Consider the following 57,671-nt stretch of genomic DNA (forward strand, 5'->3'; position numbering starts at 1 on the left):
ATTTGCAGCAAATACTAAAGGATTTTGTGCCGATGATTCGATAATACCTCTGCGGAAAGAAAGGTTTTCGTCAACACGAACAGCTGTTTCAAGCTTTAAATCGTTGTCTAATAGCAATTGGCCGAACGACAATTCTTTTGAGCTTTTCAAAACCTGAGGTGCGCTGCCATCAAAAACAACTGTACCTGCCGATTTTACTGTGCTAAGATTGTCAAAGTTTTTTTGGAAGTGTATCTTACCGTTATTTGTAAGTTTCCCTTCGTTTACTACATCAGTATTGAAGCTAACTACTGCTCCTTCGCTTACATAAAAGTCAGTGTTGTTAACCACCTGTGCGTGTAGTTGAGTAGCAACAAGGCATACTCCCAGAGAGTAAATAATTTTTTTCATATAATCCTGCTTTATTTTTCTGTTTTCCGATTATAAAATTAATGAGTGTTATCTAGAAGAAAAAGCTTTTTCTCTAAATTTTATTTAATGGTAATCAAATTTATATGGGCAGGTTGACTTTTTTGTGTACGATTTAGTGAATCGATTCTTCGTGTATATTCTATTACTTTATTGTAAAACAAATATCATTCCATAAGGTTTGTATGCCAGAAAAATATTTATTATAAAATCAGTATAATTTCACCTTATTTACTAATAAAACCCATACTAAACCTAAAGAAGCTATTAAACCAAAGGCAAATGGCAAACTAATGCTTTCAGAAACAAAGCCAATCAGCACCGGTCCGGCAAGAAATCCGGCCATGCTGAAAGTATTCATTGTGGCTAAGCCTGCACCTTTGGCCATGCCCGGCACTCTGGCCGAGCTACCATATAATATAGGTGCGCCACAAGACACACCTGCACCAACCATAGCAAAGCCAAGAATTGCTGTAGCAGTATAAGGTAATGCAATAGCTACTATAATACCACAAATAGCTATGATACCTCCAACCCTTAGCACCGTATTACCACCATATCTAGGAATCAACGCATCTCCGGCAAAACGCCCTACCGACATACATAGCGAATAACCTGCTAAACCCCAGCCAATGAAATAATCTTGTGTTTGTACTACATCTCGCATATAGACGGCTGTCCAGTCGGCCATAGTTCCTTCAGTAATATTCGTGCAAAGGCTGATTAATATCATTAATAATAAAGCGCCTTTCGGGAATACAAATCTGGCTCCCTCGCTTTGTTCTATCTTTTCTTCATGAATACCAATTATAGTGGGACGAATAAACAAGGCCAGAGCAATAAAGCTGATAGCCAGCATCCACATATAATAAGCGGGAGCGATTTTCATCCCCAGCATAAAACTAGCCAGAATAGACCCCAACATCAACCCCGCACTGAACATTCCGTGGCAGGTAGACATAATATTGATATTGTATTGATGCTCCAGACTCGTCACACAGGTATTCATTGATACATTCGTCACCGAAATACTCAGACCAACTAAAAACAAACTGAATGCAACTAATGGAAGGTAATTCATACTCACGGGCATAGTGTATAGTATTGACATACCAATCAACCCGGCAAGTGTCATGGTGCGCATACCAAAACGATTAATCAGGATCGTGGTAAACGGATTCATCCCGGCAGCACCCAAAGGAAAGCAAAGTAATAATAGCCCTAACTGAGCATCGTCTAAGGCATATTTTTGTTTGACAAAGGGGATTAACGTAGCCCAGCTACCAAACAAAATACCCATAGCTGTAAAAACCGTAGCTACTGCCAGACTCTGGCGGTGGAAGAAAAAAGTGGATAAGTGCTTAAACATAAATAACGGTATAGAACGAAACACATACAATACTTGTATGCAGAAGAATGATACGCTTTTCTTTGGTAAAATATTTTTTGGCAGCTTAAGCTGTAATCTCAATTCTGTTTTTTTCAGGGTCTAATATGACACTCTCATAATAGCCGTCTCCTGTCCATCTGGGCTCTCCTACTATTTCAAAAGCATCATTTCTGAGAATCTCGGTTAGTTCATCTACTTTTTCTTTACTACCTACCGAAACCGCAAAATGTGTAATACCTATAAACTGCTCATGTCCGGTATTATTGGCATCAGTAATATTGGGCATTTGCATCAGCTCCAGCCTTGCACCATCCTCAAAAGAAATAAAGTAAGACTCAAAGTTCTTCTTATCGTTTCTATACTTCTCATTCGATTTTCCGTCGAAATATTTCATATAAAAACTTCGCATCAACTCCAAATCTCTTACCCAGATAGCCAGATGTTCTATTTTCATAACTCAACCAGCGTTTTAATTTTCTGGTAACTCATTTCTTTATAATCCCAGATATAATCGTTGCAAACAGGAAGTTCTTCTTTTTTATAGGTACTTAATACGCCTATTACCTTTGCCCCTGCGGCTTTTCCGGCTGACACGCCTGCGTGTGAATCTTCAAATACCACACAGTTTTGAGGTGGAATTCCCAGATTAGCTGCTGATTTCAGGTATACCTCCGGACTGGGCTTATGATGAATTACATCAGCACTGGATAGTAATGATTCCATCTGAGCAGCTAACGGCAGTTTACTCAAAATCAGTTCAAGATTTTCTACAGGCGCCGAGGTGGCGATACCTGTTTTTACACCGTTGGCTTTCAAATCAGCTATAAACTCCAGCAAGCCATCAATCGGTACTACCTCAGGTTCATACAATTGTCTGAAAAGTGCTTCTTTTTCAAACTCCATTGCAATAAACTCATCGCCTATTACGTCTCTTTTAAGGAAGTATTTCAGAATATAACTATTGCTTTTGCCATACATGTGGGCAATGAACTCGTCTTCAGTGGCATCAATCTCAAATTTTTTCAAGAATGCTTTCCAGGCAAGTGAGTGGTGCGGATTCGTGTCGCAGATGACACCGTCCATATCAAAAATTACTGCAAATGGTGTTTCCAATACTCAATTAATCAATTTTTTGCAAAATTAGGGCATTTAGTCTGTGTTTACTACTCATTTATTTACTAATAATGATACATGATTGTCAATATGTCCGTCAAAAATCTTAATTTTGCATAAACCCTGCTAAAACTGTTTAAGATGTTCTTTCATGCGTTAGAAGTTTTCAGAAGAAAACGTGTTCTGTCTTTTTTTGTCTTTCTTTTTTCTATTCAGTCTTTTGCACAGATTTCTCTTTCTTTTCCTACCAATCGAATCGTTTTTCAGCGAAATAACGATAATCTTGGCTTTATTACGATTATGGGTAATTATTCCCAACCTATTGATAAAGTTGAAGCAAGACTGATTCCTGTAGCTGATGGATGGGGTACGCCTATTGACTGGACAACGATACAGGACAATCCTAAAGCAGGTTATTTTTCTGGCAGGTTGACAGGCTTTGGCGGCTGGTATAAAATGGAGGTAAGAGGCATTAAAAATAATAATGTATTACAAACCATTACAGTCGACAGAGTAGGTATCGGAGAAGTATTTGTGGCTTTAGGACAATCGAATGCTTCAGGTCTTCCGCTTTCAGAACTACCCGGCAACAATGTTCTGAGAGCAAATGATGACCGGGTGAACGCCATTGATTTCAGTAACCGCGATGTTGTTTTTGACCCCTTGCCCGAAAACCTCAATTTTGTTCATTTAGAGGCACAGGTGAACATAGCTCCTGCTGGTAATACAGCCTGGTGCTATGGCGAATTAGGGGATAGATTAGCCAGAAAACTGAATGTGCCTATTATGTTTTTTAATGCCGGAGAATTAAGTGCCTCGGTTATTAACTGGCGCGAAAGTGCAGAAGGCAAGCCCACCACCAATATATTTGGCCAGGTAATGCCCAAACTCTTGCCCTACACCAATCTGCGCAATACCTTACATTATTATGGGGCATTGCTAGGGGTACGCTCTTTGCTATGGCTGCAAGGTGAAACCGATAACCATCCCAACCATCTATCGGCAGAAACTTACTCTACTGAGTTGATGAGGCTCATTGATATTGCACGTGCCCAATTCAGCGGTGATTTAAGCTGGGTAGTGGCCCGAACTTCACTTACCTATCAGTATCCATCTAATCCTGAGATTATCAGAGGGCAAAATATTGTAATTGAGCGTCCGGGGTATAATGTATTTCCGGGGCCGTATACCGACGATTTGCAACTTAACAGACCAGACTTTGTGCATTTCAATAATGCCGGGCCAGGCAATATGGGACTAAGTGCCCTGGCCGAAGCCTGGGATAAATCTTTAGACGATAACTTTTTCAGAAACTCAAAGCCAGTTATGGCGAGAGCTGCCGTAAATATAAACCTTAATTGCGACCCAAATAATCTGGCTACCTTGACTCTGCCTGATAATCTGGTAAACTATAACTGGTCGAACGGAGGAAACACGAATCAGATTATCGTAGATAAAGGGGTGTATTCTGTGAAAGTGCAAGATGGGCAAGGCAACCAGTTGCTGACACCCACTGTTAATACAAACTTTATGTATCCGGTTACCAGACCACAGATTTCGTATGAGGGAGATCTGGAGTTTTGTGCCAATATCAGGTCAAGTATCAATCTGAAAGCGATGGATGAAGAGTTGAAAAATTTCCAGTGGAGTACCGGAGTGAATGCAACAGACCTGACAGTAACCAATAACGGGCAATTTTCGGTAAGAGGATTCAACGAATTTGGTTGCGCTTCCAGTAGTTCTGATATTGTGGAAGTGAAGATAAACCCTGCGCCTGTTAAGCCACAGATTGCCGTTTCGCCCAATGCCTCAGTGTGTGTAGGCACAAGCATTAAATTGAGCGTGAATAATGACGAAACCCTGCTTTGGAGTAATCAGACGACTGCCAAAGATTTTTCGATAGATACCGTAGGCGTATATAATTTTAATGTAAGAGCGACCAATGCTTTTGGTTGCACAGAGCTATCTGATAATGTAGATGTGAGAATTAACCCTCTACCAGCCAAGCCAACTATTACATTTACGCCTGATACATTGGTTTGCAAGGGCACGAGCATTAAATTACGCACTGATACCAACGAAAGTGTTCTGTGGAGCAATAATGCTACCACCAAAGAGATTTCGGTAGATTCAGTAGGTGATTTTACTTTCAGAGTAAAAGCCATTACTTCCTTCGGTTGTATACAGGAATCAGATGCCCAGAATGCGCACGTAAGAGAAATGCCCAAAACACCTGACTTAGATAAATTGGGTATTTACACATTACAAGCGCAGAATGTAACTCTTGGCGAATCAGACCAGTTTCAATGGATTCGGGAGAATAGCAAATTTACTACCTCCAGAGTAGCCTCATTAAAAGTACAGGAACCCGGGGCTTATCAGGTTTCAGTAGTCAGAACTTATCAGTTAGGAGGTCGTACCTTGACTTGTGAGTCAGTAGCTTCGAAGTCTTTATTCTTACGATTAGCCTCAGAAGATATTACCTTGTATCCGAACCCTGCCACTGATCTGGTATATTTGGAAACCAAAGAAAATCTCAAAAATGTAACCCTTGAATTTTACACCTATACAGGCAAATTAGCCTACAGATTTTATCTTACAGATACTACCGAACGCAAAGACCTTAATTTAAGAAATGTGGAGAATGGCAGTTATATTGTAAAAATAAAAGGTGCCGATTTTGAGAAAACCGAGCGCATAATTATTACTCAGTAAAAAAGAACTATCTCTATCGATATTTGGTTACAATAGATGAGGTTTTCCCTCGTCTAAGTAATTTAGTGAATGAGCAATTGGTCAGCCGCTGCGCGACAATTTAGTGATTGGCAAAATTTAGTTTCTCACTAAACATCCATTCTCAGTATCTAAATTACTACTCAGGTTTTTTATACGATTTATCTCAAACGCCAAATACAAATACCTGAACTTTCGTCAGAAAGAACGGGCTTTTTCTGCATGGAAAATTCTTCTCGTAGTTTTATAAAATATCCTGATGTTGATAATCTTGACCCCAAGCAATTTATCATCATCAAAGGAGCCAAAGTCAATAATTTAAAAAATATAGATGTTGCTATTCCACGAAACAAACTCGTGGTAGTGACGGGTCTGTCAGGAAGTGGAAAATCATCCTTAGCCTTCGATACCCTTTTTGCCGAAGGGCAACGGATGTATGTGGAGAGTCTAAGCTCATATGCCCGCCAGTTTCTGGGGCGTATGGAAAAACCCGATGTAGAATATATCAAGGGGGTATCTCCTGCCATAGCCATTGAACAAAAAGTAGCTACCAAAAACCCACGCTCAACGGTTGGTACTACTACCGAAATTTACGATTATCTCAAGCTTTTATTTGCCCGCATCGGTATTACTTACTCACCGATGACCGGACGAGAAGTAAAAAAAGATACGGTTACTGATGTGGTGAATTTTATTCTCTCACACGCAGAAGGCACAAGAGTAATGGTGTTGACACCACTAAAGATTAAGGACGACCGCAAGATCAAGAAAGAATTAGATTTACTCTTACAGAAAGGTTATACCCGCGTGCTGATTGATGGAGAAATCAAACAGATTGAGGAGATAATAGAGGATGATTATGTGATTGACGAAAAACAACACAGAATCGAGATTCTGATTGATAGAAATACTGTGAAGCATGAGGATGAAGACACACAATTCCGTTTTTCAGATTCGGTACAAACCGCCTTTCTTGAGGGCGAAGGTGAGTGTATTGTAGATATAGTAGGTGTAGAAAAACGTACTTTCTCAGATAAATTTGAATTAGACGGAATCACCTTTGAAGAACCAAGTGTCAATCTATTTACCTTTAATAATCCTTATGGAGCCTGCAAACGTTGCGAAGGCTTTGGTAAAATATTAGGTATTGACCCGGATCTGGTAATTCCTGATAAAAATCTTTCAGTTTTTGAAGGAGCGATTGTGCCGTGGAGAACAGACCGCATGAGTGAGTGGCTAGCACCTCTATTAAGAAACGGTATCCGCTTCGACTTCCCGATTCACAGAGCATACAGAGACCTGACACAAGAGCAAAAAGATTTGCTTTGGACGGGTAATTCATACTTTCAGGGCTTGAATGCCTTTTTTGCGGATGTTGAGAGCCAAGTATATAAAGTACAATACAGAGTCATGCTTTCGCGCTATCGCGGGCGCACCGATTGCCCGGATTGTAGAGGTTCTCGCCTGCGTAAAGATGCCGCTTACGTAAAAATCGGAGGTGTTTCTATTACTGACCTAGTATTGATGCCTCTTTCTGATGTCATACAATTCTTCAAAAAACTGGAATTACCCGATTATCAGCAAGGCATCGCCAAACGAATTCTGATAGAAATTAACAGCCGCCTGGATTTTATGGAACGGGTAGGTCTGGGTTATTTAACCTTAAACCGATTAACTTCCTCTTTATCTGGTGGAGAATTCCAACGTATCAAATTAGCTACTTCATTGGGTAGTGCTTTGGTGGGTTCCATGTATATTCTTGACGAGCCGAGTATCGGTTTACACCCAAGAGACACCCGCCGCCTTGTAGGTGTATTAGAATCTTTGAGAGATTTAGGCAATAGTGTAGTGGTAGTAGAGCACGAAGAAGAAGTGATGATGGCTGCCGATGAAATTGTAGATATTGGCCCGGAAGCCGGAACCTTAGGTGGCAATCTGATTTTTCAGGGGAATTGGGAGGATATTATGAGACTGAAAACAACCCCACCCCCCGCCCTCCCTAACAGTGGGGAGGGAGCTATAACTTCTGACGAAGTTACTTTTATTAAGGCTGATGGTGAAGTTGTCAAGAGAGGGAGTCATATTTATACTGAACCTTATTATCATACTACCCCTAAAGACTGGGAGATTCTTAAAAACTTTGCCAAAGAAAATCGCAAGAATCAGACAGAAGCAGAGAAACTGCTTTGGGAAAGTTTAAGAAAAGAAAAGTTGGGTTACAAATTCAGAAGACAACACACGATAGAAACTTTTATTACAGATTTTATATGTCTTGAAAAAAATCTGGTAATTGAAGTGGATGGCGATATTCACGACAATTTTGTAGAATATGATAAGGCAAGAACCAAGTTTCTAAACGGCAGCGGGTTTGAAGTATTAAGATTTTCTAATAAGGACGTTTTTGAGAATATAAATAGTGTATTAGAGCAGATAAAAAAGAAACTCGAAGAAACGCCAGATTTTAAAACTACAGTAAAAAAAGAAAATACTTCCGCGTCTAACTCCCTCCCCACTGTTGGGGAGGGTTGGGGTGGGGTTCTGAGCCACACCATCCGCTTCCTCACAGGCGAAGACAAAGTGCCAGTGCCCACGCAAAGAAGAAAACCTACTGATTTTATTGAAATCAGAGGTGCCCGTGAAAATAACCTGAAAGAAGTGGATGTAAAATTCCCGATAGGTGTATTGAACGTGGTAACAGGCGTGAGTGGCTCGGGAAAATCGACTTTAGTACGCAAAATCTTATTCCCTGCCATTGCCCGATTAAAAGGTGAGTATAGCGAAGAAGCCGGAAAATATAGCGATTTGATAGGTTCTTTAGACAGAATCACGCAGGTTGAAATGGTCGACCAGAATCCAATTGGGAAGTCTTCGCGCTCAAATCCGGTAACTTATATCAAGGCCTATGATTATATCAGACAGCTAATGGCCGACCAGCAATTATCAAAAGCCCGCGATTATAAGCCTGCTTTCTTCTCATTCAACGTAGACGGTGGTCGTTGCGAAGCTTGTCAGGGAGAAGGGGAACAAACCATTGAAATGCAATTCATGGCCGATGTGCGCCTGAAATGTGAGAGTTGTGGCGGCAAGCGTTTCAAACAAGAGATTCTGGAAGTAAAATATAAAGACAAAGACATTGCCGACATACTGGCGATGACCGTTGACGAAGCCATTACCTTCTTCAAAGAAAGTGACCCTAAACTGGCTGAAAAGCTACAACCACTACAAGATGTAGGCTTGGGTTATATTGGTCTGGGGCAATCATCAAGCACACTTTCAGGGGGAGAAGCACAACGAGTAAAACTGGCGTTCTTCTTAAGCAAAGGCAATGCAGATAAAGGCAAAACCTTATTTGTATTTGACGAACCCACCACCGGACTGCATTTCCACGACATCAAGAAATTGCTGAAAGCCATCAACGCCTTAGTTGACCAGGGCGATTCGGTAATTATCATTGAACACAACATGGAAATCATTAAATCAGCCGATTGGATTATTGACTTAGGGCCCGAAGGTGGAGAGAAAGGTGGCTATGTGACCTTTGAAGGTACACCAGAAGACATGGTAAAACTGGAAAATAACTATACAGCAGAGTTCCTGAAAGAAAAGATAAAGGTCTGATTACTCAGACCTTTATCTTTAATCCATTATCTCAAAAATAATATTGTCTTTCACTTTACTGTTTTCTTCATCCACCCTTGAATTGATTTCCTTAATCACATCAAAAAAAACAGCCAGTTTATCAGCAGGAATCATTTCCTGAATCTTCTTGTTAAAGATAATTACGCCCTCACGCGCAAAGTTTCTTTTTCTTTTGCCTTCTTCTGTCAGATATACCTTTACAAAACGTTTATCATCCGCATCCGTTTCACGATAAATCCAGCCTTTTTCTTCCAGCGTTTTCAGCATACGGGTCAGGCTTCGGGGCTCCATTCCTATCGATGGGCCTATTTTGGTAGCAGGTGTACCTTTCTCTGAATCAATATTAAGCAATACATAGCCGATGGCCATGGTTATATCATATTGGCTTGCATAGGCATTGTACATACGAGAAATAGCATGCCACGCCCATTTTATATGAAAATCTATCGTCTTTTCCTTCCTCATTAATGTTTTTTGCTTCGGGTAACCACAAATGTAAAAAAAAATCAGTATGCAGGCATACTGTTATGAAAATTATTTTCACAATTCTTTAAAGCAGTCTCAAAAGACTTTTTTATGTTAAATCAAATGTATTAAGCTTTTTTTACTGTATTGATTCAGTGCTTACAAGAATATCCCTACTTATAAAAATAGTTTCTTAAATAACTGGCAATCAAAAATTTATACTTTATATTTACGTATAGACTAAAAAGGCTTTTTCATTAACCTATATCCAATATCCCTCACCATGGATTACAATGCACCTGAAGTCAACTTTGGAAGTAAAATCAAATATTTTGGCATCTTCAATTTCGTTTGTTTTGCGTTTATCCTTTTCGGAGTACATCTCTCTCTGAAAATACTCGCTTCTTTAGCTCTGGTTGCGTTAGTGTTCTCTTTTGTAATGGCCTATTTAGACAACAACCAAAATGAAACGAATTATAAGCTTTTATATCTTGTTTATTTTGTTGCTGTTATCATGAATATCGTGGTGTTTGGTTTCTGTATCAATATGTTGTCTGGCAGGAGCTCATCAATGCCAACCGTATTCTATGCTGTTTTGATAAATTTAGGGCTAATTCCGGGGTATTATCTGATAAAGATTTATCAAATGGTTTTGAACAAAATATTACATAAGAAATATTGGAAAGAGATAGAAAGACTTGAAAACGAAAAGGTTTAAAACAATACCTTTTTTGTTAAGATAAGCTCTTCCAGGTATCAAAAACAAAAAAGCGGCCGAGTCACCTCAGCCGCTTTTGTCAATATAAAAAACTATAATTCTATCAAACATTTACTTTCCGAACCCAGCCGAAAGTATCTTCTACTTTACCTGTACGAATATCGTTCAAGGCTTTTTTCAAGCGAGAAGAGAGTGATTCTTCTGTAATGGTAGGCAATACATAATCTTCGCCTTCATAACCTACGGCAGTACTAAAGGACTAATGATTATTATGAAACGATAGTTTTGTGAAATGTGAACATCTCGAATAATAAAAATATTAATTACAAAATTAACTAAATCAGAAATGAATATTATTTAAAACCGATTGGTAGGTACTTTAAATGACTAGTTATACAATTTTGAGAAAAATAAATCTACTATTTGCTGATTTTCAGGAAAATTATGTACTTCAACAACTTTACCATTCTCAATTTTCCATAAAAGACAAGACATATTATTTAAATTCTCTTCGTTTTCAAGGTTACTCCAATTCCTATGACAGTCAATTACAAAATTTTCATTAACACCCATAACTATTGGCTCTGCCTTAAATAGTCCTTTCCCTAATTGTTGAAAGTATTCCAAAACCGATTTAATACCCACTTTTGTTCCGCTCAATGGGTGTGTTCCGGGTATATGCCATTTTATATTTTCATCAAGCACCTTACTTATTCCATCATGATTATTTTCAGCATAGGCAGCAAAGAAAGCCCCGATAAGCTTAACGTTTGGATGTTGCTCTTCCATAAGATTTTATAACTATTATTTTAAAGTAAGAACCTGTTTAAACTCATTTTTTCTGACTACAAATAATGTTTGCGTCATCAATGAAATTTTAAACAGGTTCAATTGATAATTTCTATTTTTTAACTCATTTTCCTTATAAATAGGAAATTGAATTTACGCTAAATTGCTTCAGGCATTTACTTTCCAAACCCAGCCGAAAGTATCTTCTACTTTGCCAGTACGAATATCATTCAAGGCATTTTTCAAGCGAGAAGAAAGTGATTCTTCTGTAATAGCAGGCAATACATAATCTTCACCCTCGTAACCAATCGCAGCAAATGGAGATACCACTACGGCTGTACCAGCACCAAAAACCTCAGTTACTCTACCATTGCTGATACCTGTGATTACCTCTTCTACCGATACGATTCTTTCTTCTACTTCAATACCCATCGATTGAGCTAGTTTTACCAGAGAATCACGGGTAACACCTTTCAGAATAGTAGTGCTTACAGCTGGCGTAACCAACTTGCCATCTATCACAAACATCACGTTCATCGTACCTGATTCTTCAAAATTCTTATGCTCAATCGCATCTGTCCACAACAATTGTGTATAACCTTGCTCTTGCGCTAATTTCGCTGGATACAACGAAGCGGCATAGTTCCCTGCGCATTTGGCATAACCTACACCACCCGGAGCTGCACGGATAAACTCTGTCTCAACCTTCACTTTCGGAGGTGTAGAGTAGTATTTACCTGCCGGGCTCGTGATAATCATGAAGCGGTAGTTTTGTGATGGACGAACACCCAGATATACATCAGTCGAAATCATGAATGGACGTAGATATAATGAATTATCTTCACCCTTTGGCACCCATGCGGCATCTAAACGCAACAATTCTTCCAGACCACCGATAAAGATTTCTTCCGGTACCTGTGCCATGCACATACGCTCTGCCGAAATATTAAAACGTTTCCAGTTATCTTGCGGACGGAACATCAAAACTTCGTCATCATCATTTTTGAAAGCTTTCATTCCCTCAAAAATCGCTTGTCCATAATGCAATACAGCCAGAGCCGGATTATAGCTTATATCTCCAAAAGGTAGAATCTTAGGTGTCTGCCATTGTCCGTTAATATAATCAGCCACGAGCATGTGATCTGTAAAGAGCGAGCCAAATGTAATATTATTAGGGTCAAACTGATGAATCCTGCTTTCTGTTACCGTCGTAACATCGAAGTTTAGTGTCTCTGTCATGATAAACTTAATTTTTTAAACTCAAATAACTATTTCACTTGCGAAACAACAAATAATATACCACATTGTCAAGGAAAAATGCAAAAATAGTTGTTAAGACAAGTTTTTTAAATCTATCAATACCGTTGCCTCAAAAAACAGCCCGATTCTATACTGATATTTGCTGTTAGTCGCTACTTTTGCGTAAATTATAAGCCACGAGTATGTCTGAAACGAATGAAATTAAAGTAGCGGTCGATGCCATCGTGTTTGGGTATCAGCAAAACACCCTTTATGTTTTGCTGGTGAAACAGAAGTTCGGACAAATGAAAGGAACATGGGTATTGCCGGGTGGTTTTGTACTGAAAAATGAATCTCTGAAAGAAGCCGTAACCCGAGAACTACAGGAAGAGGCAGGCATAAAAGTAAATTATCTGGAACAATTATATACTTTCGGTGATGATATTCACCGTGACCCCCGTTTCCGGGTTATTTCAGTTGCTTATTTCGCTTTGGTAAATCCCAATAACTTTGCTTTGGTAGATCAGAACGATACAGATGCCGAAGAAGCCCAATGGTTTCCAATAGATCGGGTTCCTGAATTAGGCTATGATCATAACGAGATTATCAAAGTAGCCCACCAACGCCTCAAAAACAAACTCACCTATCAGCCTATCGGGTTTGACTTATTAGCCGACGAATTCCCTTTCTCAGAGCTTGAAAGCCTCTATACAGTTATTCTGGAACAGGAGATTGACCGCCGCAATTTCAGAAAGAAAATACTAAGCTTTGGTTTTTTAGAAGAAACCAATACGCTTGCCGCAAATACCGGGAGCGGTCGCCCTGCCCGATTATTTAGATTTAACAACAACACTTATAACCAGTTGCTGAGCAAAGGTTTCCATTTCGAAATTAAATTTGCGTAAATTTCACACAAAATATTTTGAGATGTCAATTTATTCAATCTATATTTGCGTAAAAAATACACAAATATATGAAAACGCTCAATTTAGATAAAAACTTCCACCCATTTCCAGAGCTGGAAAGCATCAGTTTCGAGGCTTTCACTTTTGCAGGTGGAGAACCACATATCAAAATCAAACCTGACTTTGATACCACACAGCCGGTTATGATTAGCCACCGATTAAATTCATTCAATGATTTAGGACTTTTATGTATAGCAGTTGATGCCTTGAAACGAATGAAAGTAAAAGAGATAAGTGCCTTCATCCCCTATTTTCCGGCAGCCCGACAAGACAGAGTGATGATAGGTGGCGAACCTTTGACAGTGAAGGTTTATGCAGATATTATCAATGCCTTGCAACTGAATAAGGTAATCGTTTTTGATCCACATTCTGAAGTAACTCCTGCTTTGTTGAATAACTGTGAGGTGATTCCCAACCATGCTTTTATCAAAAAGTCAATTGAGCGCATTGGAGAAACGCCCTTATTGGTTTCACCTGATGGTGGTGCTTTGAAGAAAATCTATAAGGTATCAGAATATTTAGGGGGTATGGAAGTAGTAGAATGTTCTAAAAGCCGGGATGTAAAAACAGGTAAACTCTCAGGTTTTAAAGTATATGCTGATGATTTAGAGGGTAAAGATTGCCTGATAGTAGACGACATCTGCGATGGTGGCGCCACCTTTATCGGCTTGGCAGAAGAGTTAAAAAAGAAAAATGCCGGAAAGCTCTACTTAGCTATTAGTCACGGGATATTCAGTAAAGGATTTGCGAATCTGACACCGCATTTTGAAAAAATATTCACTACTGATTCTATTAAGAATATTACAGAAGAAGGGGTTGTGCAGATTAATTTAGGAAAAATATGATGAAATACACAATTGAAAAACTCATAGCAAACGAATCAACCGGGAATAGAAATAAATTCCTGTTCTTCTGGGGGCATCAGCCTGCTAAAGATGGTACCATCACCAAAACCTGCTTTAGCCAATGGTGGTTAAGTAGCTTCGTAGTTGATGGCATTACCTATGCAACTGCTGAACATTGGATGATGGCGAAGAAAGCGGAAATATTTAAAGACGAGGAAATATTAAATAAGATTCTATCAGCCAAATCGCCTGCCGAGGCTAAGAAATTAGGACGAAAGGTGAGGAATTATCAGGAAGAAATCTGGTTGGCAAATCGCTATACCATTGTAAAACAAGGCAACTTCCATAAATTCAGTCAGAATCAGGCATTGAAAGATTTTCTTTTGGATACAGCCGAAAGAGTAATTGTAGAAGCAAGCCCGGTAGATAGTATCTGGGGAATTGGCATGGCAACAGACTATAAAGACATAGAAAATCCTGAAAAGTGGAAAGGCTTGAATTTATTGGGCTTTGCTTTGATGGAGGTTAGGGATGAATTAAGAAAACAATGAAAACAACATTATACAGACCTATAGGTCTAAAAGAATTACAATTGATTATTGATAGTGACTATAAAAAGTTTCCGCCACGATTATCATGGCAACCTATTTTCTATCCTGTTTTGAATCAGGCTTATGCCGAACAGATTGCTTTACAATGGAATACGAACGATGAGTTTTCAGGATATTGTGGTATCGTAACAGCTTTTTCATTACCAACAGATTATTTACAAAAATATCCAATACAAAACGTAGGCGCCGCCATTCATGAAGAGTTATGGGTTCCTGCCGAAGACCTGGAAGATTTTAACAGTCAGATAATCGGTGGTATAGAAATTATAAAGGTTTTTGTAGGCACACAGTTTAATGCTTCTGCTGATGACGAAGCAACGAAAGTAATAAACACATGGCAACAATTCAATTAATCAAAGGTGATATTACTGTATCAGATACAGATGCCATTGTAAATGCAGCTAATTCATCTTTATTCGGTGGTGGCGGTGTCGATGGAGCGATTCATCGCAAAGGAGGGCCACAGATTTTAGAAGAATGTAGGGCTATCAGAGCTAGACAAGGTGGTTGCAAAACCGGAGAAGCCGTGTACACTTCTGGTGGATTATTACCTTGTAAATATGTCATTCATACAGTAGGCCCCAGATGGAACAGCGGTAAAAACAAAGAAAGAGAACTATTAAGAAATTGCTATCATAATTCACTGAGAATAGCCAATGAATTGAATGTGGCTACAATTGCTTTTCCAAACATCAGCACTGGAATCTATCATTTCCCGAAACAGGAAGCCGCCGAAATAGCGATTCAAACAGTACAGGAATTTCTCAAAACAGAAAACAAGACTATTCAGGAAATAATTTTTGTCTGTTTTGATGAGGAGAATTATGAGATATATAAAAATAAAATCCATGAACGTGACTAAAACCAGAAACAGCAGAGCCATTACGGCAGAAGAAACCATAAAAATACTAGAGCAAGGATGGTATAACTCTGGCAATAAAACCATAATTATCAAAGAAGCGGTTGATTACTCTATTGAAAATGCAAAACTCATCAGACCTGATGGTTTTGATGAAACACTGCAATCAGCGAATAATAAATTGAATAGTCTGAATTTTGAAACCACTATTGAAGTAAAAAATTGTACAGTTTTAGAAGCATTAGCAGAATCAACTAAAGCTCACAACCATGTGGGTTGCCTTAATTTCGCTTCTGCCAAAAACCCCGGAGGAGGTTTCTTAGGAGGCGCACAGGCGCAGGAAGAGAGTCTGGCAAGAGCCAGTGTTTTGTATCCGACACAAGTAAAACACTTTGAAATGTACGAATATAATCGCTCACAAAGCACGGGTTTGTATTCAGATTATATGATATATAGCCCAGATGTACTGGTTTTCAGAGACGATAACAATACCCTCTTAGAGCATCCTTACAAAGTTTCATTGGTAACGAGTCCGGCTGTAAATGTGGGCGCTATTAAACAGAATGCTATCGCAGAATTAGCATTGGTAGAACAAACCATGCTGCAACGAATGGATAAAGTATTAGCTGTTTTTGTTGCCAATGGCATTGAAAATTTAGTTTTAGGTGCCTGGGGTTGTGGTGTTTTTCAGAATGCGCCTAAAGATATTGCCGGATATTTTGCTCACTACTTAACTAATAATGGAAAGTATAGCAAAGCATTTAAGCATATCCTGTTTGCGGTATTAGACCGAAGTAAGGAGCAGGAGAATATTATAGCTTTTGAACAAGTATTGAGTGCAAAATGAAAACCGAAAGTTATATACAACAACTCAAAAGATTACCAGAGGAGGGTAAATATATTATCGGTCAAAAAGTCGAGAACAATATAGTTGTCTATCAGGCATTTAATCCAAACATAGCCCGATATGCTATTGCGCACCAAAAATTCGGAGGAGAACATTATAGCTTTAACCGGATGTCATGGATAAAACCCGGATTCCTCTGGATAATGTATCGGGCAGGTTGGGCGTCTAAAGAACATCAGCAACATATTTTAGCTATTACTATTTCTCAGATGCACTTTGAAGAGATTTTAAAGCAGGCTACCATTTCATCATTTGATAATACTCTTTTTGACTCTAAGGAAAGATGGCAGCAAGAATTAGCTAAAACCCCGGTTCGCCTACAATGGGACCCAGACCACGATCCTTATGGGAATAAAATCACCAGAAAAGCCATACAGTTAGGGTTGAAAGGAGAAATGCTGAAAAAATTCTGTACTAACTGGATTATCAAGATTGAAGACATTACTCCTTTTGTACATGAGCAATATACCTGCGTGAAATCAAAAAGATTAGAAGATTTACAGGTGCCTGTTGAAGATATTATTCAGATTATTGACGAAGGTATTTGTAAACGAATCGGAATAGCAATTACTTATTAACCATGAAAAGTCTGATACATAGTGCCTTGTTTGGAGTGGCCGTAGGCGATGCTTTAGGGGTTCCGTTTGAGACAGAAGCCAGAAGCTACTTAAAGAAAAATCCAATTACCCAGATGAGAGGCTTTGGAGTCCATGCCCAACCAGCAGGCACATGGTCTGATGATAGCTCGCTTACTTTTTGTTTAGCAGAGAGCTTGTGTAATGGCTATGATATAGAAGATACGGGTCAGAAGTTTGTTCAATGGTATACCCATGGATATTGGGGAGCACATTATACCCTTTTTGATATTGGAGGCACGACAAAACATGCCTTAGAAAGAATCAGGAAAGGTCAATCGGCTAAATTTTCGGGTAATTTATTTGAGGATGATAATGGAAATGGTTCTTTAATGAGAATCATGCCTATTGTTTTTTACCTGAAAGATGAAACAGATTTAAACAAAATTATTCAGATTGTCAGGGAGGTTTCTTACATCACTCATGCACATTTTCGCTCGGTATTTGCCTGTTTTATTTATGTGGTTTTCAGCCTGCAATTAGTAGCCAAACATAGTAAAGAACAAAGCTATTTAAATACCAAACGTAGAATAAATGAGTTTCTGAAAACTACCAATTTTAATCCTGAAGAAGTTGCCTTATTCGATAGAATTTTACAAGAGGACATAAGCCGGTTTCCTGAAAATGAAATAAAATCATCAGGCTATGTGCTGGATAGTTTAGAGGCTTCTTTATGGTGCTTAATGAATAGCAATTCTCTTGAAGAAACCATTTTGAAAGCAGTTAATCTGGGAGGTGACACTGATTCAACGGGAGCAATTGCCGGAGGTTTAGCAGGATTGCTATATGGCTACGAAAATATTCCTTTGGAATGGATTAATACGCTGGCAAGAAAAGATGATATTGATGATTTATGTAATAGACTGGCTTTAAAACTAAATCAATTTTAAGCTTTGATGAATAGCCCCATTACACACGAACAAAGATTATCGCTAGCCCGGAAATCACTGAAAGGTATTTCGATAGGCGATGCCTTTGGCGATAGTTTTTTTGGGAAAGAAGAGGAGATTATTATGGTTATTCAACAACACAAAATTCCCTCTACGCAATGGGAGTTTACAGATGATACTGTTATGGCAATTGCGCTCTATCAATCTCTGGAAAGGTATAGAGTAATCAACCAGGATTTTGTGGCACAGCAATTCAAAGAGAACTATTTTAAAGATATTAACAGAGGCTATGGTCCATCTATGCACAGTTTTTTCAGAGAGATAAAGGAAGGAAAACATTGGCGGGATATTTCATATAGTAAGTTTGAGGGCATGGGTTCTATGGGCAATGGTGGCGCCATGCGCGCAGGAGTAATTGGTGCTTATTTCTTTGATGATTTGGAAGAAGTAAAAACCCAGACAAAACTCTCTTGTGAAATCACGCATACAAATATTGAAGCCATTGAGGGCGCAAAAGCTATCGCTATAGCTACTGCTTTAGCTACACAAAAGAGATTTCTTTCTATCAATTTTACTGAACAGGCATTTTTGCAGCAGATTTATGACGAATTAGAAGACTCTGACTTAAAGAGTAAGGTTAACAAAGCCATTTCACTAGAAGGAGATTATAGTATTGAAACGCTGGTTTACGCTTTAGGTAATGGTATAAAAATGACCGCACAAGATACTGTCCCACTAGCTTTATGGTGTGCTTCAAGATACCTTACTGATTTTGAAAAGGGTCTATGGAAAACGGTTTCAGCTTTGGGTGATAGAGATACAATTTGTGCTATGGTTGGAGGAATATTAATCATGTCGGTAGATGAAAGCACTATCCCTACTACTTGGTTAGATAGTGTTGAAAAATGGGAGAAGAGTATATTTAATTTTTAAGGATAAAATTCCGATTCTCAATCTATTTATTTGCAAGTTTCACCAACCAATAAAAATTCACTCACATTCTCTCCTCTATCCATTATTATCATTTATTTACTGCTTAGTTTTAAAATCGAATAACACATGACAGAAGAACATAAAAAATCAATCAGCAAATTTCTCAGTCTGGTGCTCAGGCATCAGCCACTGGAAATTGGTCTGATACTCAACGAAAACGGCTGGGCTGACGTAGCAGAATTAATGCAGAAATCAGCTACAAAAGGCAAACGTTTTTCGATGGAAGAATTAGAAGAAATTGTAACAACCAATGATAAAAAGCGTTTTTCTTTTAACGGAGACAAAACCCAAATCCGCGCGAATCAAGGACATTCAGTAGAAATAGATTTGGCGCTACAGCCTGTTGCACCACCGGAGGTACTGTATCACGGCACAGCGCAAAAAAATCTGGACTCTATTCTTGCAAAAGGTATCCAGAAAATGAATCGCCAGTATGTGCATTTGAGTAAAGATACAGAAACCGCCCATAAAGTGGGGGCAAGACATGGTAAGCCTGTGATTTTGACTATTAACGCAACCCAGATGCAGCAGGATGGTTTACTATTTTATCAGTCAGATAATGGTGTCTGGTTGACTGACTCAGTAGACCCGAAATACATACAGCTATGAAATCCAGAACTTTAGTGATAGGAGATATACACGGTGGTTTAAAAGCCTTAAAACAGGTACTCGAAAGAGCTTCTGTGACAGAACAAGACACCCTCATTTTTCTGGGCGATTATGTAGATGGCTGGAGTGAATCTGCCCAGCTTATTCAGTTTCTGATGGAGTTAGACCAGAAACAGTATTGTATATTCATTAAAGGCAACCATGATACCTGGTGTGAGGATTGGCTGAGAGAGGGTGAGCTGGATAAAACCTGGTTTTTTCATGGAGGAAAATCAACCTTGAAAAGTTATGAACTTCTTGAAGATATTGAGCGGGAAGCTCATCTGAATTTCTTTGAATGGATGAATCTTTATCATGTAGATGAAGAGAACAGGCTTTTTGTTCATGCAGGTTTTACTTCAATACACGGACCTTCTCATGAATTTCATTCATCCAATTTTAAATGGGATAGAACGCTCTGGGAAATGGCCTTGACGATGGATAAACATATAAGAAAAGATTCAAAGCTTTACCCAAAAAGGCTATTGCAGTTCAAAGAAATTTTTATCGGGCATACACCTACACTTAACTATGATGTTACAGTACCAATGAATGGTTGCAATGTCTGGAATGTAGATACTGGCGCTGCCTTTACTGGAAGCCTCACCATTATGGATATAGACACCAAAGAATTCTGGCAAAGTGACCCTTTACCGAGCCTGTATCCAAACGAAAAAGGAAGAAATAAATAAATTAATATAAGCAATCAGCTATGAATCCTTTATTATTAACCGATGGCTATAAAGTAGACCATCGCAGACAATACCCAGCAAGTACAAGCTTAGTATATTCTAACTGGACACCCAGAAAAAGCCGATATGAAAATATTCAGGAAGTGGTGTTCTTTGGTTTGCAATATTTTCTTAAAAAATATATCATCGAAGACTTTACCAATCACTTTTTCAATCAACCAAAAGAAGTGGTTGTCAATCAATATGCGCGTTTTATTAATAATTATCTGGGAGAAAATCAGGTAGGAACTGCCCATATTGAAGCCTTGCATGATTTAGGCTATATCCCAATGGTTTTCAAGGCATTGCCTGAAGGTGTAAGTGTGCCTGTTCGCGTGCCTATGTTTACGATGTATAATACCAAGCCAGAGTTTTTCTGGTTGACCAATTATTTCGAAACCTTGCTTTCAACTGCCATCTGGGTGCCTTGTACTTCGGCCACCATAGCCAAACAATACCGTAAAATTCTGGATAAATATGCGCAAGAAACCTCATCAGTACCTGAGTTTGTAGATTGGCAGGCACATGATTTTTCGATGCGTGGCATGGGCTGTGTCGAGGCCAGTATAACTTCCGGAGGAGGGCATTTGTTGAGTTTTACGGGTACAGATACGATTCCTACCTTGCTCTTTTTAGAGCATTATTACAATGCCAATTCAGATAAAGAACTCATTGGTGGCTCTGTAGCTGCTACCGAACACTCGGTTATGTGTATGGGGACTAACGAAGGTGAATATGAAACTTTTAAACGTCTGATTACAGAAATATATCCGAAAGGTATCGTATCCATTGTGTCTGATACCTGGGATTTATGGAAAGTCTTAACTGAATATCTGCCTGCCTTGAAAGATGAAATTACTAATAGAGCAGGCAAAGTAGTAATCCGCCCGGATTCAGGCGACCCAGTGGATATTATCTGTGGAAATCCAAATGGAAAGACCATTGAAGAAAAGAAAGGAGTCATTGAATTGCTTTGGGATACCTTCGGTGGTACTACCAATGCCAAAGGCTATAAAGAATTAATTCCTCAGATAGGCGCTATTTATGGCGATAGTATCAACATGGAGAGAGCTACCCAAATTTGCGAAAGATTGAAACAAAAAGGTTTTGCCTCCACTAATGTAGTTTTAGGGGTTGGTTCCTACACCTATCAATTCAATACCCGTGACACTTTCGGCTTTGCCATGAAAGCTACCTATGGTGAAGTAAATGGAGAGGGCAGAGAAATCTATAAAGACCCTATTACTGACGATGGCACAAAAAAATCTGCCAAAGGTCTCATACAGATTTACAAAGATGAGAATGGGCATTATCACCTAAAAGACCAATGTACCTGGGCCGAAGAAAAACAAGGAGAATTAAGAGAGGTTTTCAGAGATGGGAAACTATTGATTGATGATTCATTGGCTGAGATTAGAAAGAGAATAAAAGGTTGATAATTTTATATAAAAATCAGCTAAGAAGACTTCTTAGCTGATTTTTTGTGTATGACGATTTTTTAAATCGTCGCCTAGCAAGTAAGGATAACCAGTGTTATTTTCTCTTTTCGTAGCAAGACGATAAAATTCTACCGAATTTTGACGATTTGAAAAATCGTCATACACATATCAATTGTATATTTGCTGATAAAAACAATACACATCATTTCAATGAAAAAACTGCATTATCTGCTTCTTATAACTTTAGTCGTTTTATTAAATGCCTGCGATAGTAGTACCAGCGAAAGCCAAAAAACATTGTCAGACATATCAGGTCACTGGATTAGCAGAGATTATCTGATTACACTAGATAAAACCCTATCTCCTCAGGGAGTAGCCGAGCAGTTTCCTTTTTATGAAACCGAGCTGTTATTAAATAGCCATACACCCGATTCTATCACCGTCTTCAACGGACAGGTAGAAACCTTTACCCTACCTTTCAAAAGAAGCGGTGATACCCTGCGCTTGAAATTAAACCAGGATCCCTTCACCGAAATCATCTATAATCCAACCAGAAAAACCCTCTCCTTTTTTGATAAATCCCTGAACCGCACTTATACTTTCATTCGGGCAGATAATAGTCTGATTGACAAGAATGTAAAACCCTCAGCGGCTTTTCAGGCTGCTGTTAATAAAAGAGTTTTGGAAGGAAACTGGCATATTATTCAGGCCGATACGCTTGGCACTTTGCTACAATTCGACCGTTTCGGGCAGATAAAAGGCTGGGACAAATACCTCACTTATACGCTTTGTATCAATGGCGATTGCGCTGCCAATGAAGACGGAGACATTATTATACTTAACAATAATGGCATTGCTGATGAATATGGTTTCCACTCAAAAAATGATACTGTTACACTCTTTAAACTCATTCAGACCAACGATGCCGACGAAAAACCCGTTTACAAAAACGGTGAAGCACTACACCGTTTAGTCCGTAAAAAATAAGCTTTGCTAATCCTCTAAAAAAAATCAATAGTATGCTTGCATAATATTTTTAAAATTCTTTATCTTTGTAACAGTATGCACGCATAACAATTGCGATACTGTCTATTCTGACAAAAATTACTATTAATACTATGGTAGCAACTGAAAATAAGGCCTCTATTAAAGGAGGAGAGTTCTTGATAAAAGATGTAGAAGCACATCAGATTTTCATTCCGGAAGAGTTTTCAGAAGAACAACTAATGATTGCCGAAACCTGTCGCGATTTTTTGCGTACAGAAATCCATCCACGTCTCACTGAAATTGATAATGCTAAATCTCCTGAGTTGATGTCGTCATTGATGACTAAAGCCGGAGAACTAGGATTACTAGGCACAGCAGTACCGGAAGAATACGGTGGATTTGGCATGAGTTTCAATACCTCTATGCTTGTGGCAGAGGCATTGGGACAAGGTCATTCGTTTTCAGTTGCGCAGTCAGCCCATACGGGTATCGGTACTTTGCCGATTGTATATTATGGTAACGAAGAGCAAAAAGCTAAATATTTACCTTTATTAGCCACAGGCGAATGGAAAGCAGCCTATTGCTTAACAGAGCCTGATTCAGGTTCTGATGCCAATTCAGGTAAAGCAAAAGCGGTTTTGTCTGCCGATGGCAAGCATTATATCATTAACGGACAAAAAATGTGGATTACCAATGGTGGTTTCGCAGATTTGTTCATTGTTTTTGCTAAAATTGACGATGGAGCGACGGCTCCCGATAAAAACTTGACGGCCTTCATCATCGAAAAAACTTTTGGTGGTATCACCATGAATGAGCCTGAGCATAAACTAGGTATCAAAGGCTCAGATACCCGCCAGATTTTCTTCAACGATTGCCATGTGCCCGTTGAAAACATGCTTTCAAGCCGTGGAAATGGTTTTAAAATTGCCGTAAATATCCTGAATATCGGTCGTATCAAATTAGGTATTGCCGTAATCGGTGGTTCGAAAGGTTCAATAGGTCATGCCATTAATTACGCCAACGAGCGCAAACAATTTGGTGTTTCTATTGCTACTTTCGGGGCTATCAAATATAAACTGGCTGAAATGGCAACCCGTATTTTTGCTTCTGAATCTGCTAATTACAGAGCCGGACAAAATATTGATGATGCTATTTTAGACCTGAAAGCACAAGGACTGAACGATGCCGAAGCGAAACTAAAAGCTTTGGAGCAATTCTCGATTGAGTGTGCCATTATGAAAGTACATAGCTCAGAGGTATTAGATTATACCGTTGACGAAAGCTTGCAGGTATATGGCGGTATGGGTTATTCGGCTGATGCACCAATGGAGCGCGCTTATCGTGATGCCCGCATCAACCGTATTTTTGAAGGCACCAACGAAATCAACCGTATGTTGATTATTGATATGCTTCTGAAACGCGCCCTGAAAGGAGAAATCGATTTGATGACACCTGCGATGGCCGTTGCTAAAGAAATTATGTCTATTCCTGATTTTGGAGCCTCAGACGATGATACCCCATTCGCCGCAGAAAAGAAAGTCTTGAAAAACCTGAAAAAAGCTGCTTTAATGGTAGCAGGTTCAGCCGTACAGAAATTCATGATGGCCTTATCTAACGAGCAGGAAATCCTGATGAATCTGGCAGATATGGCTATTGAGATTTATGTTGCCGAATCAACTTTATTAAGAGTTGAAAAACTGATTGGCATTAAAGGTGAAAGTGCAGTAGCCCTACAAAAAGACATGGCCTTGATTTACTTGCAGGAAGCCGTAAACAGAGTGAATACCGCTGGTCGTGAGGCTATCACTTCATTTGCCGAAGGCGATGAATTGAGAGTGATGCTGATGGGCTTGAAGCGTTTTACTAAGATTGAACCATTTAACCTTAAAAATGCACGCCGCCGTGTAGCGGAAGCCATGATTGAGGAGAATAAATATATATTCTAAAGATTTTAAAGCTCAAATAATCAATAACTAAAAACCAATAAACCGTCTTTCATTTTGGAAGACGGTTTTTTATTTCCGGCTCGGCACAAACTCCCAGAAGTCTGATACGCCAATATATTTCTCTGTATTGATTTTGGTAGCGCCTACATAATAGCCAAAACCCATATAGACTTTTCCTGATACCTTACCCGTAGCTATTTTAATATTGCCACTACCCGGATAGGTAGCAAATTTAGTCCATTTATCAGTCACCGGGTCATATTGCCAGATGTCTCTGAAACCCTTGGCTTCTGTTTTACTTTGTCCGAGTCCATAATAGATTTTATCTTTTACGCCAAAAATGCACCCTTCATATCGATCATCACCAGGGAAATCTGCTTTTCTGACCCAGGTATCGTCTGCATCATTGTATTGATAAAACTCTCTGGTAGGTATCTTTTCGCTTTCACTCTCTGATAGCAAAAAGCCCACTTCCTTTTTATTCACCTCAGCCGATGCCATCGCAAACTTCCCAAGAAAACTATAGGGAAATGGCTTACGTTTCTCATATACCCGAATCCTGCTGATAAACCACAGTTGTTTACCTGCATTATTTTCAATAAAATATCCGCCATTATTTACCATGCAGCCTGTTAATACACCCTTGCCCACTATATCGCCAGTCTGATTGAAATCTGTTATCATCCAGGAATCCAGATAATAGTTCATACCATCAGGAAAACTTTCGTTGAAATAATAGCCTCCGCCAAACAATGAAAAGTATTCTACTTCTCTTCTGCCAAATACTGCAAACGGCCCCAACAACAGAGAGCCAAATCGCGGATTGCCCTCTATCTTCTTGAGGTTCCAGAAATCACCGTCTGGTGCATAAGTACCTGTTATAGTAGTTTGTGCATCAATATTACCCATCATGTCAATCCGGCTTTTGTTATCAACTGCCAGATGGTCATTAGTTGTATCGGGCCTGCCCAATACACAGGTATACAGGTTTTCTGATTCAGTTTTTACTACACCATCTGTAAAAGAATAGGAAACGGGCGAATTAAGTTTTCGCCACATGGGTGAGTCTGGTGTGTAAACCGGAGCTTCTTCTAAAGTAGGCGACTCATCTATTAATTCAGCAGGATTCTTTTCACAAGCAACGATGCTTGCAATCAGGCTACCTAATAATACTGTTTTAATTATATTCTTCATAATTGTTTCTTAGTTTTAAAACCAGGGCTAAAATCCAACCCATCAATTGCCTTGATACAAAAGCTATAAATACCCCTACTGCCATACTACTGGCGGTGTACAGCCATACCCCGGATAGGCTGTCTGGCAATTGGTAGTAGGTTTCTCAGCAGGTATTAAAGGCGGTAAAAGCCCGAAACTAGGCTCATCAGAAAAACTAACCGATGATGGGTCTACTGTCAGGCGTTTAGTACTGACTCCTGAAACACCAAAAAAGCCCAGAGCAAAATCCTTATCATCTTTTTCATTGACAATGTTCCCGATAATAGTCGAAGGTAAAGGGTCAAAAATACTTCCCGTACGTGTTCTTTGTTCTTCATACTGCTGCCAGAAAAGATAAGACTCTTCCGAAATCGACATCTGTTTTACTTCAATATAATGTTTTGCCAAGGGTGCATCAGGGTCAATAGGCGAAAAATGTACCAGACGTTTCTTTATTTCTTTACCGTTGATATAAGTATCTGCAAAAACATTAGCACCATCATCGCGGTTATACGCCCAACACGAAAAAGCACAGGTATTAGCACCGCCACCTTTGGTGATTTTCAAAGAAATCGAATAGCTCTTCCAGCGATAATAATCCACTGAGTTTTCGGCATCTTTGGTATCTATATAAGTACGCACAAAGCCCTTTGTTTTATCGGCATAAATATTCGAGATAGGCGATACTCCTTTCATTAATTGTGGCTTGGTAATATATACCTTGCCATCAGGCATTTCAATACGCAACGAGTACGAACGCCCCACCTGACACCGGAACTCATTATCTGTCTGATACAGGGCCGGTTCATAAATATTCTGACGAAAACGCACCGAATTGCCCGCATCATCTGTCAGAATAACTCTCGCCCCATTTACAGCCAATCTGGAAGTAATGATGCTGCCAGAAACAAATTTGCCTGAATAGCTCAAGCGAAGATTATAAGGTGGAACTTCGTTGGTTATTTCACCATCAACTACCAGTACAGGCGTTTCATTCCGGTAAGGTAATTCTACCTGTTCTACACATGATAGCTGAACAAGGATAGCGGCAATTATGAATAATATATTTCGTTTCATCTTTTTTAAAAATTGTAAGTAACAGCCACCGCAGGTATGATATTTCCGAAAACAGATAAACGATACGCACGAATAGAATTATTATAGCGCACAAAATAAACTGAGTACGGATTCCGACGCCCGTAGACATTATAAAACGAAAGCGCGATAGTATAATATTTCTTCTGCTCAGGGGTTTTGCGGGTATCTTTCAATAAAGACATATCCAGGCGATGGTAATCAGGAATACGGTCTAAATTTCTTGCCGAATAATCAATGACTGTTTTACCTAATAATCGATAAGTACGGTCAGGATAAGTAGCCGGACGGCCAGAGGCATAGACATAATTGGCAGAGAATGTCCAGCCATTACTGATAAATTGCTGAATAGACAGCGCCAGATTATGTGGTTTATCAAAGGTAGACGGAAACCACTGGCCTTTATTGATTTGCTCAGTCGGGTAAGGAGAATTAACTCTTGCCAGCGTTCTCGAATAAGTATAAGATAAACTACCTTTCAGACGACCTTTGTTTTTCTGAATACTCCCTTCAATTCCATAGGCATTGCCAATAGCTTTTAATAATTCTGTTTCAATAGTTGGGTTAAAATATAACCTTGCTCCATTCTTATATTCTACCAGATTCTGAATGTCTTTATAATACGCTTCAATCGAAGTCTCATAGGTATTGTCTTTAAAGTTTTTGAAAATACCTATCGATAACTGGTCGGCAATCTGCGGTGGAATATGCGAATCAGACACTTTCCAGAAATCAACCGGAGAAATGGCAGTTGTATTCGAAATCAGGTGCAGATACTGGCGCATCCGGTTATAGCTGAGTTTGATAGCCGAGCTTTTGGTAATGGCAAACCGGAGTGATAAGCGTGGCTCTATCCCTCCATATTGTTTAATCAGCTGATTTTTGGCGTATGATACACTATCCGTAATACTTTGCGTAGTGCGAGATTGCCCTTCGGCATAATTAAAAACCTGCTTCGGCCCTAAGTTCTGAAAAGTAGAATAACGAGCGCCTGCCTGTATACTTATTTTTGGGGTAATCGACCAGTCTATGCTGATATAAGGAGAAATCTCACGGGCAAATTCTTTAGGCAGATTCAGGGTGATGATGCTTGAAGTACTTACATCCGGCTTTAAATTACCCGGACTAATGCTATAATCCACGGCATTGACCCCGATTTCGGCTTTTGTCTGGTCTTTAGGTGTGTATAAAGCAAAGGCGCGCAATTCATTATGCCTTATATTTGAGTTAAGCGTAAATTCATAATCTTTTCTACGGCCTTGTGTGCCAAAATCGTAGTTGCAATAAATACCCTGCACATTCACCGTAAGTGTTTTACTGATCAGGCTGCTATATTGCAAACTCAGGCTTTGCGTTTTGGCATAGTAGAGTGTATCGTCGGCAAACTTGAAATTATCGTAGCTTCGATAACTATTCAGCGTCAGGATATTTTTAGGATTAATTTTGTATTGTACTTTTCCGTTGAAATCATAGAAAAAGGCTTTGCTCTTATCAGTAGGCTCAGGAAACTGACTAATCATGAAATTAGGATATGCTACCCGACCCGCTACCATAAAGGTAAGCTTATCTTTCAGAATCGGCCCTTCTAATACTACTTTGCTAGTAATCAGACCAACGCCAACTGAGCCTGTTAGTTTTTCTGCATTGCCACTTTTGGTGTTCATTTCCAATAGCGAAGATAAACGTCCACCATATTGTGCAGGAATACCACCCTTATATAAGGTTACGCCCGATAAGGCATCAGAATTGATACTACTTAAAAAACCCAATAAGTGTGATGTATTATAGATAGGCATTCCATCCAGCAGAACCAGATTCTGGTCAACCCGCCCCCCTCTTACATTAAAACCACCTGCTCCTTCACCCACGGTCGTGATACCAGGTTGTAGCGTAAGGGCTTTAATAATATCCGTTTCACCAAATACCACCGGAATCTTTTTCAGGTTTTTCATTTCCAGCTTCACTACTCCCATCTGGGTTTCTTTGATGTTCCGGTCTTCTTTAGTAGCTTTTACTTCCACTTCAGCCAGCTCGTCTACACGTAGATTGAGTTTAATATCTCTTGTAAGATTCTGATTCAGATTGATATTAAAAGATTCGATTTTATACCCTAAAGCCCGGACAGTTACAGAATAACCGCTTTTAGGTAGATAGATAGTAAATTTCCCACTGCTATCGGTTAACGCTCCTCTGGTAATGCCTGAGAAAAATACGCCTACCCCCGGTATGGGTTGTCCGCTGGTGGCATCGGTTACAGTACCGGAAAAAGAAAATCTACCCTGAGCAATAGCACTAAAAGTCAATAGAAGAAAAAGACCACAGAGTAATGCTGTTTTCATAGGTGCAGGTGCTAGTAAAATAGATAGGTAAAGTATTGTCTTATTCCAAAAGTACAAATAAATCTTTCTTAAACCAATTTTCGGCAACCGTGTATAGACGATACTCATAAAAGCTCTGATAAGCCCTCACTTTGCATGGATAAAATCTCTTTTATAAAAAATATCAGAAAATATTTGCGCAACCGAAGAGTTGCATTTATATTTGCAACCGATTAGTTGCATTAACAATGATACGAATATGAGACGAGACGTTTTTCAGGCCATTGCCGACCCCACCAGAAGAGAAATTATTGGCGTAATAGCCAAACAGGCATTAAACCTGAATTCAGTAGCCGAAACCTTTGATATCAGCCGTCAGGCAGTTTCAAAGCATATCAAGATACTGACCGAATGCGGACTGATTGTGATTCAGAAGCAAGGACGAGAAAATTATTGCATAGCCAAACTGGAGAAATTAAGTGAGGTAGCCAACTGGGTAGAGCAATACAAACAGGTATGGGATCATAAGTTTGATGCATTGGATAACTTATTATATAAACTTCAAAAAGATAATCAGAACAATGAAGGTTAATACACTTAAAAGCATTGGCGCTATTGTAGCCGGCTTTCTTATAAGTAGAATATTATCAGGTTTTACTACTTACTTGCTTTCAAAAAATGGGATTTTCATCAATGAATCAAATGAAAGCCCTTGGCTGGTTCCGATACTTTTTTTCTTATGGCACAAAATATATGGTGTAGTAGGTTCTTATCTTGGAGCGAAATTAGCGCCAAAGGAACCCATGGCACATGCCTTGATCATTGGATGTCTTCACTTGGTGTTGAGCCTGATAAGCTATCTCTATGTATGGCAGACTCGCCCAAGCGGCTCTTTCTCATGGTATCCAATCTTAGCTTTGGTGCTAATTCTGCCCTGTGCCTGGTTAGGTGGAAAACTAAACGATTGGACGACCCATTCGCTAAAAACAACAAACGTAAACTCACCCTATAAAAACCCATAACTAACAAATACTTTACTCACACAAAACTTCTCAATTATCATGGAAATATCTCAAAAAATCGCGCCGTTCTTATGGTTCAATGGCAATGTGGCAGAAGCCATTGATTTATACACTTCTGTTTTTAAAAATTCAAAAACCATCTTCGCCAGTCGTGCAGGAGATAAAGTGATGACAGCCAAAATTCAGTTGGAAGGTGTAGACTTTATGCTTCTGGATGGAGGCCCGCTGTATTCTTTCACCCCGGCTGTTTCATTCTTCGTAAACTGCGAAACACAGGAGGAAGTAGATGATTTATGGGAAAAACTCATCGCAGACGGAGGTAAACCAGATAGATGTGGTTGGCTGAAAGATAAGTTTGGCGTTTCATGGCAGATTATTCCTACTACTCTGGGAAAGCTATTGAATGACCCGAACCCCGTAAAATCAAAGAATGTGCTGAATGCCATGCTGCAAATGAATAAAATAGACATTCAGCAATTGAAGGATGCCTATGAGAAAGAGTAAGGAATTTTATAGGCTATTGGAGTTTTAAATGAACTAAAAATAATAGCGCCAGCCCGGCGCCTGAGCGCAGTCGAAGGCCGTGCATGGCCAACATTCCAACTGAGATTAATGCATATATTTTAAAATTATCCATTCACAATTAAATAAACAATGATTATGAAAAGTAAGAATGAAACCAAAGTTGTCGGAGAATCCGGCAAACAGGAAATTGTTATCACAAGAGAATTTGAAGCACCAAGAGAACTGGTATTTAAAGCCTATACTGACCCCGAATTGTTGAAACAATGGCTCGGGCCAAAAGGCTACGAAATGCAGGTTGATAAATTTGATGCCAGAAGTGGCGGAGAATATAGATATATCCACATCGGAAAAAAAGGGGAAGAATATGGATTCAGAGGTGTATTCCATGAAGTCAATGAACCAGAAGTAATTACTCAGACCTTCGAGTTTGAAGGAGCCAAAGGTCATGTATCTTTAGAAAAAGCTACGTTTGAAGCGCTTCCGGGAAACAGAACAAGAGTAACTGGTTTATCGGTATTCCAGTCTATTGCTGATAGAGACATGATGCTGCAATCTAATATGGAAACCGGCGTAAGAGAAGGCTACGAACGGCTGGATGATTTAATTGAAAGCGGTGCATTGAAATAAGTGATAGTCCTGTATACGTAGAGGTAAAGGTATGCCAAGCAAAAACACCCGATGTTTTTTTATTATTTTAGAAAATAACTACCTTTGGCACTCCAAATATTATTTTGACACGCTCGTAGACACCTCTACGTACACAGATTTAAAACTTATACATCATGGCATACGGACTCCTTAAAGGTAAGAAAGGTATTATTTCAGGTGCATTAGATGAGAAGTCTATTGCATGGAAAGTTGCACTGAAAGCAAAAGAAGAAGGTGCATCAATCGTTTTAACAAATGCCCCAATAGCCATGCGCATGGGCGAAATCAAGAAATTAGCCGAAGCCTGTGAGGCAGAAATCATTCCGGCAGATGCAACTGTGGTAGAAGAAATTGAAAATCTTTATACCAAATCAATGGATGTTTTAGGCGGAAAAGTTGACTTCGTACTACACTCTATCGGTATGTCGCCAAATATCCGTAAAGGCAAAGCTTATGGCGATTTGAACTACGACTGGTATATGAAAAGTGTGGATGTATCAGCCCTGTCTTTTCATAAATTCTTGCAGGTAGCCGAAAAAATGGATGCTATCAACGAGTGGGGTTCAGTAGTTGCTTTGACTTACATGGCTGCGCAACGTACATTCCCATTCTATACAGATATGGCAGAAGCCAAAGCAATGCTGGAATCAATTGCCCGTAGCTATGGCTACCGTTATGGTAAACTAAAAAAAGTACGTGTAAACACCGTTTCGCAATCACCTACTAAAACGACGGCAGGTACAGGTATCGGCGGTTTTGATAAATTCTACGATTTTGCTGATAAAATTGCGCCACTAGGCAATGCTTCAGCCGATGATTGTGCAGATTATGTAATCACGCTTTTCTCTGACCTTACCAAAATGGTAACGATGCAGAATCTTTTCCATGATGGAGGATTCGTAAACACTGGTATTTCAGAAGATGTAATGGGCTTGTTGGATTAATATCTACGAAGCACGTATATACAAAGGGGCCGGCTCAAAAGCAGATTTGAGGCGGCTTTTTGTTTTTATGCAACAAGTGAATACGGATTTGAATATTTAAAGTAGATTTTCAATTGTGGGGTCAAATTTTGCTTTTGAGCGCTTTCTGAACTCTTGTTTTTAACATTCATAGAAGTTGGGGCTATTTATTTTTTTATTTCTTAGATTATGGCAATACAAGCCAATCCTATTTCTACATCTACTTTAGCCAAACCTTTTAGCCTAAGTCTTTTAAAGCTATGACGGTCGCTGCTGCGATTAATTTCATCTGCCCAAAGGTCATTTCCACATCTATGCATTATGGTTTTTATTGCATACTTAGGTTAGGCAATTGCGCTTGTGTGTTCAATAAAGACAGCCGAAATTTCGTTATTATTGTCGCGGAATTTAATCTGCCATGAGTTTGTGCTTATTTAAAGATTAAATTTTGTGACTAAAATATAAAAAACCAAAGAAATGAAGAGAACAACGTATTTGCTGATTCTACTGGGCTTTGTTTTTGCCTGCAAACCCAAAGCAGAAGTTATCACACCTGAGCCTGAAGAAAACAAGTGCAGGCAATTATCTTATAAAGAAGCTACAGGAACCGGTTTAGTTAGTGCCAACACAGTTTATTCTTATAATGAGAAAAAACAATTGATAGAACTCAAAGATATATTTCAGGGAAGAACCGATAAATATGAATACAATACAAAGGGGTTGCTGATCAAGAAAACCCGAAGCAATTTATCAGATTTGAGTAAGCAACTGGAGGTAGAGTACATATATAATGAGAAAGACCAGTTGATTAAAGAGACACGAAAGTGGCTGAATCCGAGCGGGGAGACGGCTACAGAGGAAAAATTTTTATTTGAGTATCATGCCAACGGAAAGCGAAAGAAAGAGGAGTATTATGCGCCCAATAAGGCTGAAGTCTATTGGAGATATACGTATGATGAAAAAGGGCTTGTTATTATGTATGAAGCGCCTTTAGGTGAAGTCGTTAAATACGAATATAAAGCCGATGGCAAAATGTTAAAATATATTTATATTACGGCCGACAAAAAAACTACTATTGAAGATACTTATGAATATAATGCAAAAAATCTTCTTGTTAAAATCAATACTACGGTGAATAATGTTTTAGGCGGCTACAGAAACTTTAAATATAACAGCAAAGATCAGGAAACGGCCTGGATTTCTTACGACGCCAATGGGGTGCAGTTTCAGAAGAGAACCACCGAATATACAGGTGATAACTATGTAGTAAAGAATTATAATTCTGCGGATCAGTTAGATGATCAGACAGCTTATGAAGTAGTAGATGGAAAGATTATGAAGAAGACTTTTTATAGAAAGGATGTGGAGCAATACGTTCAGACTTATTCTTATGATGCCTCTGGTAACATGATAAGAGATGAATACAAGTCTTCAATTCATTCTGTTTCTGTTATTAAAGAATGGGCATATGCCTGTGATTGAAATATTCTGAGTAAAGAGAATATACTCATTACTTTTAAAACCTTGCCTCACTGTGAAAGAAATTGGTTGATTAGTAGTTTAATGTTGTGGAAAAGTGACTTCGACTCCGCTCATTCACCGAAAATTCGACCGTGCGACGGCCGCCCCACAACAGTTGGGAGAGTTTTTTTTATCCCCTCCACTCCGTTGGGACGGCCAGCGGAGGGAGGGGTTGGACGCTCGCAACCTAGCGTGGGGTCATATTCAATAGGTGCGCCTTAGCGATATTATTGATATAAAAAACTTTTGAGAAGACCACTTTATCTCATCATCATTTCTTCATCTCCCCATCAACCAGTCGCCAGATACTTAGTGGGTTATCACTTTTCAGTTCATCAGGTAATAAACTATCCGGGAAATCCTGAAAACTTACCGGACGGGTAAAGCGGGTAATCGCTCTTGTTCCTACCGACGTAGAACGCGAATCAGTCGTAGCCGGGAATGGCCCGCCATGTATCATGGCATGACCTACCTCCACACCTGTCGGAAAACCATTCAAAATTAATCGACCTACTTTCTGCTCTAAAATAGCCAATAGTTCGGCATATTCTTCCAGATCCTGTTGCGTGCCGTGTACAGTAGCTGTCAGGTGACCAGTCAGGTTTTGTGCCGCTATCAGAATTTCTTCTTTGGTATTGGCTTCTACAATCAAGCTCGTAGGCCCGAAAATCTCTTCAGCCAGATCCGGTTGTGCATTCCATGATTCAATATCTGTATGAAGAATCACAGGTTCTACCGCCGTATGTCCTGCCGGAGCTTTACCAATACCCATTACCTTGGTAAATTGTTTCGAGTGTTCGGTTCCTCTCACATACGCATCACGGATACCCGGTGTGAGCATTACGCCACCCTGTGTATTCGGCGCATTATTTTCTATTTCATCAATAAAATCTTTATCATTCTGCAAGAACAGAATACCCGGATTGGTACAGAACTGTCCTACCCCTAAGGTAACAGAAGCAAGATAGGCATTGGCAACGGCTCTACCTTTTTCGGCCAATATTCCAGGCAATACAAATACAGGATTCACACTACCCATTTCGGCATATACCGGAATCGGTTCAGGGCGACTCACGGCTGCATCAAATAAAGCTTTTCCGCCTTTCAATGAACCTGTGAAGCCAATCGCTTTTACGGCAGGGTGTTTCACCAATGCCATCCCTATTTCATGGCCATCATCAAATAGCATCGAGAAAACACCATCAGGCATTCCTGTTGCCTCTGCTGCTTTTTGTATAGCCTGTGCTACTAATTCAGAAGTACCCAAGTGAGCCGGATGCGCTTTTACAATAACCGGGCAACCCGCAGCAAATGCCGAAGTAGTATCTCCACCGGCTACTGAGAATGCTAAAGGGAAGTTACTGGCACCAAAAACGCCTACGACTCCTAGTGGACGCTCCATCGAACGTAAATCCACACGTGGAAGCGGCTGGCGGTCTGGCATGCTTGCATCAATACGGGCATTTACCCATGAACCCTCGCGTAACAATTGAGCAAACAAACGCAATTGTCCTGTGGTTCTGCCTCTTTCACCTACGGCTCTGCCTTGTGGCAAGCCTGACTCTAACATATATCTTTCTAATAGCGTATCGCCTAGATTTTCTATTTCTTCGGCAATTTTCTCTAAGAAATTAGCCTTTTCGAACCCCGATTTTTTGCGGTATATCTGAAAAGCTTTCTCTGCTTTCTCAGCGGCATAGTCAAGTTCTTCAAGGGTTGCTTTGAAGAAAAGCGGGGCCAGAGCCTCGCCCGTAGCCGGATTAATACTTTGTATGGCCACAGTACCTTCTGAAAAGGTCTCAAAACCAATGATATTTCTTCCTGTGAGTTGCATGTCAGGGATATTATGAACGAATTGTTGTCTTCGTTCTGCGTGTTTATTTATTTTGTTTCTACTGTATTTACTAAAGTGCCTATTCCCTCAATCGTGATTCTGATTTCATCGCCTACTTCAAGCGTAAAATCATCTGGAGGTACAATGCCCGTACCTGTCATTAAGAAACAACCATGAGGGAAAGAAGTTTCACGGAAAAGAAATTCAACCAGTTCGGTATGTTTGCGTTTCATCCGATTGATAGCAATGAAATCGGTGAAGTAAGGAAGATCAAAACGGATAATTTCAAGTTTAATCTGAGTCTCCGAAATAATAGGCTCGTCTAAGATAGTAATACATGGGCCTATGGCTGTACTCTTATCGTATGATTTAGCCTGTGGCAGATATAAAGGGTTTTCGCCCTCAATATCTCTCGAACTCATATCATTGCCGCAAGTATAGCCAGAAATCTGTCCTTTTGAATTAATAAACAAAGTCAGTTCAGGTTCAGGCACATTCCATTTAGAATCTTTGCGGATACGCACTTTTTGTCCTGGTCCAACCACACGGTGTGGGGTAGACTTAAAGAAAAGCTCAGGACGCTCAGCGTCATACACTCTGTCGTAAAAATTATCACCACCCGCTTTCTTAGATTCCTCCATACGCGCATCTCTGCTTCGCATATAGGTAACCCCGGATGCCCATACCTCCTGCGATTGTATAGGAGCCTGTAAGCTGTTGTCAATTAAAGATTTATACTCTGGTACAGGCGACAGCAATTGTATTTCGCGCTGCAATTCATAAAATAAATCTTCACGATTAATAAATAAATCCCAGTCCTGATGGCGAGAAAGGAAGTATTGGTTTTGGTATTCGATAACGAATCCTTGCAAAGTTTTGTAGGCTTTCATTGAAGGGCACAAAATTTTTTTTCAATATTAGGTAAAAAGACTTATATACGTATGCTATAAGCCTATATTTATGTGGCTTTTTTTATTGTACTTAATCAAACGCAAAAAGCAACATTTATTACATCAGATACAATTAAAAAAATATTAGAAACTATTTAAGTTAGGTTTTATGAATCAAAATGAATTATTTTTTGCAAAGGCAAGATAACAAAACCGGAGTTTAGCAGAGCTAAATGAGGATTTTGTTAGCGCAGCATTTGCGAAAAATAACCGTGGCGGCGGACCGCCATTTTGAACGGAAAAGATTAACTTAAACAGTTTATCAATCTGTTCAGGTTTTTTCAGATTATTAAATTCAACTCTTATCTGTGCCGATTTGTTGCAAATTTCATTGAAAAGGAACAAAGAGATCAGCTTTACTCTATATTACTTTAAATAGGAGATTAAGGACTAAGGAACTTTTAGAAATACGATTATTTTTCTTCAAAATGGTTCATAAAACCCAAGTCAACCAATTTCTAAGAATATTTATCTTAACTTTGCGGCAAGAAATTCTGATTATCCTTATGCTTAAAAAACTACTCTTCATCTGTTGTTTTGTTACGCTTGCCAACGCTTGTTATTCTCAGGCTTTTACCTATTATCCTTTCAATTCTATTTTTTCGGTTGCCAGCAATCCGAATAAAGGTGTCTGGCTCGATTTCAGGTTTCAGATGAACTCATACTTTTCTTCTTTAAGCACAGAGATTTCGCCAATGGTCAATCTGACGAAAGGGAAAGCTAAAATGTATGTTGGCGCGGGTATCAAAGCCAACTTCCTGAATTATCTGAATACAGACCCACAAAAAAGAGCCCCTCTGGAAGGCTATTGCTTTAATCTGGGCGTGCGGGTTTCCCCATTCGAAAAAGTGCCACAGTTTCAGGGAGTGTTTGAATTATCTCCTTATGCCAATAAGCAATTTGATTTAGGGATTTTCAGAGCCAATTTAGGAGTAGCTTATGTATTTATGAAAAAGAAGAAAGCAGAGTAATTGAAAGAGGCCATTAAGCCTCCATTATTTCGCTTTCTACAAAATACATACCTTTTTCACCACGATTCTTGATGTCTTTCTTGCCTCTGTCAGAGCAGATAAAACGGTCTTTAATCAAGAGATAGGTATCTTCTGAAATATTGACTTTCCCCGGCAGACTCACGGATTCTACCCGAGAGGCAATGTTGACAGTATCTCCCCAAAGGTCAAAGGCAAATTTCTTTTCGCCTACAATGCCTGCCCCCAATTCTCCTGTATGAATCCCCACACGGGCTTCAAAATATGGCAAATCTTCTTTTTTTCGTTGCTGTTTGCGAGCCTCGATACATTCCTGCATTTCAAGCGCGGCTCATGCTACCCGCACGTGTGTTTCATTATCTAAAACCGGAACACCCCCGGCAGCCATGTAGGCATCGCCAATGGTTTTTATTTTCTCAATCTTATTATGCTCTATAATGCGGTCGAAGCGCTTAAAGCAATAATCCAGTTCGGCTACCAATTCCTGTGGTGTCAGCCTTTCAGCAAGGAAAGTAAAGCCTACGAAATCAGAAAACAGAACACTTACTTTAGGATAATACTTGGCCTCTGAATAGCCGTTCTTTTCTCCATTTTGGACAAACACCCCCTAAAGTAGTGTTTTAATATTTTCTTAATTAAATTGCCTTTACACAAATTAAATAAAGAAAAGAAATAATAGTACTTTTTTGATTTTGTACTGAATTTATCAATGTATACTTATAGATTTGTAATAACAACACCATAATAAACCCTCTTCAATTTTCCTTAATTTGAAAGTCATCATTATTAAATATAACGCGGGCAATGTACAGTCGGTCATGTATGCCTTAGAGCGTATCGGTGTCGATTACGAATTGTCTGATGATGCCGACACCATCCGCTCGGCCGAAAGAATCATTTTTCCGGGTGTGGGCGAGGCCAGTACAGCCATGAAAAGCCTGCGTGAGAATGGTTTAGACAAACTGATTCCAACGCTGAAACAACCCTTTCTGGGCACTTGTGTAGGTATGCAATTACTTTGCCAATCGTCGGAAGAAAACAATACCGATTGCCTGGGCGTATTTGATATACCTGTTCTGAAATTCCCGCAGATTAAAGGCTTCAAAGTACCACAAACAGGCTGGAATGATATTTATGGCTATGGTTGTGAATTAACCAATGGTCTGGCAGAAAATTCCTACGTTTATTATAACCACGGATACTATGCCCCTTTATGTGATTATACCGTAGCAAAGACTAACTATATGCTCGAATATTCGGCCATGCTACAAAAAGATAATTTCTTTGCCGCCCAGTTTCACTCTGAGATAAGTGGCGATGTAGGGCAGAGGATTTTTGAGAATTTTTTGAAGGTACAATAACCTATTTCTTTACAATACTACCGGAATACGACAAGAATATGCTCCAAATCATCCCCGCCATTGACATCATCGAAGGCAAATGTGTTCGCCTCACCCAAGGTGATTATTCCCAGAAAAAAACCTATAACGAAAATCCGCTTGAAGTAGCTAAAATGTTTGAAGATGCCGGAATCAAGCGCTTGCATCTGGTTGATTTGGATGGTGCCAAACAAAAAAAGATTGTCAATGCCAAAGTTCTGGAAACAATCGCTTCAAAAACTAATCTGCATATTGATTTTGGCGGTGGTGTACAATCAGATGTGGATATCAAACTAGCTTTTGATTGTGGAGCAAAACAAGTTACCGGAGGAAGTATCGCTATTAAAAACCCTGATTTATTCGAATCTTGGATACAAACCTATGGTGGTGAAACGATTATTTTAGGCGCTGATGCCCGCAATGAAAAAATCGCAGTCAGTGGTTGGGAAGAAGAAACCAGTGTATGGGTTTATGATTTTGTAGGTGAATGGGTTCAGAAAGGAATTCAATATACTATCAGTACCGATGTAGCCAAAGACGGTTTGCTACAAGGCCCATCGGTAGATTTATATAAGAAAATGCAGGCACAATTTCCTGACTTAAAGGTAATTGCCAGTGGTGGTGTAAGCTCAATGGCTGATCTGGAAGAATTAGCTGAACTCAATATTTTCGGAGTAATTGTCGGCAAAGCTATTTACGAAAACCGTATTAGTTTAAAAGATATTGAACGCAGATTTGTATGAGTCACGAATTCAGAAAAGAGGACTACGTTATCAGCACCAACAAAGAACTGTTGCAGTTTGATGTAATACATAATTTCCTGAAAACCAGTTATTGGTCACCGGAAATTCCGATGGATGTGGTAAAGCGAGCAGCGGCAGGTTCAATTGCCTTTGGAATTTATAAAGACTCTGGCGAACAGGTAGGCTATGCTCGTGTGATTTCAGATTGTGCTACTTTTGCTTATCTGGCTGACGTATTTGTATTAGAGTCGGATAGAGGTAAAGGTCTTTCTAAATGGTTGATGGAATGTATTCAACAATTACCTGAATTACAGAACCTGAGACGCTGGATGCTGGCAACCCGTGATGCCCACGGCCTGTATGCCCAATTCGGCTTCACGCCATTAGATAATCCTGACATTATGATGCAGATTGCCAGACCGAATATTTATAAAGAATTGAGTGAATGAGTGATTTAGTGATTATAGGAATTAACCTTTAGAATTGAACTCCATGATTAAGAAATTTTTAAAATTAATCACTCATTCACTAAATAAATATATTCACTCAATCACCAAATAGACCAAACTATGCTTACCAAAAGAATAATCCCCTGTTTAGATATAAAAGACGGACGTACGGTAAAGGGTACAAACTTTGTGAACCTACGTGATGCCGGAGACCCTGTTGAATTAGGCGCTGAATACGCATTGCAAGGTGCTGATGAATTAGTATTTCTGGATATTACAGCAACTGTTGAAGAGCGTAAAACTTTGATAGACCTGGTTCGTCGGGTTGCGCGAACGGTTAATATTCCCTTTTGTGTAGGTGGAGGAATCGGCTCAGTTTCTGATGTCTCTAAACTATTGAATGCAGGAGCAGATAAGGTTTCAATTAATTCATCGGCTGTGCGTAATCCCGGTTTGATTAATGAACTGGCTTTAGAATTTGGCTCACAATGCATAGTTGTAGCTATTGATACCCGATATATTAGCTTAGAAAATGGTTCTCAGGAACATATCGTTCATACACATGGTGGCAGAAAACCAACCGAGCTACGCACCATTGAATGGGCAAAAGAAGTAGAAGACAGAGGTGCCGGCGAAATCTTGTTGACTTCGATGGACACCGACGGCACTAAAGCCGGATTTGCCTTAGAATTAACTGCCCGGATTTCTGATAACGCCAATATCCCTATCATTGCCTCTGGCGGTGCCGGAACAATGGAACATTTCTACGATGTTTTTACCACCGGAAAAGCCGATGCCGGATTAGCTGCCAGTATCTTCCATTTCAAAGAAATAGGTATTCCTGAATTAAAACATTATCTGAAAGAACAGGGTATTTCTATGCGTATCTAGGTAGCTTATTTGCTTGCTACCAATCGCTTGATTCGCCCGCTATAATGGTCCAGTATATAGATTTCTTCGTTGGCATCTACCCCAAAAGAGGATACAGAGCCGCCATCACTGCTTAATAATTCAAGACCCGTTTTGGTCATGTCATCAAAACTCAAGGCCCAGATATTTCCTTTGGCATAATCGGCAAAGAGGTATTTGCCTTGTAGTGCAGGTATATTTTTGCCATGATACACATATCCGCCCGTCACAGAAACACCATCGCTCCGAGGGTATTGATGAATCGGATCTATCAGTGTTTTTGATGGGTCGCAATCATTTCTGGGGTTATAGCAGCGGCTTGCTTCTTTCAAGCGCCAGCCATAATTGCTACCTTTCGTAACAATGTCTATTTCTTCAAATTCATTCTGGCCTACATCGCCTACCCACATTTGTCCGGTTTTCGAATCAAAGCTAAACCGCCACGGGTTACGCAAACCATAAGCATAAATCTCTTCTCTGAAACCTTCTGTATTACCTGCATAAGGATTATCCGCCGGAATCCCATAATTTCCCTTATCTGTTTTATGCACATCTATACGCAACATTTTACCTAATATTGAGCTTCTGTTCTGTGCATAGTTATGCTGGTCACCCCATGCTCCCCCATCACCAACGGCAATATATAGATAGCCATCCGGGCCAAAAGCTATTTTCCCACCATTATGATTATCATAAGGTTGCGGAAACCGCATGAGTATTGTTTCTGAGGTTGCTGATACTCTTGAATCTTTGTAAGAATAGGCTTTAAACCTAGCAATAATTGTTTCTAAAGGATTTCTTCGGTTATAGTTTACATAGAAATAGCCATTCTCTTTAAAATCAGGATCAAAAGCAATACCTAGTAAACCCATTTCTCCACCATCATCTACTTTATCCTTTAAATCCATATAAGTACTTGCCGCCTTGACCAAAGGATTATTGTCAAATACTTTAATAAGACCCTCCTGTTCCAATACAAAAATCCGGTTAGTCCCATCGCCTGCATGCACAAATTCCACCGGACTATTAAATTTTAGATTCGGAAAGGCATTCTCCAATTGATAAGCCGCAGGCTTGGTATGAAAGCTATGAAACAGTTTATTCCCATTCAGGTAGTTTATCAACAGCAATATTAACCCAACTGCTACAATGGCAATTGTCAATAGAAAAATCAATAATTTACTCTTATGACGATTGATTGGCGAATGAGCAGGCAAACGAAGATACATATAACATAAAGTTTAGATGGAGAAATTTTGCGCTGATTTACTATGCTATACTACCAATTTGCCATCATATTTACAAGAATCTTCTACGCGAAAGGATAATAACGAAGTACGAACCGTTAATTTTTGCTTCTTTCTATCAGATTCTCCAAAACCAGAACCCATTCATGCGCCTCACATTTCCAATCCATCTGGGTGATTTTCATAGGGGCAAAAAACTGTAAGATTGGATGCTCATAAGAACTCAATAATGGCCCTAAAAAATAACAAAAATCAGGGTCAGGTATTTGCAGATTAAGTGGCGTTTCAGCTTTCAGGCAATTAACTATTTCTTCTCCAAATCCAAAGCTATTGAGTCTACTTAGCTTTAGAAGTGAAGTTTGTAACAATACCTTATTCATTGCTACTTTTTCTATTTCAAATAGTAAAAGGGCAAGTTCAATTAAATCTTTTCTATAATCTTCTAAGGGAGTATTATGAAATTCTCCAAGTAGACGAGCTAAATGATAAACTACCAAGGGAGCGGTTGCATAATTGTGCGATACCTGAAATGGGTGATTAATAAACTCTTTCCTCTTAATAATACCAGCCTGATATTGGTAGGAATCTATATCATACTCGTTGCGAGGCAATTGATATTGCTCAAATAAATACATCAGATTACACAAGGCACAGGCATCAAACTCAATTGCCATGTTTTTCCCAAACCAGGTTGAGTAAATTTTTAAGGCTTTATAATATTCAAAAGTATTTCTTACCTGTCTTTTTCTGGTAGGGCCTTCTGATAGATTGGCGTGCAATTGTAGTTTCTCTTTCAACCAGAGTACTTCTTCTTTACTCGCCTGTGAAGTCAGATAAATTAAGGAGGTATCGTCAATATCATCAGGTAACCTGAAATGTTCTGAATGGCGGAAAATATAGCCGTTTGGGAAATGATTAGAAGCCCGCCCCTCTTTAGGCGTCTGCCAGAAATTATAAGTTTTCAGGCCATCTTTATTCTGAAAGGCAAGGTAATTCTGAATGGCTTTGGCTGTTATCTCTTCAATAATCAATTGAGATTCACCAGGCAAATATGGTTTGAGTTGATTGATTACAAAGACGATAGAAGCCGTATAAAAGATATTGGTATCAGGGCGCTTATAAAGCAGGTATTTATTCTGACGATAAGAGGGAAATATTCCTTTTGGGAAATAAGCATCGCCCCGCGATTGTAACGAGGCGATTGTCTGAATAACTGAGTGAATAGTATCTGTTTCCGAATGGATGGGCATCATGCTACTTTCAAAACCAGTTTACCTGTATTTTCCCCTTTAAATAGCTTCATCAAAGTATCCTGAAATGCCTTAATACCCCCCTCGGCAATCTCTACTTTGGCATTGAGTTTTCCTTGCGCTACCCAGCCCGCCATTTCTTTAATCGCCTTGCCATAATTTGCTGCATTATCAAAAACCACAATTCCTTCCATGCGGGCACGATTCACTAATAACGACATATAATTGCTTGGCCCAGCCGGTTTCTGAATTGCATTATATTGCGAGATAGCTCCACAAATCACTATTCTTGCCTTCATATTAATCAACGTCAGTACCGTATCTAATATTTCTCCCCCAACATTATCAAAATAAACATCAATACCATTGATACAGGCCTCTTTCAATTGCCCTCTCAGGTTTCCTGCTTTATAATCTACACAGGCATCAAAGCCCAATTCTTCTACCACATATTTACACTTCTCTTCACCACCTGCGATACCGACTACCGTACAACCCTTAATCTTAGCAATCTGCCCTACTACACTACCCACTGCCCCGGCAGCGCCTGAAACCACAACTGTTTCACCCAATTTAGGCTGACCTGTATCCAGCAATCCAAAATAAGCTGTTAAACCTGACATACCCAAAGTGCCCAAATAGGCTGGCAGAGGCACGAAATTCGGGTCAACTTTTACTAAATCTTTTCCATCCATCACGGCATATTCCTGCACGCCTGTGATACCTGTTACAGCGTCTCCTGCTTTAAAATCCGGGTGTTTTGAATCTACCACAACCCCAGCCCCTAAAGCACGCATGATTTCTCCGATTCTCACAGGTCTTACATACGATTTCCCCTCATTCATCCACCCACGCATGGCAGGGTCAATAGATAAATATTGTACTTGCACCAGTACCTGATTCTCTTGTAAATCGGGCGTATCTACTTCTTCTATTTCCCAGCATTCGGGTGTGGGGTTTCCAATCGGACGAGCCAGTAAGTTAATGCGTGTGTTGTTCATGAGATTTCAGGTCTGTTTTATCTGTACAGTTCAAAACTATAATATTAAAACGAATTTATTGCATTTCTTTTAAAATTGTCAACGCAGATGTCTATAAAATTGTACTTAGCCGCACAAAATCTAATAAATTCATAAAAATCTTTTAAAAGAGATTTGGTTAATAATCAAGAGTTTAGTATCTTTGCAGCCCGAAAAATAGATTTTAAAGTTATTAAATACATAAAACAATGGCGAAGAAAGGCAATCGTGTACAGGTTATCCTAGAGTGCACTGAGCAAAAAACAAGCGGTGTAGCAGGTATGTCTCGCTACGTTACGACTAAAAACCGTAAAAACACTACAGGTCGTATGGAGTTAAAAAAATATAACCCATTCCTGAAAAAACATACTACTCACAAAGAAATTAAATAATTAATGATGGTAAGGGTTCATAGATTTATCAGAATCCTGAAAAATCATTTGAATCAAAACCTCATAAAACGATACTAAAATGGCAAAGAAAGTAGTCGCTACGCTTCGTGATAAAACCGCAGGAAAAAACTTCGCAAAAGTTATCAAAGCTGTGAAGTCTCCTAAAACAGGTGCATATACTTTCAAGGAAGAAATGGTTCCTATGGAAGAATTGCAAAACGCGCTTAAAGCATAATTCCAATAATTCTATTGGTAGAAGCCTTCTTGTTGCTCAAGAGGGCTTTTTTGTTTTGGTGTAAAGAGTGCATTCGTAGAGACGTAATGCATTACGTCTCCATTGGCCTATTTAATCCAATAGATATAATTTAGGCAGAGTATTTCAATATAATAGACCATTAATCTCACATTGACAGACCCTTGGAGACGTATTGCAATACGTCTCTATGAAAAAACAATATAACTACATCAAAGCCATTGGAAACCCGCAGAAGCAATTATCATTTCTTTCCTATCAAAGTTGTTGCCACAGATATCGACGATTTGAATCATGTCAATAATATTGTATATCTGCGCTATGTGCAGGAAGCGGCAGGTAGCCACTGGCATACAGCAGTACCCACAGAATTCAGTTCACAGATTGCATGGGTGGTACGCAGACATGAAATAGATTATCTGAAACCTGCTTTTTTGGGTGAAAATCTGATGGTAAAAACCTGGGTAGATAATTTTACAGGTGTCACCAGCGACCGCCATTGTGAGATTTTGAGAGATGAGGAAGTGCTGGCCCGCTCACGTACCATATGGGTTTGTCTGGATGCGAAAAGCTTTCGTCCGAAGCGTGTCAGCGAAGAAATAGCTGATTTGTTTTTCAGCTTTTCGTAAGAATTAAACTGAAACTCTCATAAAATTGTTATAGTTTTGTCTTAAAGCCTGTTTAAATCCCGCAGGCTTGGCAATTATTCATATTTACACTATTACTATAGATGGGCTTATTTGACTTCTTCTCGAAAGAGAAAAAAGAAACGCTTGATAAAGGACTAGAAAAATCAAAAACAAGTATTTTTGATAAACTCTCACGTGCGATCATTGGGAAATCGAAGGTTGATGATGAGGTATTAGACGAACTGGAAGAGATTCTGATTAGCTCTGATGTAGGCGTAGAGACAACCGTAAAGATAATCAGACGCATTGAGGCAAGAGTAGAGCGCGATAAATATACAACTATTGAGGAATTAGACAGAATTCTGCGTGAAGAAACGGCAGCTTTATTGGCCGAAAATAACTCGCAAGATGTAAAAGATAGTTTTGAGACCGACAATCTGCCAAAGCCGTACGTGCTGATGGTAGTGGGTGTGAATGGTGTAGGTAAAACTACAACTATTGGGAAACTAGCTCATCAGTTTCAGAAAAGAGGTAAGAAAGTGGTTTTAGGTGCAGCCGATACGTTCAGAGCCGCAGCGGTTGATCAATTGAAACTCTGGGGAAAACGTGTAGGTGTTGAGGTAATAGACCACGGTATGAATACCGACCCATCGTCAGTAGCTTTTGATGCGGTGAAAAAAGGCATGGAAATGAATGCTGATATTATCATTATTGATACAGCCGGACGTTTGCACACCAAAGTAAACCTGATGAACGAGCTAGGTAAAATTAAACGCGTAGTTCAGAAATTTTTACCGGAAGCACCACATGAAGTAATGTTGGTTTTAGACGGAAGTACGGGACAAAATGCCGTAATCCAAGCTCGTGAGTTCACGAAAGTAACAGAGATTAATTCATTAGCTATTACTAAACTGGATGGCACCGCCAAAGGTGGAGTTGTGATTGGTATTTCAGATGAATTCAAGATTCCTGTAAAATATATCGGCGTAGGTGAGCAAATGGATGATTTACAGGTATTTAATAAAATGGAATTTGTGGATTCTTTGTTTAAGAAATAGATTTCTCTACAATTATTATAAAACACGAAAGCCGCTTCAAGAGCGGCTTTTGTTATAATACAGACTTATATTAAGCAATATCACAAATCGTCATCCCTTGTTTCAACGAAGCTATCTGATCGGCGCGTTTTGGTACAAATTCTTGCCCTACATAGCCTTTGTAGCCTGTTTCTACAATAGCACGCATAATTGCCGGATAGTTCAATTCTTGCGTATCATCAATTTCAGCACGACCCGGAACACCACCGGTGTGATAATGTGCAAAATATGGGTGATACTTTTTGATAGTCGCAATTACGTCACCTTCCATGATTTGCATATGGTAGATGTCATATAACAGTTTGAATCTTTCCGAACCTACTTTATCACATAAGTCCACTCCCCACTTGCTATAATCACACATATAATCTTTGTGATTTACCTTGCTGTTCAACAGTTCCATTACCATCGTAACTCCATGCTTTTCAGCCGATGGCATGAGCCTTTTCAAACCTTTGGCACAGTTTTCCATTCCCTCTTCATTTGACATTCCTTTTCTGTTGCCTGAAAAACAGATTACCTTGTCATAACCTGCTGCTTTCAATTTAGGAAAAATACCTTCATAACTGGCCACCAGTTCATCATGCAAAGCCGGATTGTTAAATCCTTTTTCAATACCCAAACCTGCTCCCCAAGGCATGGCACAATGAAGACCATATTTTTTAAGTATTGGCCATTCTTCAGGCCCTTGTAATTCTATTGATTTCATACCCATAGCTACCACCTCTTTACAAAGGTCTTCTAAAGGTATTTTGCTATAACACCAGCGACAAACCGAGTGATTGATTTTACCATTCAGTTCACTGCCTAATATCTTTTCATTCGCTGCAAAAGCCTCAGTAAGGCTCATGGGTGCTGATAATATAGCCGCTCCACCGATGATGTTTTTCAGGGCTGAGCGACGTGATGAGTTAGCTTCCATTGTTTCTTTATGTTAAATTTGAATAGTAGTTTGATTAATTTTCTCTGATGCTTACACTTTCAGCAGTCGGGAAGTCTTTAGGAACAGCCTGAGTTACTTTTCCGGTAGCTACCCACTCAGTGCCTCTTTGCAAAGTAGTAATAAAGCCTTTGCATTTTTGTGAGTAATTACCATGCCCAAGCACAGTATGAAATATTTTTCCTTTGCCATAAGTAATGGTCATTAACATAGGTTCTATCCTACCCGAACCTCTCTTTTCTTTATCACTATTAGCAGTAGCCAATATTTCCATGTTTTCAGCAGGGCCTCTCATTCGGTCGTAAAGCTCATCTTTTTCATGTAACCATGCTTCTGGCAAGCCTTTGGTAATCGGGTGTTTGGTATTGTGTACTTTTACCAGAAACTGATGCTCTACGCCATGGCTACCGCCACGTCCAGCGCTATTATCATGCACGAAATTGTGTTTTTCTTCATCATAATACACATAAGGGCCTGATTTTTCATTGCGGTCGCCCCAGCCTCCTACACCAATCATCTTATTATAGGCTTCCCACTCAGGAAAAGCGTTATCGGCGGCATGAACACTGACAAAACCACCTCCATTACTCACAAATTTCTCAAAGGCATCTTTAGTAGTCTTTGACCATGAGTCGCCATTATAGTTGGATAAAACAACCTGATATTTTGAAAAATCCGGCTTGAATGTTTCCATATCTCCACCTTCTGATGGGGTAGTAGCTACACTTACTTTGAAAAGCCCTGTTTCTTCCAGATAGCCCTTCATCAATTGGGTAGTCTGCGGCCAGTTTTTATGGTTATTCTGTCCGTCGATTATCAATACATTGATAGGTTGCCTGGTTCCTTTCTGCGCAATTAGCTGACTCAGAAACAGAAACGAAAATCCAGCTAAAAATAAGGCGAATCTCCCATTAAAATTTAGTTTTTTATTTGCCATAGCCCTTAGTTTAGTGGTTAGAAATTATCAAAAATTTGTGGCTAACAAATTTATTCGATAGCCACAAATAATCATACTTTATTTCCCATCCTTACGGGCAAACATCGCATTATTTTCGTTACCGCCCGATTTCAGGTATGCAATCAGGTCTTTTAACTCTTCTTCATTCAAGCCATTAATAAGACCCGGCAACATGACTGATACTGACGAATACTTACTTGATGCTACGTCTTTTTTCGCTATTTTCATCAATACATCTGGTGCGTAAGGATTCTGCGATACATAATAGAAATTATTATCTTCATTCGCCAGACGACCTACAATTGAATCTCCGTTTTTCAGGATAAACTGGGTTGCCGCATATTGGTCTGATACTGCCTTGCTTGGGTCAATAATGGCTTCAAGAATATCCTTATTTGAGAAACGCGTACCCAATTGAGTCAACTCGGGCCCAACATTTCCACCCTCGCCACGCATACTGTGACAACGGCTACAGGTAATAGCATTATACATATCCTTACCTTGTTGGAAATTACGGTTCGTTAAGCCTTTGTCTACAGCTTCCAGAGCCACTTCTAATTTCCAGTTTTTGCCTGGGCCTTTCGGGTAATTCTGCACCACCAGATCATTACCTGATTTAGACATCAAGTCTGCACCTGATAATTTTTCGTAATAAGTTACTTTGTCTTTAGGCACATTAGCTAAGGCTAATTTTCTGGCTCTGTCAATAAAACCAATATAACTATTACCTCCACGGAAGTTCAGTGCATTACGGAACCATTTGAAGTATTTATCCTGCAATTGAGGAGTCCAACCAGTTTTGGCAGAGCTTAGCACAGTTGCAAAATAAATCTGCTGCGCAGGAGGCATTTTTTCTAACATTTTGGCAATATCTAATCCATATTGCGGATTGCGCATAATCAAATCGGCAGAAGAAGTAGCTGTTTGTCCACCAGCTATTACGCCCGGAGCTTCTTTTTTATCTAACAAGGCTACTGTTTTTGATACAATCCCAGGTGCTTCCAGATATACCAGAATTCTGCTTAAAAGCTTATTTATTTCATCGTCAGACGAAGGGAAATGCGGATTCAGATAAGCTACAAGTTTAGGTTTTATTGCAGCTGTTGGTTGCCCCATTCTTGAAAATGTCAACTCAAAAGCACGTAACAAATCTATTTTCTGCGATACCGATAAAGTAGCATAGTTAACACTCAATAATGATTTCAACATACTTCCCTCTTGTTCAGGTTTTCCCTGACGAGCCAGAGCAATCATGGCATTGATAATAGTAATAGGGTCTTTTTCTGCCAATGCTTTCTCTTGCCATTGAGCTACAGGTTGATGTTCTACAGCGATTCTTGCGGCATAGCGGATAAGTCTGTCAGGGTGTTTTAAATTAGGCCATGCTTTATCAATTGCTATTGCATTCGGTTCGCCATGAAATGCCTCTAACTCCCGTCTTAAAGTATTTTCTTTAGTTGGCGCAGTCGCTACTGACACATCGGTACTTTCCGGGCCATTATAATATACTCTGTAAAGGTCTGAATCTAATCTACGTCCACCTGTCAGGAAATATAAAGCTCCATCAGGGCCAATGGCTCCATCAGTCAAAGGCAAAGGCATACCTGATAAAAACTCCTCTCTGTCAGCAGAATACGTCGAGCCACTTGGTTTCAGATGAAGCGCGTGAACAATTCCGAAGCTCCAGTCAAATGCCAGAAGTGTATTTTTATATTTTGCCGGAAATTTCGCATCATTTGTATAAAGCAAATTGGTAGGTGAACCTTGCCCGATATTAATGATTGGTGGCAAATTATCAGGTAGAGCAGGCGACCATTTTCCTGAGCCTGTTCTCCAGCCAAACTCACTACCGCTGGTAGCATGACAGATACGAGTCGGGCGATACCATGGCATACCAAAATCCCACTCCATATCGGCGTCGTAGACAAATAAATCACCTACATCATTGTAAGCCATATCGAACGCGTTTCTGTATCCGGCACTTATTAATTCCCAGTGTTTACCGTCAGGGTCAACGTTAGCAATCCATCCACCCGGCTCTTTACGGTCATTCGCATGTCCTCTCGGATCTTTTATTAATGGAAATAGCTGGTCATACTGCCAGTTTGAAGGAAGCCTGTAATCATCCATTTCAGGGGCATCTGTATGATTGCCTGATATTACCATTAAAGATTTTTTATCGAATGAAAGAATAACGCTGTGTGGACCATGCTCACCATCACCCTTTAATTCTTTCATTAAAGTTAATTTATCAAACTGGTCGTCGCCATTGGTATCCTGTAAACGATACAAACCACTTTTTCTTGGAAATTTCTTGCTGCCATAATTGTTTACCATCACATACAAACTATTGAAAGCATACAGCAGGCCATGTGCTGTGCCTAAAGCAACAGTATCGTTCTGAATAGTTAATTTCTCTACTTTAGGTGTAGTCCCCTGACCAATAGCCGGGATAGTAAGACGGTACAGAATACCATATTGGTCTGAGGCAATCATACGACCTTTGTCATCAAAAGCCATAGATACCCATGAGCCTTGCTCATTTTCTGAGGGGCTATACAGGTGTTCTGCCTTAAAGCCGGGTTGTAGTTTTAATTTGGCTATTTTAGGGTTGTCATCTGCACTAGCTGGGTTCTTCTTAAGGCTAGTGTAGGAAGCCACAAACAGAAATACTCCCGTTACAACCACAAGGAGTTTCAGCGTGTTTGGTTTAAAGTTCATAGTTTATATTTAAGGATTGAATTTCAGGTCTTAATTGACCCCTATCCCTACGCGGGTCGCCCTAAATCCCTTTCGGCTTCGGCGGTCCGACCCCAACAGCGGGGAAAGGGACTTTTTTTGCCCTTCCCATTGTTGGGGAGGGTTGGGTGGGGTTTTTATAAATTTAACTCTTTTCTATTAAAAATACTTTCAGGTTGAGGTGATCCTCCTGATAAAATAGCCAACACATTTTTCACGGTCGACACACACATATATTTGTAAGTAGTGGCTGTAAGGCTTCCTACGTGAGCCGTAATGATAGTCTTGGGATGGCTTAATAATGGCTCATCCTGTGCCGGTGGCTCTACCACCAATACATCAGCTCCAAATCCACCGATTACCCCATTATTTAAGGCATCTACCAAGGCTTTCTGATCTACCAAAGCTCCTCTGGCTGTGTTAATCAGAATCGCATGTGATTTCATCATAGCTAATTCTTTTTCACCTATCAGGTTTTTGGTATCTTCAAATAAGGGCAAATGCAAAGTAATAATATCTGATACTTTCAGAACCTCTTCTAAAGGCAAACCCTGATATTCTGATTGTACTGGAAACTTGTCCCAATACACGACATTCATACTAAAAGCATCACCTAATTTGGCTACTCGCTTGCCGATATTACCCATGCCTAAAACCCCGAGAGTTTTGCCATGAAGTTCGTCTCCTACAAACTGATTTCTCCAATCCCAGTTACCTGCTTTTACCTGTCTGGCTGATTCGTATAAATTACGTTGTAACATCAGCATTAAGGTAATGGCATGCTCGGCAATCGTACTTGAATTAGAACCTGGCGCATTTACTACTTTTATTTTACGCGCAGTAGCTTCTTTGATATCTACATTATCAAGTCCAACGCCACAACGAGCAATTACTTGTAGATTAGGACAAGCCTCCATCAATTGTTTGTTTCCCTGCCCTTTTCCTCTGGTAATTACTCCATCAATAGAGTTTTCTTGCAAAATAGTAGCTAAAGGTGTATCTCCGTAAGCTGTAAAGATTTCTATTTCTCCTGCCGAAGCAGCATTATTGAGCAAATCCATTGCTTCATCAGCAACGGTTTCTAAAAGCAATACGTTTTTTTTCATTTTTTGTCGTGATATAAAGTCGCATCAGCTGATTTATATCCTCTGAAATCATTACGCCCTGAAACATAAATACCTGCTTTGAATAGCTCTTCATCTTCAAAAATCTTCGGGTCAATCTCACTTCCCGGTAATGATGATATTTCAACCAGATTACCGGATGGATCACGCACGAACATCTGCATAGCACCATCAGGCAATTGACGAACTTTGCCCCAAGGCAGAATATCAATCACACCCAATTCTTTCATACGGTAGAAAATAGTATTAAAATCGTCTACCTGCACACATACGTGTCCTCTGAATGAGTAGGTATCATCCCATTCTGTCAGGTGTAACTGTTGCTCTTCATTAAATTTAAAGAAGGCAGTCGGGTAGTCGAACAAAAAAGCTGGTAAAGGCTCTAAGCCCATCTCTTTTTCATAAAATTCGCAAGCTTTTTCAAGGTTGCTTACTACCAATGCCACATGGTTTATTTTTACTGCTTTTGCCATAGTTTTATAGGTTATTTTTATTAGTCACGATGTACATAGAGTACGGGGACGCCTAGTCAAAGTTTCACTAATAAAATCTTATAGGGTATCTGATTAAACTGTTTGCTTAAATTCCTTCACAAAATCCCAGTTCGGAGTTAGACCCAAGCCCGGGGCGGTTGGTGCTTCAATCATGCCATCAATGGCTTGTATTTTTTCCTGTACCAGGTCATACATCATCGGGTTACCGCCTAATGAAAACTCTATGATAGTAGCAGCAGGAGCAGCAAAGGCTACATTTACACCTGCCATAAACGAGAAAGCCGAACCCCAGCAATGAGGCGCTAATTCCAGTTGATACGCATGCGCCAGATGTGCTACACGCATGGCTTCTGTGATACCACCAATAATAGCCGAATCAGGTTGAACTACGTCTAAGGCACGTACTTCAATCAAATCACGCACATCAAAGGCGGTATATTCACTTTCACCCGCTGCAATCGGGATAGATGTTGAGGCTTTTACCTCGGCTGTGCCATGGCGGTTATCGGGACTGATAGGTTCTTCAAACCAATAGAGATTACAGTCCTCTACCCCACGGCAAAACTGTTTAGCTTCCGGTACACTAAAAGTACCGTGTGCATCGGTCATTAATTTAATATTTTCACCTAATGCTTCTCTGGCAGCTCTTACGCGTCTGATACTCTCCTGCACGGTTTCGTCCATTACCCCCACACGCATCTTTACACCCTGAAAACCTTTTGAAACATAGCCTAACAATTGCTCTCCGATTTTATCAGTTCCTGCCCAGCCACCGCTGGCATAAGCAGGCATTTTCTCTCTGCAAGCTCCCCCTAACAGTTCAACCACAGGTACGCCTAAGGCTTTACCTTTTAAGTCCCAAAGGGCTGTATCAACGCCGCTCATGGCCGAGATAGTTAAACCTCTTCTGCCTAGTATAGGGAATTTACGGCCTCTTTTCAGCGCATAGTGGTCGCGTGTTCCGTTATAAATATGTTCCCAGATGCGGGTAATATGTCGGGCATCTTTGCCTACCAGCAAAGGCTTTATTTCTTTTTCTACACAAGTAACAATAGAGGCACACACGCCCGAAGACCCTACGGCGGCCTTTGCTTCACCAAACCCTTGTAAGCCTGTATCTGTGGTTATGACAACCAGTGTCATATCAAAGTCGGTCAACAGACCATAATCTGAAAAATGTTGTTTTTCTTTAGGAATCGGGCAGCGAAGCCAGAAAGCTTCTACATTGGTAATTTTCATTATAAAATAGGTTGGTGGCTGCTAAATAGCCGTTTTAGGTATTTTTTAAGCGAGCAGGATGCTCGCGCCACAATTATAGCAGTGGTCTTAGGGTTTCGATAGACTTTCTTGTCAGCATCGAATAGAATTCTTCTGTAACTGAAGAACTACCGTGGTCTTCCAGAAATTTCTTTTGCTCAGGGCTTAATCCTTCCGGACTCAGTTCAATCGAATTTGGATAAGGATTGGCAGGAGTTCTATCTAAAGGAGCACAGAATTCTACTGATAACACCTGATCATATTCAATTTCACGAAGCGTTTCAATGATTTTAGGCCAGTTGATAGTTCCCATTCCCGGAGCCATACGGTTACTATCAGCCACGTGGAAACCTACTAAACGTCCTTTGGCACGACGGATAGCATCATAAGTATTTTCTTCTTCAATATTCATGTGGAAAGTATCCAGACATACCCCACATTTTGGGCCTACTGCTTCGGCTAGTGCCAGCGCCTGGTCGCCTCTATTAATAAAATAGGTTTCAAAACGGTTGATTGGCTCAATACCTAATAAGATACCCACGCTTTCGGCATATTCATACACTTGTTTCATTCCCTCAATAGCCCACTCCCACTCTTCGTCCGGTCTGCCATCAGGTATAATTTTCCCTACAGTTCCCGGAACTACTGATACCATCTGGCCATCGAGTTCTTTTACCATCGTCACTACATCCTTAATGTATTGTACTGATTTTGCTCTTTGTGCTTTGTCTTTGGCGAGTAGATTTCTGTCTTCCAGCATCAGGGTTACCGAACCCCAACAAGTTAGTCCGTGGTCTTTTAGTAGCTGATTTACTTTTTTGGTATCATACGCCTCCGGGCTTCCCTGAATCTCCAGTTTGTCGTAGCCCAATCCGGCAATTCGCTTAATAGTAGTCTCTATGGATTCTGCCCGCATCCAGTTGTGAATCGAAATTTCCATTTTAAAGGTTATAAGTGTTGAATATATATAGGAACACTAGGGTAAAGCGCTCTAAGGCAAAAATAATAGTAATTGTTTGTTTTCTTTGATTTTTCAAAGATATTATTTGCTCCTCAAGTCAATCGAAAAAACTATATATATCTTTATTAATACGAACCTAAATCGATTTAGTACTCCTTTAGACTGGATTTTTTATACATAAAAATGATGAAGAAAAACTAAGAGAAGAAAGTAAACGGTGATGAACAGAATTCTTACTGCGTAATAATCGCTTCATTAATTATCTCATGAATCCTTTTTCTGATTCTGAGAGTATTGATTTTGTTGTTGGTAGAAAGTGGATATACTCTATTGGAAAGGAAAATAAAAATTAACTCACGGTCAGGGTCAACCCAGACGACTGTTCCCGTAAAACCGGAATGTCCATAAGTATCATCAGAAGCTGTTGAACCTACAATAGGGCTATCGCCTGAACTCGGTTTATCCCAGCCTAAACCTCTATGGCTTTTCTGGGTATAGTTTTTTGCAAAATGTGTCACGGTTTCGGGGAATAGAAAGTTTCTCCCACCATAAAACCCATGTTGCAAATTCATCTGAAATAGCTTTACTAAGTCGGTGGCATTGCTGAATAATCCGGCATGACCGGAGACACCTCCGAGCAGGGCAGCATTAGGGTCATGTACTGTACCCTGAATTTGCGAGGCTCTGAAAATTGCTTCGTTTTCGGTAGGAGCAATGTTGTTTTTAGGAAATCTTTGTAGTGGATTGAACAACGTAGAGGTCATCCCCAAAGGTTCGTAAAGGTTTTGCGTCAGAAACTCATCCAAAGGCTGATTGGTGATGCGTTCTACCAATTTTTGCAGAATCATCAAGCCTAAATCACTATAAGTATAGCGATAACCTCCAAGCTTATCATAAATATTCAATAGTTTCGACTGAATCACCCAATGCCAGACAGAATCTCTGATACTTGGCTTGATGTATAAATTAGTTGCTACCTGTAAGTTTTGGGGTACTTGTAAGCTGTCATATACTGTGCTATAATAGTCGCTGCTTAGCACGGCTCCCTTTTTGGTTTTTTCCCAGAAAGGCACAAAGGCTACCAAACCGGCCTGATGCATTAATATATCTGAAATCAGCATATTTTCCTTATTCGAGCCCTTCATTTCTGGGAGGTATTTAGATATTTTTTCATTCATATCTATTTCTCCCCGCTCGTTCAGCATCATTACCGTTTGCAGGGTTGCCGTAACTTTAGTCATGGAAGCAATATCATACAAAGTCTCGCTTGTGACAGGCTCATACAAACCATAACGCAGGTTACCAAAGTTTTTGTTATACACTACTTTGCCCTGCCGTGCCACCAAAATCTGACAACCCGGAAATGCTCGATTATCAATGCCTTGTTGCACCACCTGTTCAATCTCATCTAATTTGCGGCTATCCATACCCACACTTTCAGCATTGCCGAACGAAACCCTGCCCAATTTAGGTGTCTGAATGCCGTTACCTACTTTTAAATTATTGTCTACTGTAACCGGCAAACGACCTTTTGCTGGCAAAGCGCCGAATAATATCTGAGGCACTACTTTATGAGAGATAGGGTCATCTTCATAGCCACACACCAGATTGCGCGAAGAACCATAGAGTTTTAAACCATAAGGATTCCCAAAGGCACATACAATCACATAAGTTTTCTGGCTTAGCTGATTAATAAAATCAACTGTGGCAGGTGATACGCCATAATTCCGCTCGCCTTTGCTATTCATGCCATGAACGCTCACTACAACCACTTTGTATTTAGCCGCCTCATCTAATACCCA

At 39.7% G+C, this 57,671-nt stretch carries 56 protein-coding genes and 1 pseudogene (2 of these 57 cut by a window edge); 32 read left to right on the forward strand and 25 right to left on the reverse strand.

Going from position 1 to position 57,671, the window contains the following annotated elements; translation table 11 throughout:
- From ACYVFA_RS00440 to ACYVFA_RS00455, 4 genes are all read right to left on the reverse strand, one after another.
- Positions 1-390, reverse strand: the 5' end (the start) of a protein-coding gene (locus ACYVFA_RS00440; protein ID WP_460469809.1) for a hypothetical protein. It extends 669 nt beyond the left edge of the window; the window shows 390 of its 1,059 coding nt (coding positions 1-390); the start codon lies at positions 388-390; its stop codon lies off the left edge, out of view.
- 229 nt (positions 391-619) lie between these two features.
- A complete protein-coding gene (locus ACYVFA_RS00445; protein ID WP_460469810.1) occupies positions 620-1,777 on the reverse strand; it encodes an MFS transporter in 1,158 nt (385 codons plus the stop codon).
- An 85-nt stretch (positions 1,778-1,862) separates the two neighbouring features.
- The gene (locus tag ACYVFA_RS00450) at positions 1,863-2,252 is read right to left on the reverse strand and encodes a VOC family protein (protein ID WP_460469811.1); all 390 of its coding nucleotides are present in this window, start codon (positions 2,250-2,252) and stop codon (positions 1,863-1,865) included.
- A complete protein-coding gene (locus ACYVFA_RS00455) occupies positions 2,249-2,911 on the reverse strand; it encodes an HAD family hydrolase (RefSeq protein WP_460469812.1) in 663 nt (220 codons plus the stop codon). Before ACYVFA_RS00455 ends, ACYVFA_RS00450 begins: the two co-directional genes overlap by 4 nt.
- Before the next feature lie 141 nt (positions 2,912-3,052).
- On the opposite strand from ACYVFA_RS00455, the gene ACYVFA_RS00460 reads away from it, so the two are divergent.
- On the forward strand, positions 3,053-5,626 hold the full coding sequence (locus ACYVFA_RS00460) for a T9SS type A sorting domain-containing protein (RefSeq protein WP_460469813.1): 2,574 nt from the start codon (positions 3,053-3,055) through the stop codon (positions 5,624-5,626).
- A gap of 240 nt (positions 5,627-5,866) precedes the next feature.
- Complete coding sequence (locus ACYVFA_RS00465; protein WP_460469814.1) at positions 5,867-9,262, forward strand: DUF559 domain-containing protein; 3,396 nt, start codon at positions 5,867-5,869, stop codon at positions 9,260-9,262.
- Between the two features lie 18 nt (positions 9,263-9,280).
- Here the strand turns inward: ACYVFA_RS00465 and ACYVFA_RS00470 are convergent, their stop codons facing one another.
- The gene (locus ACYVFA_RS00470; RefSeq protein WP_460469815.1) at positions 9,281-9,748 is read right to left on the reverse strand and encodes a MarR family winged helix-turn-helix transcriptional regulator; all 468 of its coding nucleotides are present in this window, start codon (positions 9,746-9,748) and stop codon (positions 9,281-9,283) included.
- A gap of 283 nt (positions 9,749-10,031) precedes the next feature.
- Between ACYVFA_RS00470 and ACYVFA_RS00475 the strand changes: the two genes are divergently transcribed.
- Positions 10,032-10,466, forward strand: coding sequence for a hypothetical protein (locus ACYVFA_RS00475; RefSeq protein WP_460469816.1), 435 nt, complete (start codon positions 10,032-10,034; stop codon positions 10,464-10,466).
- Between the two features lie 387 nt (positions 10,467-10,853).
- On the opposite strand, the gene ACYVFA_RS00480 is transcribed toward ACYVFA_RS00475, so the two are convergent.
- Both ACYVFA_RS00480 and ACYVFA_RS00485 read right to left on the reverse strand, forming a co-directional pair.
- Positions 10,854-11,255, reverse strand: a complete 402-nt coding sequence (locus tag ACYVFA_RS00480; protein ID WP_460469817.1) for a nuclear transport factor 2 family protein — start codon at positions 11,253-11,255, stop codon at positions 10,854-10,856.
- A 168-nt stretch (positions 11,256-11,423) separates the two neighbouring features.
- Complete coding sequence (locus ACYVFA_RS00485; RefSeq protein ID WP_460469953.1) at positions 11,424-12,497, reverse strand: branched-chain amino acid aminotransferase; 1,074 nt, start codon at positions 12,495-12,497, stop codon at positions 11,424-11,426.
- A gap of 200 nt (positions 12,498-12,697) precedes the next feature.
- On the opposite strand from ACYVFA_RS00485, the gene ACYVFA_RS00490 reads away from it, so the two are divergent.
- The 14 genes from ACYVFA_RS00490 (at position 12,698) to ACYVFA_RS00555 (ending at position 24,950) form a co-directional block, all read left to right on the forward strand.
- A complete protein-coding gene (locus tag ACYVFA_RS00490) occupies positions 12,698-13,399 on the forward strand; it encodes an NUDIX hydrolase (protein ID WP_460469818.1) in 702 nt (233 codons plus the stop codon).
- 68 nt (positions 13,400-13,467) lie between these two features.
- Positions 13,468-14,304: a ribose-phosphate diphosphokinase gene (gene prs, locus ACYVFA_RS00495; RefSeq protein ID WP_460469819.1), complete on the forward strand. Its 837-nt coding sequence runs from the start codon at positions 13,468-13,470 to the stop codon at positions 14,302-14,304.
- On the forward strand, positions 14,301-14,855 hold the full coding sequence (locus ACYVFA_RS00500) for an NADAR family protein (protein WP_460469820.1): 555 nt from the start codon (positions 14,301-14,303) through the stop codon (positions 14,853-14,855). Before prs ends, ACYVFA_RS00500 begins: the two co-directional genes overlap by 4 nt.
- Positions 14,852-15,268, forward strand: coding sequence for a hypothetical protein (locus ACYVFA_RS00505; protein WP_460469821.1), 417 nt, complete (start codon positions 14,852-14,854; stop codon positions 15,266-15,268). Before ACYVFA_RS00500 ends, ACYVFA_RS00505 begins: the two co-directional genes overlap by 4 nt.
- Positions 15,250-15,777: a macro domain-containing protein gene (locus tag ACYVFA_RS00510; protein WP_460469822.1), complete on the forward strand. Its 528-nt coding sequence runs from the start codon at positions 15,250-15,252 to the stop codon at positions 15,775-15,777. Before ACYVFA_RS00505 ends, ACYVFA_RS00510 begins: the two co-directional genes overlap by 19 nt.
- Entirely contained in the window at positions 15,764-16,621 is an 858-nt protein-coding gene (locus tag ACYVFA_RS00515; protein ID WP_460469823.1) for a poly(ADP-ribose) glycohydrolase catalytic domain-containing protein, read from the forward strand. Before ACYVFA_RS00510 ends, ACYVFA_RS00515 begins: the two co-directional genes overlap by 14 nt.
- Positions 16,618-17,259 carry a DUF4291 domain-containing protein gene (locus tag ACYVFA_RS00520; protein ID WP_460469824.1) on the forward strand — a complete coding sequence of 214 codons (642 nt, stop codon included), beginning with the start codon at positions 16,618-16,620 and terminating at the stop codon, positions 17,257-17,259. Before ACYVFA_RS00515 ends, ACYVFA_RS00520 begins: the two co-directional genes overlap by 4 nt.
- A 2-nt stretch (positions 17,260-17,261) precedes the next feature.
- On the forward strand, positions 17,262-18,206 hold the full coding sequence (locus tag ACYVFA_RS00525) for an ADP-ribosylglycohydrolase family protein (RefSeq protein ID WP_460469825.1): 945 nt from the start codon (positions 17,262-17,264) through the stop codon (positions 18,204-18,206).
- 6 nt (positions 18,207-18,212) lie between these two features.
- Entirely contained in the window at positions 18,213-19,139 is a 927-nt protein-coding gene (locus ACYVFA_RS00530) for an ADP-ribosylglycohydrolase family protein (protein ID WP_460469826.1), read from the forward strand.
- A gap of 126 nt (positions 19,140-19,265) precedes the next feature.
- Positions 19,266-19,808 carry an RNA 2'-phosphotransferase gene (locus tag ACYVFA_RS00535; protein WP_460469827.1) on the forward strand — a complete coding sequence of 181 codons (543 nt, stop codon included), beginning with the start codon at positions 19,266-19,268 and terminating at the stop codon, positions 19,806-19,808.
- Positions 19,805-20,539 (forward strand): metallophosphoesterase family protein, encoded by a 735-nt coding sequence (locus ACYVFA_RS00540; RefSeq protein ID WP_460469828.1) that lies wholly within the window; start codon positions 19,805-19,807, stop codon positions 20,537-20,539. The genes ACYVFA_RS00535 and ACYVFA_RS00540 overlap by 4 nt, the downstream gene beginning before the upstream one ends.
- A gap of 20 nt (positions 20,540-20,559) precedes the next feature.
- Positions 20,560-22,014: a nicotinate phosphoribosyltransferase gene (locus ACYVFA_RS00545; RefSeq protein ID WP_460469829.1), complete on the forward strand. Its 1,455-nt coding sequence runs from the start codon at positions 20,560-20,562 to the stop codon at positions 22,012-22,014.
- Positions 22,015-22,227: 213 nt separating this feature from the next.
- On the forward strand, positions 22,228-23,004 hold the full coding sequence (locus ACYVFA_RS00550; protein ID WP_460469830.1) for a hypothetical protein: 777 nt from the start codon (positions 22,228-22,230) through the stop codon (positions 23,002-23,004).
- 131 nt (positions 23,005-23,135) lie between these two features.
- Complete coding sequence (locus ACYVFA_RS00555; RefSeq protein ID WP_460469831.1) at positions 23,136-24,950, forward strand: acyl-CoA dehydrogenase family protein; 1,815 nt, start codon at positions 23,136-23,138, stop codon at positions 24,948-24,950.
- Positions 24,951-25,019: 69 nt separating this feature from the next.
- Here ACYVFA_RS00555 and ACYVFA_RS00560 read toward each other — a convergent pair whose 3' ends face one another.
- The 3 genes from ACYVFA_RS00560 to ACYVFA_RS00570 form a co-directional block, all read right to left on the reverse strand.
- Positions 25,020-26,144, reverse strand: coding sequence for a Kelch repeat-containing protein (locus tag ACYVFA_RS00560; RefSeq protein WP_460469832.1), 1,125 nt, complete (start codon positions 26,142-26,144; stop codon positions 25,020-25,022).
- A 75-nt stretch (positions 26,145-26,219) separates the two neighbouring features.
- Positions 26,220-27,242: a DUF4249 domain-containing protein gene (locus ACYVFA_RS00565; RefSeq protein ID WP_460469833.1), complete on the reverse strand. Its 1,023-nt coding sequence runs from the start codon at positions 27,240-27,242 to the stop codon at positions 26,220-26,222.
- Between the two features lie 5 nt (positions 27,243-27,247).
- Complete coding sequence (locus ACYVFA_RS00570) at positions 27,248-29,599, reverse strand: TonB-dependent receptor (protein ID WP_460469834.1); 2,352 nt, start codon at positions 29,597-29,599, stop codon at positions 27,248-27,250.
- A gap of 238 nt (positions 29,600-29,837) precedes the next feature.
- On the opposite strand from ACYVFA_RS00570, the gene ACYVFA_RS00575 reads away from it, so the two are divergent.
- The 5 genes from ACYVFA_RS00575 to ACYVFA_RS00595 all read left to right on the forward strand — a co-directional run bounded on the left by ACYVFA_RS00575 (position 29,838) and on the right by ACYVFA_RS00595 (position 32,717).
- Positions 29,838-30,170 (forward strand): ArsR/SmtB family transcription factor, encoded by a 333-nt coding sequence (locus ACYVFA_RS00575; protein WP_460469835.1) that lies wholly within the window; start codon positions 29,838-29,840, stop codon positions 30,168-30,170.
- Positions 30,160-30,600 (forward strand): hypothetical protein, encoded by a 441-nt coding sequence (locus ACYVFA_RS00580; protein WP_460469836.1) that lies wholly within the window; start codon positions 30,160-30,162, stop codon positions 30,598-30,600. Before ACYVFA_RS00575 ends, ACYVFA_RS00580 begins: the two co-directional genes overlap by 11 nt.
- Positions 30,601-30,639: 39 nt before the next feature.
- Complete coding sequence (locus ACYVFA_RS00585; RefSeq protein WP_460469837.1) at positions 30,640-31,104, forward strand: VOC family protein; 465 nt, start codon at positions 30,640-30,642, stop codon at positions 31,102-31,104.
- Between the two features lie 156 nt (positions 31,105-31,260).
- Positions 31,261-31,752 (forward strand): SRPBCC family protein, encoded by a 492-nt coding sequence (locus ACYVFA_RS00590; protein WP_460469838.1) that lies wholly within the window; start codon positions 31,261-31,263, stop codon positions 31,750-31,752.
- A gap of 155 nt (positions 31,753-31,907) precedes the next feature.
- Positions 31,908-32,717, forward strand: coding sequence for an enoyl-ACP reductase FabI (locus tag ACYVFA_RS00595; RefSeq protein WP_460469839.1), 810 nt, complete (start codon positions 31,908-31,910; stop codon positions 32,715-32,717).
- A 200-nt stretch (positions 32,718-32,917) separates the two neighbouring features.
- On the opposite strand, the gene ACYVFA_RS00600 is transcribed toward ACYVFA_RS00595, so the two are convergent.
- Positions 32,918-33,055, reverse strand: a complete 138-nt coding sequence (locus ACYVFA_RS00600; RefSeq protein ID WP_460469840.1) for a hypothetical protein — start codon at positions 33,053-33,055, stop codon at positions 32,918-32,920.
- Between the two features lie 157 nt (positions 33,056-33,212).
- Here ACYVFA_RS00600 and ACYVFA_RS00605 point away from each other — a divergent pair, with 157 nt between their 5' ends.
- Positions 33,213-34,217: a hypothetical protein gene (locus tag ACYVFA_RS00605; RefSeq protein ID WP_460469841.1), complete on the forward strand. Its 1,005-nt coding sequence runs from the start codon at positions 33,213-33,215 to the stop codon at positions 34,215-34,217.
- Between the two features lie 310 nt (positions 34,218-34,527).
- On the opposite strand, the gene ACYVFA_RS00610 is transcribed toward ACYVFA_RS00605, so the two are convergent.
- Together ACYVFA_RS00610 and ACYVFA_RS00615 are read right to left on the reverse strand one after the other, a co-directional pair.
- Positions 34,528-36,090 carry an aldehyde dehydrogenase (NADP(+)) gene (locus ACYVFA_RS00610; protein ID WP_460469842.1) on the reverse strand — a complete coding sequence of 521 codons (1,563 nt, stop codon included), beginning with the start codon at positions 36,088-36,090 and terminating at the stop codon, positions 34,528-34,530.
- 47 nt (positions 36,091-36,137) lie between these two features.
- Entirely contained in the window at positions 36,138-36,980 is an 843-nt protein-coding gene (locus tag ACYVFA_RS00615) for a fumarylacetoacetate hydrolase family protein (protein ID WP_460469843.1), read from the reverse strand.
- A 566-nt stretch (positions 36,981-37,546) separates the two neighbouring features.
- Between ACYVFA_RS00615 and ACYVFA_RS00620 the strand changes: the two genes are divergently transcribed.
- On the forward strand, positions 37,547-38,011 hold the full coding sequence (locus tag ACYVFA_RS00620; protein WP_460469844.1) for a hypothetical protein: 465 nt from the start codon (positions 37,547-37,549) through the stop codon (positions 38,009-38,011).
- 13 nt (positions 38,012-38,024) lie between these two features.
- Here ACYVFA_RS00620 and ACYVFA_RS00625 read toward each other — a convergent pair.
- Positions 38,025-38,633: pseudogene (locus tag ACYVFA_RS00625) on the reverse strand (adenylate/guanylate cyclase domain-containing protein).
- Between the two features lie 166 nt (positions 38,634-38,799).
- Here ACYVFA_RS00625 and hisH point away from each other — a divergent pair.
- The 4 genes from hisH to hisF all read left to right on the forward strand — a co-directional run bounded on the left by hisH (position 38,800) and on the right by hisF (position 41,491).
- Complete coding sequence (gene hisH / locus ACYVFA_RS00630) at positions 38,800-39,390, forward strand: imidazole glycerol phosphate synthase subunit HisH (RefSeq protein ID WP_460469845.1); 591 nt, start codon at positions 38,800-38,802, stop codon at positions 39,388-39,390.
- A gap of 38 nt (positions 39,391-39,428) precedes the next feature.
- On the forward strand, positions 39,429-40,151 hold the full coding sequence (hisA, locus tag ACYVFA_RS00635; RefSeq protein WP_460469846.1) for a 1-(5-phosphoribosyl)-5-[(5-phosphoribosylamino)methylideneamino]imidazole-4-carboxamide isomerase: 723 nt from the start codon (positions 39,429-39,431) through the stop codon (positions 40,149-40,151).
- Positions 40,148-40,600, forward strand: a complete 453-nt coding sequence (locus ACYVFA_RS00640; RefSeq protein WP_460469847.1) for a GNAT family N-acetyltransferase — start codon at positions 40,148-40,150, stop codon at positions 40,598-40,600. Before hisA ends, ACYVFA_RS00640 begins: the two co-directional genes overlap by 4 nt.
- Before the next feature lie 120 nt (positions 40,601-40,720).
- Complete coding sequence (gene hisF / locus ACYVFA_RS00645; protein WP_460469848.1) at positions 40,721-41,491, forward strand: imidazole glycerol phosphate synthase subunit HisF; 771 nt, start codon at positions 40,721-40,723, stop codon at positions 41,489-41,491.
- Between the two features lie 5 nt (positions 41,492-41,496).
- Here the strand turns inward: hisF and ACYVFA_RS00650 are convergent, their stop codons facing one another.
- The 3 genes from ACYVFA_RS00650 to ACYVFA_RS00660 form a co-directional block, all read right to left on the reverse strand.
- Positions 41,497-42,738, reverse strand: coding sequence for a PQQ-dependent sugar dehydrogenase (locus tag ACYVFA_RS00650; RefSeq protein ID WP_460469849.1), 1,242 nt, complete (start codon positions 42,736-42,738; stop codon positions 41,497-41,499).
- Positions 42,739-42,854: 116 nt separating this feature from the next.
- Positions 42,855-44,009 (reverse strand): hypothetical protein, encoded by a 1,155-nt coding sequence (locus tag ACYVFA_RS00655; RefSeq protein WP_460469850.1) that lies wholly within the window; start codon positions 44,007-44,009, stop codon positions 42,855-42,857.
- On the reverse strand, positions 44,006-45,007 hold the full coding sequence (locus tag ACYVFA_RS00660) for an NADP-dependent oxidoreductase (RefSeq protein ID WP_460469851.1): 1,002 nt from the start codon (positions 45,005-45,007) through the stop codon (positions 44,006-44,008). Before ACYVFA_RS00660 ends, ACYVFA_RS00655 begins: the two co-directional genes overlap by 4 nt.
- Before the next feature lie 227 nt (positions 45,008-45,234).
- On the opposite strand from ACYVFA_RS00660, the gene rpmG reads away from it, so the two are divergent.
- The 4 genes from rpmG to ftsY all read left to right on the forward strand — a co-directional run bounded on the left by rpmG (position 45,235) and on the right by ftsY (position 47,357).
- Complete coding sequence (gene rpmG / locus ACYVFA_RS00665; RefSeq protein ID WP_116983688.1) at positions 45,235-45,417, forward strand: 50S ribosomal protein L33; 183 nt, start codon at positions 45,235-45,237, stop codon at positions 45,415-45,417.
- Positions 45,418-45,496: 79 nt separating this feature from the next.
- Positions 45,497-45,652 (forward strand): DUF4295 domain-containing protein, encoded by a 156-nt coding sequence (locus tag ACYVFA_RS00670; protein ID WP_015029008.1) that lies wholly within the window; start codon positions 45,497-45,499, stop codon positions 45,650-45,652.
- Between the two features lie 239 nt (positions 45,653-45,891).
- The gene (locus ACYVFA_RS00675) at positions 45,892-46,299 is read left to right on the forward strand and encodes an acyl-CoA thioesterase (RefSeq protein ID WP_460469852.1); all 408 of its coding nucleotides are present in this window, start codon (positions 45,892-45,894) and stop codon (positions 46,297-46,299) included.
- A gap of 101 nt (positions 46,300-46,400) precedes the next feature.
- Positions 46,401-47,357, forward strand: coding sequence for a signal recognition particle-docking protein FtsY (gene ftsY, locus ACYVFA_RS00680; RefSeq protein WP_460469853.1), 957 nt, complete (start codon positions 46,401-46,403; stop codon positions 47,355-47,357).
- A gap of 70 nt (positions 47,358-47,427) precedes the next feature.
- Here the strand turns inward: ftsY and ACYVFA_RS00685 are convergent, their stop codons facing one another.
- From ACYVFA_RS00685 to ACYVFA_RS00720, 8 genes are all read right to left on the reverse strand, one after another.
- Positions 47,428-48,318, reverse strand: coding sequence for a hydroxypyruvate isomerase family protein (locus ACYVFA_RS00685; RefSeq protein WP_460469854.1), 891 nt, complete (start codon positions 48,316-48,318; stop codon positions 47,428-47,430).
- A gap of 34 nt (positions 48,319-48,352) precedes the next feature.
- The gene (locus ACYVFA_RS00690; protein ID WP_460469855.1) at positions 48,353-49,273 is read right to left on the reverse strand and encodes a ThuA domain-containing protein; all 921 of its coding nucleotides are present in this window, start codon (positions 49,271-49,273) and stop codon (positions 48,353-48,355) included.
- Positions 49,274-49,351: 78 nt separating this feature from the next.
- The gene (locus ACYVFA_RS00695) at positions 49,352-52,015 is read right to left on the reverse strand and encodes a c-type cytochrome (protein WP_460469856.1); all 2,664 of its coding nucleotides are present in this window, start codon (positions 52,013-52,015) and stop codon (positions 49,352-49,354) included.
- A 155-nt stretch (positions 52,016-52,170) separates the two neighbouring features.
- The gene (locus ACYVFA_RS00700) at positions 52,171-53,139 is read right to left on the reverse strand and encodes a 2-hydroxyacid dehydrogenase (RefSeq protein ID WP_460469857.1); all 969 of its coding nucleotides are present in this window, start codon (positions 53,137-53,139) and stop codon (positions 52,171-52,173) included.
- Positions 53,136-53,630, reverse strand: a complete 495-nt coding sequence (locus tag ACYVFA_RS00705) for a VOC family protein (protein ID WP_460469858.1) — start codon at positions 53,628-53,630, stop codon at positions 53,136-53,138. Before ACYVFA_RS00705 ends, ACYVFA_RS00700 begins: the two co-directional genes overlap by 4 nt.
- Before the next feature lie 93 nt (positions 53,631-53,723).
- On the reverse strand, positions 53,724-54,890 hold the full coding sequence (locus ACYVFA_RS00710; protein WP_460469859.1) for a mandelate racemase/muconate lactonizing enzyme family protein: 1,167 nt from the start codon (positions 54,888-54,890) through the stop codon (positions 53,724-53,726).
- A gap of 73 nt (positions 54,891-54,963) precedes the next feature.
- Positions 54,964-55,848 carry a sugar phosphate isomerase/epimerase family protein gene (locus ACYVFA_RS00715; RefSeq protein ID WP_460469860.1) on the reverse strand — a complete coding sequence of 295 codons (885 nt, stop codon included), beginning with the start codon at positions 55,846-55,848 and terminating at the stop codon, positions 54,964-54,966.
- 254 nt (positions 55,849-56,102) lie between these two features.
- Positions 56,103-57,671 carry the 3' portion of a glycoside hydrolase family 3 N-terminal domain-containing protein gene (locus ACYVFA_RS00720; protein WP_460469861.1) on the reverse strand. Its footprint extends 1,407 nt past the window's final position, so the window shows 1,569 of its 2,976 coding nt (coding positions 1,408-2,976); its start codon lies off the right edge, out of view; it ends in the stop codon at positions 56,103-56,105.

This window comes from Emticicia fontis (genome assembly GCF_054779675.1).

Bases quoted from the DNA above. Each gene is read 5' to 3' on its own strand.
- ACYVFA_RS00500 (WP_460469820.1), top strand. From the start codon at position 14,301: ATGATGAAATACACAATTGAAAAACTCATAGCAAACGAATCAACCGGG.
- ACYVFA_RS00655 (WP_460469850.1), bottom strand. From the start codon at position 44,009: ATGATGCCCATCCATTCGGAAACAGATACTATTCACTCAGTTATTCAG.
- ACYVFA_RS00650 (WP_460469849.1), bottom strand. From the start codon at position 42,738: ATGTATCTTCGTTTGCCTGCTCATTCGCCAATCAATCGTCATAAGAGT.
- ACYVFA_RS00590 (WP_460469838.1), top strand. From the start codon at position 31,261: ATGAAAAGTAAGAATGAAACCAAAGTTGTCGGAGAATCCGGCAAACAG.
- ACYVFA_RS00705 (WP_460469858.1), bottom strand. From the start codon at position 53,630: ATGGCAAAAGCAGTAAAAATAAACCATGTGGCATTGGTAGTAAGCAAC.
- ftsY (WP_460469853.1), top strand. From the start codon at position 46,401: ATGGGCTTATTTGACTTCTTCTCGAAAGAGAAAAAAGAAACGCTTGAT.
- ACYVFA_RS00545 (WP_460469829.1), top strand. From the start codon at position 20,560: ATGAATCCTTTATTATTAACCGATGGCTATAAAGTAGACCATCGCAGA.
- ACYVFA_RS00460 (WP_460469813.1), top strand. From the start codon at position 3,053: ATGTTCTTTCATGCGTTAGAAGTTTTCAGAAGAAAACGTGTTCTGTCT.
- ACYVFA_RS00690 (WP_460469855.1), bottom strand. From the start codon at position 49,273: ATGGCAAATAAAAAACTAAATTTTAATGGGAGATTCGCCTTATTTTTA.
- ACYVFA_RS00525 (WP_460469825.1), top strand. From the start codon at position 17,262: ATGAAAAGTCTGATACATAGTGCCTTGTTTGGAGTGGCCGTAGGCGAT.
- ACYVFA_RS00445 (WP_460469810.1), bottom strand. From the start codon at position 1,777: ATGTTTAAGCACTTATCCACTTTTTTCTTCCACCGCCAGAGTCTGGCA.
- ACYVFA_RS00540 (WP_460469828.1), top strand. From the start codon at position 19,805: ATGAAATCCAGAACTTTAGTGATAGGAGATATACACGGTGGTTTAAAA.
- ACYVFA_RS00510 (WP_460469822.1), top strand. From the start codon at position 15,250: ATGGCAACAATTCAATTAATCAAAGGTGATATTACTGTATCAGATACA.
- hisF (WP_460469848.1), top strand. From the start codon at position 40,721: ATGCTTACCAAAAGAATAATCCCCTGTTTAGATATAAAAGACGGACGT.
- ACYVFA_RS00585 (WP_460469837.1), top strand. From the start codon at position 30,640: ATGGAAATATCTCAAAAAATCGCGCCGTTCTTATGGTTCAATGGCAAT.
- ACYVFA_RS00475 (WP_460469816.1), top strand. From the start codon at position 10,032: ATGGATTACAATGCACCTGAAGTCAACTTTGGAAGTAAAATCAAATAT.
- ACYVFA_RS00620 (WP_460469844.1), top strand. From the start codon at position 37,547: ATGCTTAAAAAACTACTCTTCATCTGTTGTTTTGTTACGCTTGCCAAC.
- ACYVFA_RS00600 (WP_460469840.1), bottom strand. From the start codon at position 33,055: ATGCATAGATGTGGAAATGACCTTTGGGCAGATGAAATTAATCGCAGC.
- ACYVFA_RS00615 (WP_460469843.1), bottom strand. From the start codon at position 36,980: ATGAAAGCCTACAAAACTTTGCAAGGATTCGTTATCGAATACCAAAAC.
- hisA (WP_460469846.1), top strand. From the start codon at position 39,429: ATGCTCCAAATCATCCCCGCCATTGACATCATCGAAGGCAAATGTGTT.
- ACYVFA_RS00565 (WP_460469833.1), bottom strand. From the start codon at position 27,242: ATGAAACGAAATATATTATTCATAATTGCCGCTATCCTTGTTCAGCTA.
- ACYVFA_RS00685 (WP_460469854.1), bottom strand. From the start codon at position 48,318: ATGGAAGCTAACTCATCACGTCGCTCAGCCCTGAAAAACATCATCGGT.
- ACYVFA_RS00670 (WP_015029008.1), top strand. From the start codon at position 45,497: ATGGCAAAGAAAGTAGTCGCTACGCTTCGTGATAAAACCGCAGGAAAA.
- ACYVFA_RS00535 (WP_460469827.1), top strand. From the start codon at position 19,266: ATGACAGAAGAACATAAAAAATCAATCAGCAAATTTCTCAGTCTGGTG.
- ACYVFA_RS00700 (WP_460469857.1), bottom strand. From the start codon at position 53,139: ATGAAAAAAAACGTATTGCTTTTAGAAACCGTTGCTGATGAAGCAATG.
- ACYVFA_RS00605 (WP_460469841.1), top strand. From the start codon at position 33,213: ATGAAGAGAACAACGTATTTGCTGATTCTACTGGGCTTTGTTTTTGCC.
- ACYVFA_RS00530 (WP_460469826.1), top strand. From the start codon at position 18,213: ATGAATAGCCCCATTACACACGAACAAAGATTATCGCTAGCCCGGAAA.
- ACYVFA_RS00560 (WP_460469832.1), bottom strand. From the start codon at position 26,144: ATGAAGAATATAATTAAAACAGTATTATTAGGTAGCCTGATTGCAAGC.
- ACYVFA_RS00450 (WP_460469811.1), bottom strand. From the start codon at position 2,252: ATGAAAATAGAACATCTGGCTATCTGGGTAAGAGATTTGGAGTTGATG.
- prs (WP_460469819.1), top strand. From the start codon at position 13,468: ATGAAAACGCTCAATTTAGATAAAAACTTCCACCCATTTCCAGAGCTG.
- ACYVFA_RS00640 (WP_460469847.1), top strand. From the start codon at position 40,148: ATGAGTCACGAATTCAGAAAAGAGGACTACGTTATCAGCACCAACAAA.
- ACYVFA_RS00570 (WP_460469834.1), bottom strand. From the start codon at position 29,599: ATGAAAACAGCATTACTCTGTGGTCTTTTTCTTCTATTGACTTTTAGT.
- ACYVFA_RS00610 (WP_460469842.1), bottom strand. From the start codon at position 36,090: ATGCAACTCACAGGAAGAAATATCATTGGTTTTGAGACCTTTTCAGAA.
- ACYVFA_RS00575 (WP_460469835.1), top strand. From the start codon at position 29,838: ATGAGACGAGACGTTTTTCAGGCCATTGCCGACCCCACCAGAAGAGAA.
- ACYVFA_RS00515 (WP_460469823.1), top strand. From the start codon at position 15,764: ATGAACGTGACTAAAACCAGAAACAGCAGAGCCATTACGGCAGAAGAA.
- ACYVFA_RS00480 (WP_460469817.1), bottom strand. From the start codon at position 11,255: ATGGAAGAGCAACATCCAAACGTTAAGCTTATCGGGGCTTTCTTTGCT.
- ACYVFA_RS00580 (WP_460469836.1), top strand. From the start codon at position 30,160: ATGAAGGTTAATACACTTAAAAGCATTGGCGCTATTGTAGCCGGCTTT.
- ACYVFA_RS00695 (WP_460469856.1), bottom strand. From the start codon at position 52,015: ATGAACTTTAAACCAAACACGCTGAAACTCCTTGTGGTTGTAACGGGA.
- ACYVFA_RS00505 (WP_460469821.1), top strand. From the start codon at position 14,852: ATGAAAACAACATTATACAGACCTATAGGTCTAAAAGAATTACAATTG.
- ACYVFA_RS00490 (WP_460469818.1), top strand. From the start codon at position 12,698: ATGTCTGAAACGAATGAAATTAAAGTAGCGGTCGATGCCATCGTGTTT.
- ACYVFA_RS00710 (WP_460469859.1), bottom strand. From the start codon at position 54,890: ATGAAAATTACCAATGTAGAAGCTTTCTGGCTTCGCTGCCCGATTCCT.
- ACYVFA_RS00595 (WP_460469839.1), top strand. From the start codon at position 31,908: ATGGCATACGGACTCCTTAAAGGTAAGAAAGGTATTATTTCAGGTGCA.
- ACYVFA_RS00555 (WP_460469831.1), top strand. From the start codon at position 23,136: ATGGTAGCAACTGAAAATAAGGCCTCTATTAAAGGAGGAGAGTTCTTG.
- ACYVFA_RS00660 (WP_460469851.1), bottom strand. From the start codon at position 45,007: ATGAACAACACACGCATTAACTTACTGGCTCGTCCGATTGGAAACCCC.
- ACYVFA_RS00715 (WP_460469860.1), bottom strand. From the start codon at position 55,848: ATGGAAATTTCGATTCACAACTGGATGCGGGCAGAATCCATAGAGACT.
- rpmG (WP_116983688.1), top strand. From the start codon at position 45,235: ATGGCGAAGAAAGGCAATCGTGTACAGGTTATCCTAGAGTGCACTGAG.
- ACYVFA_RS00470 (WP_460469815.1), bottom strand. From the start codon at position 9,748: ATGAGGAAGGAAAAGACGATAGATTTTCATATAAAATGGGCGTGGCAT.
- ACYVFA_RS00550 (WP_460469830.1), top strand. From the start codon at position 22,228: ATGAAAAAACTGCATTATCTGCTTCTTATAACTTTAGTCGTTTTATTA.
- ACYVFA_RS00465 (WP_460469814.1), top strand. From the start codon at position 5,867: ATGGAAAATTCTTCTCGTAGTTTTATAAAATATCCTGATGTTGATAAT.
- ACYVFA_RS00520 (WP_460469824.1), top strand. From the start codon at position 16,618: ATGAAAACCGAAAGTTATATACAACAACTCAAAAGATTACCAGAGGAG.